Consider the following 45,361-nt stretch of genomic DNA (forward strand, 5'->3'; position numbering starts at 1 on the left):
TTCTGACCCTTCTTGCCCGCCATAGAGCGCCCCATGATGTCCACTATCGATAGTGGACATCTTTAACACTCTCTCCCGAACGCCGTCAGAGCGGGGAAGCCGGACGGATACCCTGGATCTCGGCGACCTGACGGTCGACATGCCTCGCCATGAGCCGTTGGCCCAGCAGTTTCACACAGTGCATCTTCGCCCCGACGCGGCTCCCACGATGGTATCCACTCTATCGTCGCCACAGGGCGCGGCCGAGGTATTTGACGTGCGGGGCTTTGTTGCGGGCCACGGCTCCAAAAGTAATCGTCTTCCAGGGCTTCGCGTTCTTGCGGGGTGGGATGACGGCATGGGTACCGCTATCTGCAATCTCATCGAGGTACTCGCGCGTACCGTAGGCACCATCTGCCGTGACGCCCGGTGATCCCGACCGCTCGGATTTTCAGGGTTTCCTCTTTGATCCCAAGGCGAATCTTGCGCCAGACCCGCCGTTTGGGGCCACAATGCTTGCGGGCGTGCCACTCGCCTTCACCTTCGACCTTGATCCCGGTGCTGTCGATCAGCAAGTGCAGCGGCCCGTTGGACCTGTGATACAGGGTGTTCATGGTCAGGGTCTTCTGGCGGCGATATTCCAAGCATGGCAGCGGCTTCGGTCACCGTCCTGGTCGAAACCACCGCTCGAAATGCCTCAACTTGTTTGAACGTGACCTCCATGAGGTGTTGGTTTCTTTGACCTTGTGTTGGAATGATCGTTCTTCGCGCGTTTCTGAGGGCGTCACCTCACGGTGATGACCTCAACTTCTTCGGACAATATCTCGGTGAAATCATGCGCCAGCATTGCATCGAAGCTCAAAGTGTCGCTGACCCCCAGAACAAAATCATCAGCTCTGCATTGATGCACGGCTTCGCCCCGGATCACGTACAGGAAGTCCAATCCTTTGCGTTGGTATCTTGGCAGCGATTTGGATTGGTCGCGGGGCAATCGCGATATTGCTCATTGAAACATGCCGCCAGGCCCACTTTGCTTGCCAGCAAACGGTCGTCATGCGTGTAACTCTTTGTGACGCGTTGCGAAGGTAATCCTTCGCTTGTCTTAACGTGATGAACAACCGCCGTTACATCGGTAAGGGCGAAGAGGGCCATCAAAGGGACTTCCAAAGCGGCAGACAGTGACTGGAGCGTGGCAAGCGATGGTGAGACTGATCCGCTTTCAACCTGGCCGAATGTACTGGCCGTTTGCCGCATGGGTTGATGGTTAAGTCGCAGGGACAAGACAGTGCTCAAACTTTCCAATACTCAAAAGGATAGTGCTGTCACTCCACCGGGCCGATCCGGTCAATCTGTTGCAGTAATGTATGGCAGCTGATCAGAGCCTGTCCCGTTGCCAGGATCATCTGGGGCAGGATCATCCATTCCAGCGTCCAGGCGGCACCGGATCTTTCCTGCTCGTGCACCAGTGCCTGATGCATTCCCGACAGTTGGATTGCGTTGAAACGGGCCAGAGCGACCAGCAGTTCCGCGCGGACCGGGTTGCGCTTGTGAGGCATCGCCGAAGATCCGCCGCCACATGTCAGCGAAACCTCGTCCACCCCCTGCTGAGCCATGAGCGACACGTCCTGACCGATCTTTCCCAGCGCGCCCGTTATCAATGACAGCCATGAGGCAAATTCCGCAAGATTGTCCCGGCAGGTATGCCAGTTTGCATCGCAACTGATCAGGCCAAGCCTATGGGCCATATGATCCGCGATTGCCTGTCCGGATCCGTGCATCCCGGCGCGGTCGCCAACGGCGCCGCCAAGTTGCAGCACAAGCAATCTGGGCTGCAATTCGGTCAGGCGTTTCTGGTGATCGGCCAATGGCAACCGCCAGTTTTGCAGGCGCGTGGCAACTGTAATCTGCATTGCCGCCTGCATTCGGGTTCGCCCCATCATCACGCATTCGCCATGTGCCTGTTCCAGCGCCACAAGCGCATCTATCAGGTTTGAAAGGCGGGCCGAAAACAACTCCAGAATGTCCTTGATTGACATGACCAGAGCGGTGTCGACAACATCCTGCGACGTCATCCCCTTATGCAGCGCCACGTGGCAATGATCAGGCAATGCCGCTTTGAGCGACCGCACCAGCGCGGGCACAACCACGCCATCCAATGCCGTCCCGTCGCGCAGCGCCTGCATGTCGGGACGGTGTTGTCGGATAAGTTTTGCCGCGGTATCCGCCACCTCTGCTGGTACGGAGCCGACGGCCGCCAAAGCCTCAGAATATGCGGCCTCGACGGACAGCATGTGTCGCAGCTGAGCCTCTGTACCCAGCATCTCTGAGGTCTGTGGGTCCTCAAACAGCCCGCTGAGCCAGGGATGAGTGGAAAGCTGTTCCATCCTATTAGTGGCCTTTGAACTGAAGAGGGCGGATATCAATCGTCATGGCGCCGATTCTCCCTGCGCTCAAAGAGCCAAAATTTCGCGGGCCTGTTGCCATGTTGCGACCGGACGTTCGTGCTTTGCGCATAGCTCGGTTACGCGATTGACCAGCGCAGCATTCGAAGGCGCAAGCGTGTTCCGGTCCAGTCGGACATTGTCTTCCAGACCTGTTCGCGTGTGCCCACCCGCAGCAATGGCCCATTCATTTACCACAATCTGGTTTGGACCGATCCCGGCAGCACACCATTCAGCATCCGGTGCGCGATCCTGCATGGACTTCACGTAAAAGTCGAATACGGCCCTGTCGACCGGCATCGCGTTTTTGACACCCATGACAAACTGAACATACAGCTTGCCATAAAGCTTGCCTTCCTTGTGCAATCTGATCGCTTGCAGGATGTGGGACAGGTCAAACGCCTCGATCTCGGGTGTGACTTCGTATTTTCGCATCTCGGCTGACAGCCAGTCCACCAGATCGGGCGGATTCTCATAAACCCGGGTGGGAAAGTTGTTCGATCCAACCGACAGCGACGCCATGTCAGGTGACAGGGGCAGCATTCCGCCCCTGGCCTGGCCGGCGCCTGACCGCCCACCGGTGGAAAACTGGATGATCATTCCGGGGCAGTGTTTTTGCAAACCCTCTTTCAGGAGAGCGAATTTTTCGGGGTCGCTGCTGGGCGTCTGATCATCGTTGCGAACATGGGCGTGGACGATGCTGGCCCCGGCCTCGAACGCCTCTTGCGTGCTTTCGACCTGTTCCGCAACCGAGATCGGCACCGCGGGGTTGTTCTTCTTGGTGGGCAGGGAACCGGTGATTGCCACGCAGATGATGCAGGGTTTGGTCATGGTGATTTCCTGAATTAAGTGCTGCCTTGGAAAGACAGCACCAAGTAGTCAGATATCAAAAAAGACGGTCTCATCTTCGCCTTGTATCTTGATATCGAAGCGATAGACAACTTGACCGTCCCGATTGGTGCGTTTGGCCAGCAGCGTTGCGCGGCGGCGTTCCCATTCGATGAGATTAAGGACCGGGTCCTTGCTATTGGCCTCTGCCTCGTCCTCGAAATAGATACGCGTATTCAGGCCGACATTGATACCCCGGGCAACAACCCAAAGGTTGATATGAGGGGCCTGCTGGCCCACGTTTCGCCCCGGTGTCGGACCGGGTTTGACTGTGTCGAACGCCCATTCGCCGGTTTCAAAGTTGGTGATGACGCGTCCCCAGCCGCGAAAGCCGTCTTCGACATCGCTGCCGCCCTCAGGATGGGCATAGACGCCCCTGGCATTTGCCTGCCAAGCCTCAAGCAAAACATCCTTGATGGGCGATCCTGCCCCGTCCACGACCAGCCCTTCGACCCGAATACGCTCACCCTCGGCATTTGGTCCGGCTATATCCCAGCCCAATTCCTGCCTGTAGATTTCGAATCCGGCAGCCCCGGGTGCCAGGCCAATATGGACGTAAGGCCCAGCTGTTTGCGAGGGGGTTTCCTTCAGATAATTAAGCTGTTGCACCTTCAGTTCCCCTCCAGACGGTTTTCAAACAGGGTCGAGCGCCGACCGCGCAAGACCACGTCAAATTTATAGGCGATGGTATCCAGAGGGATCGTTGAATTCATATCGAGCCGCGAAATCAGGCGGCTGATCGCATCGGCATCAGGAATAGTTTTCACGATCGGACACCTGTCGATCAGCGGGTCACCTTCGAAATAGCATTGTGTGATCAGGCGTTGCGCAAAACCTGTTCCGAATATCGACATGTGGATATGGGCGGGACGCCAGCTGTTCACCCAATTGCGCCAGGGGTAGGCACCGGGTTTCACGGTGCGAAAGAAATAATAACCGTTTTCATCTGTCAGGGTGCGGCCGCAACCACCGAAATTGGGATCGATCGGTGCCAGATAGGTATCTTTCTTGTGGCGATAGCGCCCACCCGCATTCGCCTGCCAGATCTCCACCAACGTGTTTGGCACCGCACGTCCGTTTTCATCCAGCACCCTGCCGTGCAGAATGATACGCTCGCCAATCGGGCTTTTTCCGGGTTGCGCATAGTTCGAGATCAGGTCGTTATCCAGAGGGTCAACATCATTGTGGCCAAAAACCGGGCCGGTGACCTCACTGATTGAGTTTTGCAGCGAGATCAGCGAATATTGCGGTGAACGGGTCACGCTGGTCTTGTAGTCGGGTGTCAGCGCAGGTGGGTGCCACTCGCGGTCACGCTGGTAGAATTCACCTTGTTTCAACATTGTCGGATCACACTTCCTTTTTGTCTGACTCGGGTTTCTGCGCGTTTCCCATTCAGTCCAGTTCCATTTGATCATAGGTCAGTTTTGCCAGTTTGAGGGCCTGATTGGCGCGCGGCACGCCCGCGTAAATTGCGACGTGCTGAAACGCTTCAAGTACATCCTGCTTGCTGGCGCCGGTGCGGGCTGTGGCGCGGATATGCATCGGGATTTCTTCGAAATTTCCCAACGCAGCAAGCAAAGCCAGCGTCAACATGGATCTTTCTCGGTCACTGATCCCGTCCGAGGCCCAGACGGTGCCCCACGCGCCTTCGGTGATAAGCGTCTGAAATGGACCGTCCAAATCAGACTTGGCGTCTTCGGCGCGATCCACATGGGCGTCGCCCAGAATTCTGCGGCGCACTCGCATACCGGACTCGTATTTGTCACTCATTGCGGTTCTCCATCAGGAAGGCGGACAAGTGTTCAGCATAGGTGGCGGGGGCTTCCACGCATGGCAGGTGCCCGGTGTTGGGTATTTCGGCATAGAGCGCCCCGGGGATCATAGCACAAGTCTGCCGGACCAGTTCGGGTGGGCAGGCGCGGTCATCTGATCCGGCGATGGCCAGAACTGGCAATCGCAGCGCCCGGGTCATGGGTTCGAGATCAGCATTTGCAATCGCGTTGCAGCATCCCAGGTACCCAGAAACAGGGGTACGTACCAGCATGTTGCGCCAAAGCAGCACGTTATCGGTTGCCCTGAAATCCGCTGCAAACCAACGGTCCAGAATTGCGTCAGCCACAGACTCGATGCCGGACGATCGGATTGCGCCCATCCGGTCACGCCACATCTGGGCCGTCCCCATTTTTGCGGCGGTGTTGGAAAGAACAAGGGCGCGGATCAGGTCTGGTCGGCGCGAAGCCAGCGCCTGACCGATCATGCCGCCAATCGACAGGCCGACAAACACCGTGTCGCGAACCCCGATATGGTCAAGAAACGCCTCGGCCTCATCTGTCAGCTCAGCCAAGCTGTAAAGCGCCTGAGGGCATTCCGACAGGCCGTGACCACGCAGATCGAACCGGATCAGGCGCAGCCTCTTGGGCAGCAAGGGCAAAACCTTGTCCCAAAGGCGCAGGTCAGTTCCCAGCGAGTTGGCAAACACCACAGGCGTGCCATCTGGATCGCCATCCTCACGCCAATGCAGGTGAATGTTATCCAGCGCCGCAATCTGCATCAGTAGGGCAGCCCGACGTAGTTTTGTGCAAACACCGATTGGGCCTCTTTGTTTTCGCGCAGGAAATCAATGTCAGCCTTCTGCATTTTCAGGTCAAAGCCGTTCTGTTCCGGAAAACGGTGCAACAGGTTGGTCGTGGACCAGCTGAACCGCTCGGCCTTCCAGATCCGGGCCAGCGCTTTTTCGGAATAGCGGTCGATGCCTTCGCTGTCGTGGTCTTCATAGAATTGCAGCAGTGCGTTGTGCAGATAGTGGATGTCGCTTGCCGCTGAGTTAAGCCCCTTGGCCCCGGTGGGGGGCACGATATGCGCGGCATCCCCACACAGGAACAAACGGCCCCAGCGCATTGGTTCGGTCACGAAAGACCGCAGCGCCGCAATTGATTTTTCGACCGATGGCCCGGTGATCAGTGTCTCAGCATATTGCGCGGGGATCCTGCGTTTCAGTTCCTGCCAGAAGGCTTGATCAGTCCAGTCATCGGCACTGTCAGACAGCGAGCATTGAATGTAGTACCGGCTGAGGTTCTCATTGCGCATGGAACAAAGCGCAAAACCGCGTTCCGATCCGGCATATATCAGTTCGTCATGGACCGGGGGTGTTTCGGACAAAACGCCTAGCCAGCCAAATGGATAGACCTTTTCATATTCCCGGCGCACGGTCAGCGGGATGGTTTGACGCGACACCCCATGAAACCCGTCGCACCCGGCGACAAAATCGCAATCAATCCGGTGTCTGGTCCCATCTGCTTGATACGTCACATAAGGCGTATCGCTGTCAGCCCCGTGAATCTGAACATCATCGGCGTTGAAAGCGATCTTACCTCCCATCGCATCGCGGGCATCATACAGATCACGGGTTACTTCCGTTTGTCCGTAAACAACAACGTGGCTGCCGGTCAGCTCTTTAAAGTTAATGCCGAATTCGTTATCGCCGTATGAGATCACTGTGCCGTCATGGACAAAACACTCCTTGTCCATCCGCTCTCCTACACCGGCCTCGCGCATCAGTTCCACAAAACCGGTTTCCAGAATGCCGGCGCGAATGCGGCCCAGAACATATTCTCTGGTTTTGCGCTCTAACACGATGGTGTCTATGCCTTTGCGGTGCAACAACTGGCTGAGCAAAAGACCTGAAGGTCCACCGCCGATGATCGCGACCTGAACGCGCATGTTGGCTCTCCTGATTTCGCGTATCTAATAATTGAACGCCATTTCTCGATATGTAAAATGAGTTCTGCTTGGACTTAGTTGCCGGAATTGGAAAGTAATGATAGATCGCCGCATCAAAGTTAGGCATATTCAATGTTTTATTGAGATATGTCGCGAGAAAAGCCTGAAAGTTGCGGCAGAGAAGCTGTTTCTCACGCAACCGGCGATATCCAAGACGCTTAAGGAGCTTGAGGATATTCTGGGCACTGTGCTGTTGTCCCGTAACCGGTCCGGTGTTTCTCTGACACGGCAGGGTGAAGTGTTTCTGCATTTCGCCGAAATGTCGCTGGCCGCTTTGCAGCAAGGCTTTTCTGGTGTGGAGCAGATCGAGGCGCGGGGCAGAGCCAGTCTCCGGGTCGGGGTGCTGCCTTCGGTTGCGGCCCGTTTGATGCCAGCCGTTGCCACTGAGTTTTCCGAACTTGCGGGCAATGCCCGACTGAGCGTTTTCGACGGTCCACATGGCCATTTGATGGAGCGTCTTCGTCTGGGCGACCTGGAACTTGTTATCGGGCGGTTGGGTCGCCCTGAAACCATGCAGGGCATTTCCTTTACCCAGCTTTACGAGGAGAAGGTCGTCTTTGTCGTGCGCGCGGATCACCCCCTGCTGAAAGCCCCCGATCTCAGGCGGATTACCGAGTGGCAAGTGCTTTACCCGCCTGAAGGATCGGCAATTCGGCCCTTGGTGGATCGCCTCATGATCGCGCATGGGATTGGTGAAATCGAAGATCGTTTGGGAACTGTCTCGGGTGCTTTCGGGCGGGTGTATACCCGGCAGACCGACGCGATCTGGATCATCTCGGCGGGGGTGGTTGCCAATGAAATCAGCGATGGCCACCTTGTGGCGTTGCCGTTTGATACGTCGATAACGCGCGGACCCGTTGGGCTGATGCGTCGGCCAGACCAGGTCCTGTCACCTCAGGCGCAGGTTTTCGGGTTGGCTTTGGACAATGCAATTGCAAGGTTGGGCTTGTCGCCTGATGGTGCGACCTCTGATAACTAAGGCTGGTCCATTCTGCCGGGGTGGCGCGAGGACAGGAGCACAAGATGGATGACAAGGAACGCAGAATCCGTGAGGCGATTATCGAGAAATGCCTTTTTCTGAATTCCAGTGGTCTTAGCCAGGGCACATCCGGCAATATCTCGGCCCGATACGAGAACCGGATGCTGATCACACCCTCGGCGACGCCATATGACAAGCTGAACCCCGAGATGATCGTCTCAATGCCATTTGATGGGGAGTATGGGACCTGGGATGGCCCGCTCAAACCTTCGACCGAATGGCGGTTCCACTTCGACATTCTCAAGACCCGACCCGATATGGGCGCGGTGGTCCATGCACATCCGACCTATTGCACGGCACTGGCGATTGCACACAAAGAAATCCCGGCAGCGCATTACATGGTCGCGGCCTTCGGCGGTCCCAATGTTCGCTGCGCACCCTATGCGCGCTTTGGCACGCCCGAGCTGTCGGAGCTGGCGATCGAAGCGCTGCAAGATCGAACCGCCTGTCTGCTTGGAAATCATGGGTCCATTGCCATGGGAGAGGACCTGGACAAGGCCATATGGCGCGCAGTCGAGCTGGAAACCATTGCCCGTCAATATTACCTTTCCCTGACCCTCGGTCCGGTGATCCTGACCGATGAACAGATTTCCGAAACGCTATCCGGTTTCGCTTCTTACGGCGCTCAGGACGACTACAAGGACGTCGCAGCAGGCACCGCGCAGGAGCAAAATGCGTCTGAACAGATGTGAGCGCCAGGATGGCCGCGCTGGGGGTCGGTATATTGGGCTCAAGTCCAGAACTTCGCGACGTGATCAGGAGGTTTTCGCCTGTTCGCCGTTGGTGCCACGCATCTGGCCATTCGCGCGGATACGGCTGCCTATTGATTTATTGGCGCGCGTAAAGAAAATGTAAGGTCAAAGCAAAAGAGTTCCGCAAGCGGGTAGGTATGGCAAAAATAAGAAATATGGAGGAATTCGCGGCCCTGAGCGGGATTTCGCGGCCAACGGTTTCCAAATATTTCCACGACCCGGAAAGCGTTCGTTCCTCTACGCGGGCGCGTATCGAAGAAGCTTTGGAAAAGTTCGATTACCGCCCCAACATCTACGCGGTGAACCAGAACCGAAAGCTGACCAAGAATATCGGCATCGTTGTTCCCTATCTAGCCGATCCTTTTTTTGCCGAGATGGCCAGATACCTTGAGCAGAGCTGTATTGCTGCCGGGTATCGTCCATCTCTTTTCAGCTCGCATGGTGAACAGAAGCTGGAGAATGAAATTCTCGATAGTTTGCGCTCTCTGAAACCGGCGGGCGTGCTGTTTGCCCCATTAGGGCGTGCCTCGGACCGCGCTCACATCGAGAAGTTTTGCGCCGAGGTGCCTACTGTTCTGTTTGACAGCAACCTTGAAGGGTTGGGCGCCGCATTTATTGGATCGGACAATTTCAGTTTTGTGTCCCAAACCGTGGAATACATGACCCGGACGGGTGAACCTCCGTCTTTCTTTGAAATGCGCACGCCAGCAAACCCAAACGCCAACAAGCGACGCAAGGCATATATCGAGGTAATGGAACGTCTGGGGTTCGAGCCCCATGTCATTAAAATCGATGGTGAAGGCTGGGCGTTTGAAGAGATCGGGCATCAAGGTGCTTTGAGGGTGTTGGAGAAAGGCGCTCTCAGGACGAATTCGGTTTTGTGCAGCAATGACCGCCTTGCGATCGGTTTTCTGGCTGCCTGTTATGAGCAGGGGATTCGGGTTGGGCGAACGGAAGAATGCTCACTCCGTGTCGCATCAAATGACGACCACCCTTTTGCAAAATTTACGTGCCCATCGCTGACAACAGCTGCGCATGATTATGACAACGTGGCAGGATGCAGTGTGGACACCTTGTTTGAACTCATTGAAAGCGGGGGAAAATTTGATGATCGGACGGAAACTCTGTTTCCGGCACGGCTTGTCTTAAGAGAATCTGCGTGAATTAAAACTTAACGCGCGTAAAGTTATTATTGACGCCGCGACAATTTATAAACTAGGGTCTCTGTACAGCATCCAAGCTCAGGGAGGACAGGGATGTATTTGAAGAACGCACTTCGTGCGGCGACTGCGTTGACTTTCGTCGCTACGGCAGCAGCCCAAGCGGAAACCATCACGATCGCGACCGTCAACAATGGCGACATGATCCGAATGCAGGGCTACACAGACAACTTTACCAATGCGACCGGCATTGATGTTGAATGGGTGACGTTGGAAGAAAACGTTTTGCGTCAGCGCGTCACGACCGACATCACCACCAATGGCGGTCAGTTCGACATCATGACCATCGGCATGTACGAAACCCCGATCTGGGGTGCGAACGGCTGGCTGGTACCGCTGGACGGTTTGTCCGATGAATATGATGTTGGCGATCTGCTGCCTGCGATGGCAGGCGGGTTGAGCCATGATGGCACGCTTTATGCTGCGCCGTTTTATGGCGAAAGCTCGATGATCATGTACCGCACCGACCTGATGGAAAAGGCCGGTCTGGAAATGCCCGAAGCACCCACATGGCAATTCATCCGTGAAGCTGCGGCTGCCATGACCGATCGCGACAACGACATTAACGGCATCTGCCTGCGTGGCAAGGCGGGCTGGGGTGAAGGTGGTGCCTTTATCACCGTAACCGGCAATTCTTTCGGTGCGCGCTGGTTCGATGAAAACTGGAAGCCGCAGTTCGATCAGCCCGAGTGGAAAGAGGCGCTGACGTTCTTCGTCGACATGATGAGTGAATCCGGCCCGGCTGGCTATGCAACAAATGGTTTCAACGAGAACCTGTCTTTGTTCCAGCAAGGCAAGTGCGGCATGTGGATTGACGCCACCGTCGCCGCGTCTTTTGTGACAAATCCGGACGACTCAACCGTAGCTGACAAGGTTGGCTTCGCACTTGCACCAAATTCGGAAGGCGTCGACAAGCGCGCCAATTGGCTTTGGGCTTGGGCGCTGGCAATCCCGGCGGGAACTCAGCAGGAAGATGCGGCCAAGCAGTTCATCGAATGGGCAACCTCGAAAGACTACATCGAGCTGGTGGCTGAAAACGAAGGTTGGGCCAATGTGCCTCCGGGCGCGCGGACCTCGCTTTATGAGAATGACAACTACAAGGAAGTCCCATTTGCAAAAATGACTCTGGAATCGATCCTGATGGCTGACCCGCAGAATTGCTGTGTGCAGCCGACACCCTATACCGGTGTCCAGTTCGTGGCCATTCCGGAATTTGCAGGGATTGCCACACAGGTAAGCCAGGAATTCTCGGCCGTTTATGCCGGGCAGCAAACAGTGGATGAGGCGCTTGCCAAAGCGCAGGCCTTCACAGCAGAAGAGATGGAAGCCGCAGGGTACTGAGGCAACCTTCCCAGCGGGGGGCAGACGTTCTGTCCCCCGCTCCCACTTTCACAATTCGTGTTTTTCTCGCAGGCTGCCTTACGCCTGAACAGAGAGGTCTTGCACAATGGCAACTCAACATTCCAGATCAGTTGCACGCCTGATGATGGCACCCGCAGTGGTACTGCTGCTTGGCTGGATGCTCGTGCCGCTGACGATGACCCTGTATTTTTCCTTCAAGAAGTATCTTCCCCTGCGGGGCGGTGATCTCGGTTGGGTGGGTTTCGACAACTATATCCGATTTGTTTCGTCCAGTTCGTTCTGGCCCGCGGTACAGGCAACGCTTGTCATTGTGATCGGCGTGTTGGCGATTACGATCATTCTGGGCATCCTGCTCGCTATGCTTTTAGATCAACCGATGTGGGGCCAGGGGGTGGTGCGCATCCTCGTTATTGCACCATTCTTTGTTATGCCGACTGTGTCGGCTCTGGTCTGGAAAAACATGTTCATGGACCCGGTCAACGGGTTGCTGGCCCATCTGTGGCGCTTTTTCGGGGCTGAACCGGTCTCGTGGTTGTCCGAAGCTTCAATGACCTCGATTGTCATGATCGTGTCGTGGCAATGGTTGCCATTTGCGACACTGATCCTTTTGACCGCAATCCAGTCGCTGGACAGTGAGCAACTGGAAGCTGCTGAAATGGATGGCGCACCGCCGCTCAAGCGGTTCTACCACATCATTCTGCCGCACCTGAGCCGTGCAATCACAATCGTAATCCTGATCCAGACAATCTTTCTGCTTTCGATCTTTGCCGAGATTTTCGTCACCACCGGCGGGGCATTCGGCACCCGTACACTCACCTACCTGATCTTCCAGCGCGTGTTGGAAAGCCAGAATGTGGGTCTCGGATCAGCCGGAGGTGTCTATGCCATCATTCTCGCCAATATCGTTGCGGTCTTCCTGATGCGCATCGTCGGCAAGAACCTGGACGCGTGAGGAGGTAAAACCATGGCCCGCACCGTCACAATCCAACGCAAGTCGCTGAACACTGCCCTGGCCTGGGCCGTCGGTCTGCTGATCTTTTTCCCGATCCTCTGGACCATCCTGACCAGCTTCAAAACCGAAGCACAGGCCATCGCAAGCCCGCCACTGTTCCTGAACTTCGACTGGACGCTTGAGAACTATGCTGTTGTGCAGGAACGCTCGAACTACATGCGTTTCCTTTGGAACTCGGTCATCATCGCAGGCGGGTCAACCCTGTTGGGTGTGATCATTGCCGTACCGGCAGCATGGGCAATGGCGTTTGTTCCTTCGAAACGTACAAAGGACATTCTGCTTTGGATGCTCTCGACCAAGATGTTGCCAGCGGTCGGTGTCCTTTACCCGATCTACCTGCTGTTCATTCGTCTGGGGCTACTTGATACACGAGGTGGGCTGGTCGTCGTGTTGATGCTGATCAACTTGCCGATCATCGTCTGGATGCTTTACACCTACTTTCGCGAAATTCCGGGTGAAATCCTTGAAGCCGCGCGGATGGACGGGGCAACGCTGAAAGAGGAAATCCTGCACATCCTGACACCCATGGCTGTGCCGGGCATCGCTTCGACTGTTCTGCTGAACTTCATTCTTGCCTGGAACGAGGCATTCTGGACCCTCAACCTGACAGCCGTAGACGCGGCCCCGCTGACCGCATTTATCGCCAGCTATTCCAGCCCCGAGGGCCTGTTCTTTGCCAAGCTCAGCGCGGCTTCGACAATGGCGATTGCACCGATCCTGATCCTTGGCTGGTTTAGCCAGAAACAACTTGTCCGCGGCCTGACTTTTGGCGCTGTGAAATAAGGAAAACTTCTCATGGGACGTATTCAACTCAAGTCCGTGACCAAAAGCTTTGGCGACGTGCAGGTTATCCCGCCACTGGATCTGACCATCGAAGACGGAGAGTTTACGGTGTTTGTCGGACCATCGGGTTGCGGTAAGTCCACTTTGCTGCGCCTGATTGCGGGGTTGGAGGACATCACCTCGGGTTCCATCGACATTGACGGGGCCGACGCAACAAACGTACCACCCGCAAAACGCGGCTTGGCAATGGTTTTCCAGTCTTATGCCTTGTATCCGCACATGTCCGTTCGCAAGAACATCGCCTTTCCGTTGCGCATGGCAAAACTGGACCAGGCCGAAATCGACAAACGTGTGGAAGGGGCCGCGCAGGTTCTGAACCTGACCGACTATCTGGATCGCCGCCCCGGTCAGCTGTCCGGTGGCCAGCGCCAGCGTGTGGCCATCGGGCGTGCCATTGTCCGCGAACCCGCAGCGTTTCTGTTCGATGAGCCGCTTTCCAACCTGGACGCCGCGCTGCGCGTTGGCATGCGTTTGGAGATCAGCGAGTTGCACGAGCGGTTGGCGACAACCATGATCTATGTGACCCATGATCAGGTCGAAGCAATGACGATGGCCGACAAGATCGTCGTGCTTCAGGCAGGTGTGATCGAGCAGGTCGGAAGCCCGCTGGACCTGTATCGTACACCGCGGAACCTTTTTGTCGCCGGGTTCATCGGCTCGCCCAAGATGAACTTTATCGAAGGCGAAGAGGCTGCAAAACACGGCGCGCATACAATCGGTATCCGCCCCGAACATATTGCTGTGTCCGAGAGCGAAGGAACCTGGAGCGGTGTCGTCGGCGTGTCCGAGCATCTTGGATCAGATACGTTTTTCCACATACATGAAACCGGTCTGGCGGAAACAATCACGGTGCGCGCGGACGGAGAGGTTGGATTTCGGCATGGCGACCGTATCTACCTGACGCCACGTGCCGACGTGCTTCATCGCTTTGACGCCCAAGGGCTACGGATCGAATGAAGCGACTGGACGGAAAAACCGCGCTCATCACTGGGGCTGCGCGCGGAATCGGGCTGGCCTTTGCAAAAGCTTACGTCGCCGAAGGCGCGCGTGTGGCCATTGCCGACATTGATATCGCGCGGGCGCAATCCGCAGCCTCGGAAATTGGTGACGCCGCAATGGCGGTCGAAATGAATGTCGCTGAACAGGACAGCATCGACAATGCTGTTGCATGCACTGTGGATCAATTCGGTCAGATTGATATTCTCATCAACAATGCCGCCGTTTTTTCAGCAGCGCCCATCACCGAAATCGATCGCGCCGATTACCAGCGTGTTTTCGACATCAATGTCTCTGGCACCCTGTTTACACTGCAGGCCGTTGCGCGACACATGATCGACGCCAATGTCAAAGGCCGGATCATCAATCTGGCCTCACAGGCCGGTCGGCGTGGCGAACCTCTGGTCGCCGTTTACTGCGCCAGCAAGGCCGCCGTAATCTCTTTGACGCAGTCTGCGGGGCTCAATCTGATCGCCCACGGGATAAATGTGAATGCGATCGCACCCGGTGTTGTGGATGGAGAGCATTGGGACGGTGTGGACGCCTTCTTTGCGAAGTACGAAAACAAAAAACCCGGACAGAAGAAGCGCGAAGTTGCATCAGCGGTACCGTTCGGCCGTATGGGACAGGCCGAGGATTTGACCGGGATGGCTGTGTTTCTGGCGTCTGATGAAGCGGAATACATCGTGGCCCAGACTTACAATGTCGACGGCGGAAACTGGATGAGCTGATGACCCCTTTGGCGGACATAACACCGGTAGAGCTGCGCCTCGACCACCTTGGGGCGCTTCCGGCAGATATCAAGAAACCCGGATACCGGCGTGAAGACCTGACGCCTGGGATTGTTCATATCGGACTTGGGAATTTTCACCGTGCGCATCAGGCTTGGTACATTCACAGGCTGATGCAAAAAGGGTTGGCCCTCGACTGGGCGATCATCGGGGCGGGCGTTCGGGCCTATGACGCGGACATGCGCGAAAAACTGATTGGGCAAGACTGTCTGACAACTTTGATTGAGCTTGACCCGTCCGGTGTTTCTGCCGAAGTCATCGGCCCGTTGATCGACTATCTGCCCATTGAACCCCGAAATGCACCTCTGATCAGGAAAATGTCCGATCCCGCCATTCGGATCGTGTCCCTTACCGTTACTGAAGGCGGCTACTTTCTGGATGCCAAGTCGGGTGCTTTCGACACGGATCACGATGATATTCGACACGACGTGCAAAACCCGCAACAGCCACGCACGGTCTTTGGTGCCATAGTGGCGGCACTTGGCAATCGCCGTGCCGCCGGGCATCTGCCCTTTACGGCATTAAGTTGTGACAACCTTCAGGGCAACGGTACCATCCTGCGCAATTGCGTTGTTGAACTGGCACGCCTTTCGGACCCTGATCTTGCGGATTGGATTGATCAGAACGGGGCGTTCCCGAACTCGATGGTGGATTGCATTGTTCCCGCAACCACTGATCATGTCCGATCCCAGACCCGCGCCCTTGGAATTGAAGACAGTGTTCCGGTTTCACACGAGAACTTTCGCCAATGGGTAATTGAAGATGATTTCTGCGCCGGGCGACCGATGTTGGAAAAAGCCGGCGTAACGATCACCAAAGACGTGCACGCATTTGAAACCCTGAAACTGCGTATTCTGAACGGCGGGCACCAAATTCTGGCGAATGTGGGCGAGGTTCTGAACATACCCACAATTTCGGACTGCATGAACGACCGGGAAATTTCGGCATTCTTTCTGAAAGTCCAGACCGAAGAAATTCTCCCTCATGCCAGTGCGGTTCCCGGGATGACGCCTGAACAGTATCTGGATCTGGTCAAACGCAGGTTTTCGAATACGGCTATTCATGACACGACGCGTCGCGTAGCCTTTGACGGGTCTGCACGCCACCCCGGATTCTTGCTTCCGTCCATTCGCGATGCTCTGGCCTCGGATACCACTGTCACTGGGCTGGCACTGGTTGAAGCTTTCTGGTGCCGGATGTGCGCCGGTCTGCGTGAGGACGGATCAGAGATTGCGCCCAATGATCCCATCTGGAGCGATTTGCAGAGTGCGGCCCTTGCCGCCAGGGAACAACCCAAAAAATGGCTTCAGGCAGCAAACCTGTACGGGAATACGGGACGTGAAACGCAGTTCGCAGAAGCCTTCGCACGCTGGTTGCCTCGGATCTGGCAGCACGGATGCCGGACGACGATCAAAAGCTATCTGAATGCGCTTTCCTGACGGTTGTGATCTCGGTTCAGGTGGTTTCCATCGCTTCGATGGTCATGGTGATGGGAAGGAAGTACCACGGCAATAAAGACTGAGTATTGCACTGCGCCAGCCAGTACCGTGTCATTTCGAGGGATCACGCGGCAGGGCCGGGCAGAACACCGCCAGCAGCGGCAGAAGACACAGAACAGCCAGACCATAACGGATCGCAAGCATGGTCATCGGTTCCACATAGGGCAGCCCCAGCTTGGCAAAGCTGTAGCCACCCGCCCAGAACAGCACGAACAGAACCGGTGCACCCAACCAGAATATCGATACCGCGCGGGCCGAGGTCATCATCTATTCCAGCTTCGAAGATAATCGCCCAAGCATATCAAGGCATTGGGCCATTTGGTCGACCGAGACGTATTCATCGGGTTTATGCGCTTGATCGATTGATCCGGGGCCGCAGACAACGACGCTCATCCCCAACTGCTGGAATATCCCGGCCTCGGTGCCGAAAGGTACAACGTCGGCGCCATTTGCCCCTGTCAGTTCCATCACAAGGTCACGCGCTTCGTTGTCGTCCATTGGCTCCAGCCCGTCGACCTCACCGATTACTTCGGTCTTGATACCGGCATCGGGATGAACAGTCTGCATTGCCGGGATCAGGGTTTGCGCGCAAAACCGGTGCAGTTCGTCTTTGACGTAATCCGCATCCGCCTTTTGCACTGGTCGCATCTCCCAATCGACCCGCGCCTTACCGGGGATCACATTATGGGCCACCCCGCCCATCAGCGAACCGGTATTTATTGTTGTCCATGGCGGGTCGAACGGGCTGTTTTCCGGTGCTCTCCCTTGCAAATCAGCCTTCAGCGCAAGCAGTTTCGACACGTATTGCACTGCGTATTCGACTGCGTTTACACCGCGCTCGGGGGCCGAGCCATGGCCTTCGAACCCGGTAAAATGTGTTGTGTATTCATAGCAGCCCTTATGGCCTTCGATGATGCGCATCGAGGTGGGTTCCCCAATGATGACCACAGCGGGTTTGATCGCTTTCTCCCGCAGGGTCTTGGCCAAAGCCTGCGCGCCAAAACAGCCGATTTCCTCATCATAGGTAAAGGCGAAATGCACCGGGCGCTGAAGGCCCAGCTTTGCGTAATACGGGGCCATGATGACTGCCGCCGCGATAAACCCTTTCATATCGCAGGTGCCGCGACCAAACCACTTGCCGTCCCGCTCCTCCATCACGAACGGGTCCGAGGACCAGTCCTGATCGGCGACAGGCACTACATCGGAATGGCCTGACAGAACGATACCACCGTCGCGCTTGGGGCCCAATGTGGCAAAAAGATTGGCTTTGGTGCCGGTTTCGTCATGCCATATTTCCACCTCTGCACCGCAATCGCTCAACCGGTTCGCGAGGTGTTTGATCATGTCCAGATTGCTGTCTGACGAAACCGTGGGGAAGCTGATCAGTTCGCCCAGCAGGGTCTTGGCGTCTTCGAGGATGCTCAAGGCTTAGTCTTTCACAAAGAGCTTTCGCTCGATATTGCATAGGGCTTCGGCGGGGCCGTTTTCAGTGATAAGAATGGTTTCCGTGGTCTCAAGGCCCCAGATGTCCATCCACAACGCAGGCATGAAATGGAAAACCATGCCCGGTTGCAGAATGGTCTCGTCTTCGGCACGGATCGACGCTGTCCGTTCGCCCCAATCTGGCGGATAGCTCAGACCGATAGGGTATCCCATGCGCCCCTCCCGTTCGAGTCCGTGACGGGCAAGAACCTTTAGAAAAGCGTTTGCAATGTCGCTGGTCCGATTGCCAGCCCGGGCAGCCTCTAGACCCGCCGCTATCCCTTCGATCTGCGCGCGTTCCGCGTCCCGCATTTCTGGCGGTGGAGTGCCAAGAAATACTGTGCGGCAAAGCGGAGCGTGATAGCGCCGATAGCAGCCGGACAGTTCGAAAAATGTTGCTTCACCCTTCTTCATCGGTGCGCCATTCCATGTCAGGTGCGCGGCAGTGGCATCCAGCCCCGAGGGTGTCAAAGGGACAATGGCCGGGTAATCCCCCCAATCATCCTCAACCCCGGTAATCCCGGCATGAAAGATATCTGCGACAAGGTCGTTCTTGCGCACGCCCACTGCGGCGCGATCAATGGCCGTTTGGATAACTTTTTCCGAAATCCGGGCCGCCTTGCGAATAAAGACAATTTCTTCTTCCGACTTGATCAGGCGCTGCCAGTTAACCAGTGCCGTCGCATCCACCAGCGTTGCTTCTGGCAATTCCTTGCCCAAAACCTCGTGTGCCTTTGCGGAATAGTAATAGTTCTCCATCTCAACGCCGATACGGGCCGCGTCCAGCCCAAGCGCGCGAATGTGGCCAGCCAGATCCTGCATGGGATGGCGTATGGTTGATTGAACGTAGTGGTCTGCATAGCCACGAATGTTGTCCCTGGACATCCAGCATGTGCGCAACCCACCCAATGCATCCATCTGGCGTCCCCACCAAATCGGCTCACCTTCCATGCCGAGCAATACGCCCTGATGCACGTAAAAGGACCAACCATCATAGCCAGTCAGCCAAGCCTGGTTCGAAGGGTCGGTGACAAACAGTAGCTCTAGCCCCGCTTTTTCCATAGCGCTTCGGGTCTTGGCGATCCTGCGGTCATATTCCGCTTGGCTGAAAGGGGCGTGTTCAATCGGCATGGCATCCTCGGCGGCTGGATATGGCATGTACTTGAGCGCAATCTTACCAACTTGTACACAGATGAACTTGTGAGTGATACCTGAACCGCGACTCCTGTTAGAAGCCAATTGGTTGTTTGATGATACGATCACGCTGTGGGCACAGGGTATTCGCACTCGGCATCGAAAGACGCCGTAGAATAGAGCGTTGGAAGCACGCAAGGGTCCCAGTTCGGCGGACGGCGCGATTCCGAAAACCGCGCCAAAAACCACGAGCCCCCGAGGGTCGCGAAAAGCTCCTCGGACATCATCTGATCGCGGTTATCACGGGTCTCTCGGTTGCTTGTGCGGTTTTATGCTGCGCCAGAGCGAGGATCGGCATTTCTCCGCTGGATATGATTGCAATACGGCAACGGTGGCGCCTGATCTCGTGGGTGGCATGGTGCGTGGAGTAGGTGTCCTGAGGCACAGTGAAGGCTCGCTGCCAAACCCCAGATGTCCAAGGACTCAACCAATGTTACACACTGCGCCCACCTGTCGAGAGGCGTCCCCTTGTTTCGATGCATGTCGATCCAGCGCGCTCGACACCAACGGCACGCTCAATTCAACGGGTGCCGCGTACCCTGTTGTGAACGAGGCAGAGTGCCAGAACTTGCGCAACTCCATCGGTCAAGGGAAAGCGCGCAACCTTTGGGGAATGGTTGCGTGGGGTTTGTTGGTGATTGTCCAAATCGCTGCGTACGCCGCCATGTTTTACGGTGTGTTGGTTATGCAAATCTCGCTGCTTCCCTACGTATTTCTGGTCGCACTGACCGTGTTATTTTGGCTGGGTTACGATTGCATTCGCGATATGCGCAAGGATACTTCATCAGCTACCAGTCAGAGATAGATATCCATTCTTACCTGAATGACTTTGGGGCAACGACAGTCGATATCTGCGGCCATACTGCCGGACCTTGTGGAATGTAAGTGTCGCCCGTCGCGATTTCCTTGGGGCAGGGCGCTTTCAGGTTCAAGACGCACCCTGGCAATGGGCATCTTTCACGAAAGTCAGTGACAGAGCCGGTTGACAACAGGTTTTGTATTTTGGATACATTTGTCAGGGATATCGCAACGACCTGTATTGTCACTGAACGCTCTGACGACAAAGAGCCCTGCGATTGTCTTGCCAAGTCCATTTCTGGGAGAAAATCATGAAACTCAATCTTCTGGCCGCAACCACGGCAATAGCCCTGTCGGGTGCCGTGGCACAGGCAAATACCCTGGTGTATTGTTCCGAAGGTTCACCCGAGGGGTTTGACCCTGCACTGTTTACCGCAGGAACTACCTTTGATGCCTCGTCGCATCCTATTTATAACCGGTTGCTGGAATTCGAAACCGGTACGACCAATGTGATCCCCGGCTTGGCTGAAAGTGTCGAGGCCAGTGATGATGGCCTGGAATACACGTTCAAGCTGCGCCAGGGTGTCAAATTCCATTCGAATGACGAATTCACCCCGACCCGCGACTTCAATGCCGATGACGTAATCTTCTCGTTCATGCGCCAAAAGGACGAGAACCACCCCTATAACCAAGTGTCTGGCGGCACGTGGGAATACTTCCAGGGCATGGGGATGCCGGATCTGGTCTCTTCTATCGAAAAGATTGATGACTACACGGTGAAATTCACCCTGTCCAAGCCAGAGGCGCCCTTTGTTGCGAATATGGCGATGGACTTTGCATCGATCATGTCAGCCGAATATGGCGACGCTATGCTGGCTGCCGGCACGCCTGAAAAACTGAATACCGCGCCCATCGGGACCGGGCCTTTCTCGTTCGTGGCCTACCAGAAAGACGCGGTGATCCGCTATGCGGCTAATGGCGATTATTGGAAAGAACCGGCGCAGGTCGAAAACCTGATCTTTGCCATTACGCCGGACGCGTCTGTTCGCTATCAGAAGCTGAAAGCTGGCGAGTGCCATGTGATGCCTTACCCGAACCCGGCTGACATTCAGGCGATGAAGGATGATGCAGACATCAACATGATGGAGCAGGAAGGGCTGAACGTCGGGTATCTGGCTTACAACACCACGATGGCGCCGTTCGACAACCCCAAGGTTCGCAAAGCGCTGAACATGGCGATCGACAAGCAGGCGATCATCGACGTGGTTTTCCAGGGTTCAGGCCAGGCTGCCAAGAACCCGATCCCGCCAACCATGTGGAGCTATAACGACGCTATCGTGGACGATCCATACGATCCCGAAGCGGCCAAGGCTATGCTTGATGCCGAAGGTGTCACAGACCTGTCGATGAAAATCTGGGCGATGCCGGTTCAGCGCCCCTACAACCCCAATGCCCGCCGCATGGCCGAGCTGATCCAGGCTGATTTTGCCAAGGTTGGTGTGGGCGTCGAAATCGTCTCGTACGAATGGGGCGAATACCTGTCACGCTCGAAAGAACTGAACCGCGATGGTGCTGTTTTGCTGGGCTGGACCGGTGATAACGGCGATCCGGACAACTTCCTGGCCGTTCTGCTGGGCTGCGACGGGGTCGAGGCATCAAACCGTGCGCAATGGTGCCACCAGCCGTTCGAGGATCTGATCCTGAAAGCCAAGCAAAGCACCGATCAGGCAGAGCGGACCAAGCTGTATGAAGAAGCGCAGGTCGTGTTCAAAGAGCAGGCCCCATGGGCAACCATTGCTCACTCGGTTGTATTCATGCCGATGAGCAACAAGGTGCAAGGCTACAAAGTGCACCCGCTGGGCGGCCACATCTTCTATGGTGTGAGCGTCGAGTAAGCCACCACTCACTCACCGGAGCTGCCTGTTTGGCGGCTCCGGCTTTTTATTGAGGAGGTCGGCCTGAATGCCGGATCTGTTCGAATATCGTCAACTGGCACGGGACATGTCGGTCGACGCTGTAGCTCTTGTACCTGGCCCGAATTTCACACGCGCTTTGGGAAAATCTTTCATGAGCCACGAACGGCCCTTCGTGGTCGTTGTCCCGGCTGAGGGACAGGCCGCGGCGATTGTGCCCAATCTGGAACTGGCCTCATGGGATCTTGTCGGGTTCGAGGGCGCTGTTTTCGATTGGCGCGATCAGACCGGTTATGACGATGCGTTTACCGCATTGGCCGCGCATATGCCGATCCGCTCGCTGGCGGTGGAAGGTCAGGTGATGCGGGTTTTTGTCTCTGCCGCGTTTACCCGTGCTTTGCCGGATTTGAGGATCGTCGACGGTGAACGCGAAATCTCGGGCCTGCGCAGCATCAAGACCGATGAAGACATTGCTGCGTTGCAGGCGGCCATCGATATCTCGGAACGCGCGTTGGAGCGTGTGATTGCAGACGTGCGTGTCGGCCAGACCGAAAAACAGGTCGAACAGGCCTTGATACAGGCGCTTTTTGTAGAAGGGGCCGAGTCTCTGGCGTTTTCGCCCATCGTGGCGGCTGGCGACAATTCGGCACGGCCGCATGGGAAAGCGCGCAACGACTACCAGATCAGGACAGGCGACGCGTTACTGTTCGATTTCGGTGCCCGCAAAGATGGTTTTGCCGCCGACATCACGCGAACCTTCTTTGTTCAGGACGTGTCGGACGAGGGCAGGGAAGTCTACGATACCGTTTTGCGCGCCAACAAAACCGGGTTCGAAGCCTGCCGCCCGGGTGTAACGGCCCATGACATCGACGATGCGGTCACAAGCGTGCTCGAAGCCTCGCCATTTGCGGATCGTATTCGCACCAAAACAGGTCACGGGCTGGGCCGGGATGTGCACGAGGCACCATATATCATGCGTGGGAATCATCAGAAAATCTTGCCGGGTATGGTCTGGACCAATGAACCAGGTCTGTATGCGCTCGAAAGTTTTGGCGTTCGCATTGAAGATGACGTGCTAGTCACTACGGATGGCTGCCGGTCGCTAACCCATTTCCCCAAAGAGCTTACAATCATAGGTCGCTGATGTTTGGTTACTTACTCACCCGCATTGGCCTGTTCGTCCCGACCTTTCTGGGCGTGACGTTGATCTCATTCATGTTCATCCGGGTGCTGCCGGGTGATCCGATCATCGTCATGGCCGGCGAGCGCGGCATGACTGAAGAACGCTATCAGGAAATGGTAGAAAAGCTGGGTTTCGACAAACCGGTGTTGCAGCAATACTGGGAATACCTTGCCGGGGTTTTGCAGGGCGATCTTGGCGAAAGCTTTGTCACCAAAAAACCGGTCTGGGAGGAGTTCTTTTCGCTGTTCCCCGCGACAATGGAACTTTCGCTCTGCGCCATGATTTTCGCCATCGCATTGGGTCTGCCTGCCGGGGTGATTGCGGCGGTGAACCGGGGGAAGTTTTTTGACAGGGCGCTGATGTCTTCGGCATTGGTCGGATATTCGATGCCGATCTTCTGGTGGGCGCTGCTGCTGATCATCGTGTTCTCGGGCAATCTTGGCTGGACGCCGGTCTCGGGCCGGATCGACCTGCTTTATTACTTTCCAAATGTCACTGGCTTTATGCTGATCGACAGTCTTTTGTCCGGGCAGGAAGGCGCATTCGCGTCGGCTGTTCGTCATCTGATCCTACCGACAATTGTGCTGGGAACCGTTCCGCTAGCCGTGATTGCGCGACAGACCCGGTCGGCGATGCTGGAGGTTCTGGGTGAGGATTATATCCGCACTGCGCGTGCCAAAGGGCTGTCGCCCACGCGTATCAACGGATTGCATGCGTTACGCAACGCGCTGATCCCTGTTGTCACGGTTATTGGATTGTCGGTCGGTTCATTGTTGGCGGGGGCAATTCTTACCGAAACCATCTTCAGCTGGCCGGGCATCGGCAAGTGGATGGTCGACAGTATTTTCCGCAGGGATTACCCGGTGGTGCAAGGGGGTTTGCTGATGATCGCGGTGATCGTGATGCTGGTGAACCTGCTGGTCGATGTCCTGTACGGCATCATCAACCCAAAAATCCGGAGACGATGATGACCGAGCTTTCGTCGACCCAGCACGTAACTGAAAATCGTCCCAGCGCACTGCGAGAGTTCTGGTATTACTTCAGCGAAAACCGGGGTGCCGTGATTGGGTTGTGGGTCTTTACAGGTTTTGTGTTCTGTGCGGCCTTTGCCCCTTTGCTGGCCCCCTATGATCCGACCGAACAGTTCCGGCACCATATCCTGCAACCCCCTGCCTGGCAGGAAGGCGGAAGCTGGGCCTTTCCGTTGGGTACCGATCCTTTGGGCAGGGATATGCTGTCGCGGCTGATCATGGGTTCACGCTATTCCTTCTTTGTGGGGATCGTTGTGGTCTGTGTTGCCGTAACGGGCGGCGTAATGGTTGGCCTTCTGTCGGGTTTTGCACCCAAATGGGTTGATACGTTGATCATGCGGGTGATGGACATCGTCCTGGCTTTCCCGTCTCTGCTACTGGCCCTTGTTCTGGTCGCCATTCTGGGCCCGTCACTGACCAACGCGATGATCGCCATCGCCATCGTGTTTCAGCCGCATTACGTGCGCCTGACGCGCGCGTCAGTACTGGCGGAACGGCAGAAAGACTATGTAACCTCGGCCCGTGTGGCCGGTGCGGGCAAGTCGCGGCTGATGTTCATCACGGTATTGCCCAATTGCCTGGCGCCAATCATCGTTCAGGCGGCCCTGTCTTTTTCGACTGCCATTCTGGACGCGGCGGCCCTTGGGTTTCTGGGCATGGGTGCGCAGCCCCCCACGCCGGAATGGGGCACCATGCTGGCTGAAGCGCGCGAGTTCATCCTGCGCGCATGGTGGGTTGTCACCTTCCCCGGTCTCGCAATTCTGGTCACCGTGCTTGCCATCAACCTGATGGGTGACGGGTTGCGGGATGCGCTGGATCCGAAACTGAAACGGAGCTGATCGCATGAGCCTTTTGCAGATCCGTAATCTGACTGTCGAGTTTGCCACATCTTCGGGTAGTTTTCGCGCAGTGGACGGTGTCGATCTGTCGGTCGACAAAGGCGAATTGCTGGCCATCGTCGGCGAAAGCGGTTCGGGCAAGTCCGTGTCGATGCTGGCACTTATGGGCTTGCTGCCCTGGACTGCCACAATCACCGCCGATGAGATGAGTTTTGAGGGCCGTGACCTGTCCGGTATCTCGGCCCGTGAACGGCGCAAGATCATTGGCAAGGACATGGCGATGATCTTTCAGGAGCCGATGTCTTCGCTGAACCCCTGTTTTACTGTCGGGTTCCAGATCAAAGAGGCATTGCGCATCCACCTTGGCCTGAACCGAAAAGAGCGTCACGAGCGTGCGGTCGAATTGTTCGATCAGGTTGGCATTCCCGCGCCTGAAAGCCGCCTGAATACTTTTCCGCATCAGATGTCAGGGGGTATGAACCAACGGGTTGTGATCGCGATGGCCATTGCCTGCAAGCCCAAGCTGCTGATCGCGGATGAACCGACCACGGCACTGGACGTGACCATTCAGGCGCAGATTCTGGATCTGCTGATCCGGTTGCGTGATGAGCATGACATGGGCCTTGTTCTGATCACCCATGACATGGGCGTCGTTGCGGAAACCGCCGAGCGGGTTCAGGTGCAATATGCCGGGCAAAAGGTTGAAGAACAGCCTGTCAGGGATTTGTTCCAAACCCCCCGTCATCCCTATACCACGGCTCTGCTCAGTGCTTTGCCGGAACGGGCGACGTCCAAGATTCTTCCGACGATACCAGGTGTTGTTCCGGGGCAATTCGACAGGCCAAAAGGATGCCTTTTCAGCCCACGGTGCCGCTTTGCCGATGCGACCTGCGCCCAAACCCCGCCGACCCCTCATGCCGAGGCATTTGGCAAGGCGCGCTGTCACTATGTTGAAAAGATTGCCGCCGGAGAGCTGATATGACCACACCTATCGTTCAGGCCAACGACCTGGCCCGGTTTTATACGGTCAAAGGTGGGTTGCTGTCCAAACCCGCAACCGTAAAGGCACTGTCGGGGGTGGATTTCGACCTGCTGCCAGGAAAAACACTGGCCATTGTCGGAGAGTCAGGCTGTGGCAAGTCTACGTTGGCCAGACTGATCACAATGATCGAAGAACCAACCTCGGGCAGCCTGAAGATCAACGGGGTCGATATTACCCCTTCGCAATGGAGCAAGATGCGAGAGACGGTGCAGATCGTTTTTCAAGACCCATATAGCTCGTTGAATCCGCGTCAGCGTATTGGCCAGATCTTGCAGGAACCGCTGATTATCAACCGGCCACAGATGACGGCCGCCGAGCGTGAAATGCAGGCACGCAAGATGATCGAGATGGTGGGCCTGCGCCCGGAACATTATGACCGCTATCCGCATATGTTCTCGGGTGGGCAGCGCCAGCGGATCGCCATTGCGCGGGCGCTTATGCTGGACCCCAAGGTGCTGGTTCTGGATGAACCTGTCTCGGCGCTGGATGTGTCGATTCAATCGCAGATCCTGAACTTGCTGGTCGATCTTCAGGAACGGCTGAACCTAGCCTACCTGTTCATTTCACATGACTTGTCGGTTGTCCGGCATTTCGCCGACGACGTGATTGTCATGTATCTGGGGCGCGCGGTTGAAAAAGGCCCGAAAGAGCAGCTGTTCGCGGCACCCCGACATCCGTACTCCAAGGCGTTGCTCTCCACGACGCCTCGTGCCGACCCGGATGCCCGGAAAGAGCGGATCAAGCTGGAAGGCGAATTGCCGTCACCGATGAATATCCCTAAAGGATGCGCTTTTGCGCAACGATGCTGGCTTGCGACTGATCAGTGCAGGCAAACATTGCCTGAACTGGATGACGAAATCCATCAGGTCGCGTGTCTGCATCCTCTTTTCTGAAGAACAAGATGGCCAACGAAAACGCCCGGGCCAAAGGACCGGGCGTCAGGAAATCCGCACGTCCTTGAAGGCGTCAGAGCCCCCATTTCTCGCGGTTTGCTTCAAAAAAGCCTTCCGCTTTTTTCACTTCGATCCAGTTGTTCACATAGTTGATCCAGATCTGATCGCCTTGTGGCAGGATCATCGCAATCGGCGAAGGTGATCGGGGGCCGGCGTTTTTTACGCGGATAACAGGAAACTTCTCTTCAAGGGTCGAGCCCTCGATGTTCGACGTTATGAATACATCAGCACGACCGGCGATTACTTCCTGATACCCGCGGGCCGGGGCCTCGACCACCTTGATCTCGGCGTTCGGGAACCATTCGCGGACCCGTTTTTCGAATGTGGTGCCCAAAGTCGTCGCGACTTTCACTCCGGCCTGATTGATCGAGTCATACCCGTCGAACTTGTCGGCCTTGTCCTTGGTGGTGTAGGGGAAGAGCTCCACCGAGATATAGCTGTCGGAAAAACCGGCAACTTTCATGCGCGGTGGTGAAATCGATGCAGACCCGGTCAGGTGGTACTTGCCCGCGACCACACCATTCACCAGTGTCTTCCAGTCGGTGGGGACAAATTCGACCTCAACCCCAAGATCGGCGGCCAATGCATTCATAATGTCGATGTCGTACCCTTTGTAACTGTTGGTTGCCGGGTCGCGCAGTGTCATAGGGTTCCAGTCACCTGTGGTCCCAACCTTGAGCACGCCGGAATCCAGCACCTCGTTCAGCGCAGATTGCGCCTGTGCGGAACCTGACAATACAAGCCCCAACACGGCAACCGCCGCGGCTTTCCAAAAAACGCTCATAGGTATCTCCCGTTGGTGGCGTTACGACCTTGTGATTGCAATCCTCATTGATTTCAGTCCAAAGGGAAAGATAACCTCAAGAAAATATTACAATGGGGCAAAAACGGGGGCAGTTCAGCATATGCCAGGCGCCGCAATCGAACTTGTGGGCGTGAATAAGTGGTATGACACGTTTCACGTTCTCAAGGACATTAACCTGACGGTCAGCAGCAGCGAAAAGGTGGTGATTTGCGGGCCTTCAGGGTCAGGCAAATCCACCGTCGTTCGATGTATCAACCGGTTGGAAAAACACCAAAAAGGTATCATTCGGTTAGATGGGGTTGACCTGACGGATGACGCAGAGTCAACGGCAACCATCCGGTCCGATGTCGGGATGGTCTTCCAGCAATTCAATCTGTTTCCGCATTTGACCGTTTTGGAAAACCTGACTTTGGGTCCGATCAAAGCGCGCGGCCTGAGCCGGAAGGACGCAGAGGAAAAAGCGCGCCATTATCTGGATCGTGTACATATCCCCGATCAGGCGGACAAAAAGCCCATGCAGTTGTCCGGAGGTCAGCAGCAACGTGTGGCGATTGCACGATCCTTATGCATGGAACCGCGCGTGCTGTTGTTCGATGAACCCACGTCGGCGCTGGACCCCGAGATGATCTCGGAAGTGTTGGAAGTTATGGTTGAACTGGCGAATGAGGGCATGACCATGGTGGTCGTGACCCACGAGATGGGGTTTGCCCGCAAAGTGGCTGACAAGATGATCTTCATGGATGCTGGTGAAATCGTCGAAGAAGGCAAGCCGGAACATTTCTTCACCAACCCTCAGTCTGACCGCTGTCGCAAATTCCTGTCTCAGATACTGCAGCACTGAGAGGGGCCGATGAAAAAACTTCTACTAATTGTACCTTTGCTGCTGCTGGCAGGCTGTTCGTCTTCCCAGACCTGGGGTTGGTATGTGATCGACCCGACCACAGCATCGGGTTGGGTCAATGTGAAATTTCTGATCTCGGGGATGGGGGCGACGATCCAGATTTCACTGATCGCAGCGGCGATGTCGATCGTCATCGGATTGTTGGTGGCCCTGCCGGGGTTGTCCGAGAAACGCGGCTGGCGGCTGGTTAACCGTGTTTACGTTGAATTTATTCGCGCAATTCCTCTGCTGCCGATGCTGTTCTGGGTCTTTTATGGCTTGCCCATCGTGTTCAAGTCGATGGGCATGAATGTCCCCATCGATCCCTTTTGGGGTGCGATCATCACATTGGCGATTTCTGACAGCGCCTTCACTGCCGAGATTTACCGCGCAGGCATTCAATCCATTGCGCGAGGTCAAAGCGAAGCGGCGCAGACCATCGGGCTGAACTATGTGCAGACCATGCGTTATGTGGTCCTGCCGCAGGCAATCCGGCGCATTCTGCCGCCCTTGGCAAACCAATTCATCTACATCGTCAAGATGAGCGCATTCGCCAGCGTCATCGGGATGCAGGAACTGACCCGGCGCGCGAATGAGCTGGTGGTCACGGAATACCGCCCGCTGGAAATATATACCCTGCTGGTCTTTGAATACCTGATCCTGGTTCTGATCATCAGTGCGGGTGTGCGCTGGCTGGAGCGTCGCATGGGCGCGGACGAGCGCGGATAAGGAGAATGGATTTGGACTGGAAAGCTTTCATGGCCGAGACCGAGGCCAACATCGGAACTTTTTCGAAGGAAGTGCCCGAAACCGTTCGCGGCTTTGGCATAATGGGCAAGGCCGCCAAGACCAATGGCGCACTGAGTGAGAAGACCAAGGAATTCATGGCCCTTGGCATTGCCATTGCGACCCGCTGCGACAGCTGCATAGGGTTTCACGTGCGTTCCCTTGTCCGACTGGGCGCCACCCGAGACGAGATGTGCGAGGCCTTGGCGATGGCGACCTATATGGGCGGCGGGCCGTCTTATGCTTACAGCGCCAAAGCTTTGAAGGCTTATGATGTGTTTTCCGGGTAATTGCTGCGCAAATCACCAAAGCGGATTGTGATCAGCCGTTTGGTTCCGGGTCAGCGTGCGCTAGGCCTCCCGCGTTTTCCTCGGCGGTTTTGCGAATAATTGCACCGATTTTCAGGAGGTTTTCACCTAGCGGGTTAGTCTTTCGCCAGATCAGGCCGATGGTTCGGGTTGGAGGGGTGTCCTGAAAGCGGGCGATGGACACGTCGGCAGACCGGGTTTCCAGCCCCACGGCCATTTCCGGTATCAGCGTTACACCGATGCCCGCCCCGACCATCTGCACCAGTGTGGACAGTGAACTGCCCTCCATAATGTGCTGCGGTTCGATATTGCGGATCGAACAGAAGGAAAGCGCCTGATCCCTGAAACAATGCCCTTCTTCCAGTAACAACAGCCGCATCGTTCTGAGCTGTGACGAACTTGGCATTGGCAACCCAGCGTCCCGCGCCGGGCGAACCAGCAGAAAGTCTTCGTTAAACAACGAAAATTCCCGAAGGCTGGGTTCCGAGACCGGCAAAGCGACAACAGCAAAATCCAGCCTGGAGTCCAATATTTCGCCGATCAGGGTTTGGGTGATGGTCTCTTTGGGCTCGATCGTCAGCTGTGGGAATCGTTGCGACAGTGCCTTGATGATTGATGGCAGCAAGTAAGGCGCGACCGTGGGGATGACCCCGATTCTGATGCGACCCGACAAGGGACCGGCGGAAGATTGCACAAGATTCCCCAAATCCTCGACTCGCGTCAGGATTTCGCGGCCATGTTTTAGGACATCTTCGCCAAGCGCGGTCAGGCGCGTCTCGCGCGCTGCGCGTTCGACCAAGGGGCCACCCATGATGGCCTCCAGCTCTTTGATTTGTATGGAAAGCGCGGGCTGCGATATCGCGCTGGCCGCCGCCGCCTTTCCAAAGTGGCCGTGGGTGGCAAGTGCTTCGAAGTAGCGCAGGTGTTTAAGTGTGAGTGACTTCATAGGAAAAACTAATCGCAACGATAGTAATTACAAATTTCCAATTATCGAAACCGTAAGGTACGAGTCAAGACATCTGAACCCCTCGGTAAATACTCAGGAGATTTACAATGGACGGTAATCCCCACAATCACCAATCCGGCGGCTGCCCAGTCTTGCATGGCGGCAACACGGGTACGGGCAACTCTGTCACCAAATGGTGGCCGGATGCGCTGAATCTGGACATTCTGAGCCAGCACGACACGCGCACCAACCCGATGGACGCGGATTACAACCACCGCGAAGCAGTCAAAGGGCTGGATTTCAACGCTGTCCGCGCAGATGTCGAGGCGTTGCTAACCGACAGTCAGGACTGGTGGCCGGCCGATTGGGGCCACTATGGCGGCCTGATGATCCGTCTGGCGTGGCACTCTGCCGGGTCGTACCGCCTGGGGGATGGTCGCGGCGGCGCTGGTTCGGGCAACATCCGGTTCGCGCCGCTGAACTCATGGCCGGACAATGCAAGCCTGGATAAAGCCCGCCGACTGCTCTGGCCGGTGAAAAAGAAATACGGCAATGCGCTGTCCTGGGCCGATCTGATCGTTCTGTCGGGCACGGTGGCCTATGAATCCATGGGTCTGAAGACCTTTGGCTTTGGCTTTGGTCGCGAAGACATCTGGGGCCCCGAAAAAGATGTTTACTGGGGTTCTGAAAATCAGTGGCTGGCACCGTCCGAGAACCGTTATGGCGATTTGGAAACCCCCGGCACGCTGGAAAACCCTCTGGGTGCGGTGCATATGGGCCTGATTTATGTGAACCCCGAAGGCGTGAACGGTAACCCGGACCCGGCGAAAACAGCGCTGCACATCCGTGAAACCTTTGCCCGCATGGCAATGAACGACGAAGAGACGGCGGCTCTGACCTGTGGTGGTCACACAGTCGGCAAAGCGCATGGCGCGATGGCGGGCGATCATATCGGCGCCGAACCCGAAGCCTGCCCGGTCTCCGGTCAGGGTCTGGGATGGGACAACCCCGATCAGAACGGCAAGGCAACCAACGCATTCACGTCTGGTATCGAGGGTGCGTGGACGAAAAACCCGACCAAATTCGACATGGGTTTTTTCGATTACCTGTTCGGATATGAGTGGGAATTGGGAAAATCGCCCGCGGGTGCCAACCAGTGGCAGCCTGTCGACATGCCGGAAGATGAAAAGCCGGTCGACCCGACCGATCCTTCTATTCGCCGTATGCCGATGATGACCGATGCGGACATGGCAATGAAGATCGATCCGACATACAACGCGATCTGTCAGAAGTTCATGGCCGACCCGGATTACTTTGCTGACACCTTTGCCCGCGCGTGGTTCAAGCTGACCCACCGCGACATGGGGTCACGCGTCAATTACTATGGCCCAGACGTCCCGACAGAAGAGCTGATCTGGCAGGACCCGATCCCTGCCGGTTCGACCGGGTATGACGTCGATGCCGTCAAGGCAAAGATCGCCGACAGTGGTCTGACCGCGGTCGAGATGATCACCACCGCATGGGACAGCGCCCGTACCTTCCGTGGCTCGGACAAACGCGGCGGCGCAAACGGTGCGCGTATCCGTCTGGCACCTCAGAAAGACTGGGCAGGGAACGAGCCCGAGCGTCTGGCGAAAGTGCTGGGCGTTCTGGAGCCGATTGCAGCGGAAACCGGTGCCTCGATCGCCGACGTAATCGTTCTGGCGGGTAACGTCGGTCTGGAACAGTCGATCAAAGCCGCAGGTTTTGACATGACGGTTCCGTTCTCGGCTGGTCGTGGCGACGCAACAGATGAGCAGACCGATGCGGACAGCTTTTCGGTGCTGGAGCCGCTGGCGGACGGGTTCAGAAACTGGCAGCTGAAGGAATACGCGGTATCACCCGAGGCGATGATGCTGGACCGCGCGCAACTGCTGGGTCTGACCGCAGCCGAAATGACGGTTCTGGTTGGTGGCCTGCGTGTGCTGGGTACCAATCACGGCGGATCGGCGCATGGGGTCTTCACGGACCGCGTGGGTCAGTTGACCACCGACTTCTTCGTCAACCTGACGGATATGTCGCTCAGCTGGCACCCGGTTGACGGCGGCACGTATGAGCTGCGTGATCGCGCCTCGGGTGAGGTCAGGTTCACCGCAACCAGCGCGGATCTGGTCTTTGGCTCGAACTCGATCCTGCGTGGCTACGCCGAGGTCTATGCCCAGGACGATAATGCCCAGAAGTTCGTGCGCGATTTCGTGGCGGCCTGGACCAAGATCATGAACAACGACCGGTTCGATCTGGTAGCCTAAGTCAAAAATTATCAGGCGAGGGAAACCTCGCCTGATAATGTATTCGGGCTGACATCTGGTTGTGCCCGATTATCCCGCGATCACATTCTGTTTTTGAACACCCAGGCCTTCGATGCCTAATTCCATCGTGTCGCCGGGTTTCAGATAGACTTGCGGGTTTTGCCCCATGCCCACGCCCGGCGGAGTTCCGGTCGAGATCACATCGCCCGGCTGCAGGGACATGAATTGCGACAGGTGTGAGATCACAGTTGCCACCCCGAAATGCATCGTCCGGGTCGAGCCGTCCTGATAACGGTGGCCGTTGACCTCAAGATACATCGGTAGATTCTGTGGATCTGCAATCTCGTCCCGCGTCACCAGCCATGGACCAATGGGGCCGAATGTGTCTGCCGACTTGCCCTTGACCCACTGCCCCGAGCGGTGAAGCTGAAAATCACGTTCTGACAGGTCATTGACTACACAATAACCTGCGACGTGATCCATAGCTTCGGCCTCGGAGATGTTTTTTGCTTCCTTGCCGATCACCACGCCCAACTCGACCTCCCAGTCGGTCTTGACGGACCCCCGCGGGATTTCCACCGTGTCGTTCGGACCGATAATGGCCGATGTCGCCTTGAAAAAGATCACAGGTTCCTGCGGCAATTCCATACCGCTTTCTGCCGCGTGGTCGGCATAGTTCAGGCCGATGCAAATGAACTTGCCCACATGGCCGACACACGCCCCTAAACGGGTGTTGCCTTCAACAATCGGCAAATCCTGTGGATCCAGCGTGCGCAGTCGCGCCAACCCTTCGTCGCTCAGAACATCACCCGATATATCGTCGATGACGCCTGACAGGTCGCGAATTGTGCCATCGTCGTGCAGTAGCCCGGGCTTTTCGGCACCAAAGGCGCCAAACCGCAGTAGTTTCATATTGTGATCCTTTTCAGCTTAAATCGCCCATCCGCCATCAATGGCAAAGGGCTGACCAGTGGTAAATGCGCTGCTGTCACTCGCAAGGTAGAGCGCCAGATCAGCAATCTCATCCGCGGTCCCGATGCGCCCCATCGGCTGGCGGGCGATGAAATCCGTCATCGCTTTTTCGTAGTCGCCCGTCGCCCTCAAACGCTCGTGCAGGCTGGGGCTGTCAACGGTGCCGGGGCAGATAGCATTGCACCGGATGCCCTGCGTGACGAAATCGGCGGCGATCGACTTGGTCAGGCCAATTACGGCAGCCTTTGATGCGCAATATACAAACCGGTTTGGAACGCCCTTCATCGACGAGGCGACCGAGGACATATTGATTATCGATCCTCCGCCGTTTCCTAACATCGCGGGCAGGGTCAGACGGATCAGGCGATACATGGCCTTCACATTAAGATCGAAACTGAAATCCCAGTCGTCCTCTTCGCACTCAAGAATGGTCCCGTTTGCCACGTAACCCGCGCAATTGAACAGGATATCCAGCGGTGGCAATTCAGCCACGGCACGTTTCACGGCATGCGTGTCTGTCACATCGAGAAGGATCGGAGAGATCCTGTCGATCTCCGAAAGCTCGGCCAAAGTGGTTTCGTTGATGTCGCTGGCAAAGACATGCGCGCCTTCGGCTGCGAACAGTTCGGCCGTGGCGCGTCCGATACCCTGCCCAGCGGCGCTGATGAATGCGGTTTTGCCTTTTAGTCGGTCAGAAGGCTGATGGGATGTCATTCTGGTCCTCATGATTTCCCGAAACCGGGTAGTGTGTTGGGGATAACTGCCTTGTTGGTCGCGCCTCAGGGAAAAGATTGGGCAGGATCAGCGGGCGCAAAGCAGTGCGTGTTTGGGGTTCGGTGCGGCACGGTCAAATCCTGATGTGATAAGCCGTTGCCGCATTCCCTCCAAGGATGGCCGAACGGTCTTTGGAGGAAAGTGCGTTTAGCAGTTCATCGGTTGCATCGATCCATCGTTCATAGCTGCTGGCCAATGTGCAGACCGGCCAGTCGCTGCCCCAGATCAACCGCGATGGTCCGAACGTGTTCAGTAGGTGATCCACATAGGGGTACAGGTCCCGAACCGTCCAGTCAGGCGCAGCTTCGGTGACAAAACCGGACAGTTTGCAGAACGCGTTGGTACCCTGCGCGATGGCGGCCATGTCTTCGGCCCACCCGTCAAATGCACCGTCCCGGATCAGAGGTTTCGAGCCATGGTCAATCACAACCCGCATGGTCGGGTGCTGTGTCAGAAGTTGACGCAGCGGCCCCAGGTGCCGGGGCAGGGTGAGGGCATCGAAAGTCAGATCGTTAGACTGGATGGCCTCAAAGGCAGGCGTCAATGCCGTGCCGAGCATCCAGTTCGGATCAGCGATATCCTGAATCATTGGCCGTAGACCAACCAAAGCGGGATGAGCGGTAAGCTTGGCGATTTGTGCGCTCACATCCGGAGTGTCAAAATCGACCCAGCCAACCACACCTTTGATAAAGGGTGTCTTGTCCGCCAGGGACAGCAGGTACTCCGTTTCGGCGACGGTCGGCGCTGCCTGAACCAGAATTGTCCCGTCGATGCCCTGTGCTTGCAACAATGGCGCAAGATCATCTGGCCCGAAGTCCCGGTAAATCTGACTCAAGTCCGGTGTCAGCCACCCATAGTCACCACGCGCCAGTGCCCAAAAATGCTGATGGGCGTCGATCTTCATGCAATCACGCCTTTCTTCAGGATGATGTTGCCGTACAGCCTGCGCTCGCCGGTCTGAATGATGGCAAAAGCTGATGCCGCGCGTTGGTAGAAGGCGAACCGATCCAGACCCTGAATTTGTGCGGGGTTGTCTGCCTGCGCGTCGATGATCTTCTGGAAATCCGCGACGGCCTCGGGCACGGCTTCGGGATCACCGACAACCTGCATGGTCAGCGCGGGGTCTGGCACGAATGTATCCAGCGGCATGACAGACAACACAGCGCCAAGCAGATCACTTGCCGTTGAACCATCCGCACGGATGCAGTCAGGCCCAAGGCTTGAGCCCGGGAAATTGGCGTCCGCAATAACGATGTCATCGCCATGGCCCATGGCGCGCAGGGCGTACAGCAACTCAGGAGACAACAGCGGGTCGAGGTTACGCAGCATTGACAGGTTCCTTGGGCAAGGGGGCATTTGGCCGGATCAGGCCTTCGGTACGCAGGTCTGACCAAAGCTGGGCGGGGATAGTCCGCTCCAGCAGGGCGACATTGGCTTGAACCTCAGCCGCGTTAACAGCGCCCGGAACAACCGTTTTCACGGCGGGATGTCCCAGAACAAATTGCAGCGCGGCTGCGATCAACGGTGTGTCATGGGCCGCACAGACGGCTTCGATCCTGCGCACCCGTTCAAGAATATCCTCAGGCGCATCGGAATAGTTATACTTGGCCCCTGGCACCGCTCCGGTAGCGAGGATGCCCGAGTTATACGGCCCGCCGAGAATGATACCCACGTCACGCTTTTCGCAAAGCGGCAGAAAATTGTTCAAGGCTTCCTGCTCCAAAAGCGTATACCGACCTGCCAGCAGGAACCCGTCGAAATCGCCAAGGCCCAGCAGTTTTTCGCAAACCTGCCATTCGTTTACGCCCGCGCCAATCGCGACGATTTCATCAGCATCGCGCAGTTCAACCAGCGCTTTGTAGCCGCCGCCATCGAACAACTCGCGCACTTTGGCGTCTGACATTTCCTGACTGCCCTGACTGAAAGCGCAGACGTCATGCACCAGAAGAATGTCTGCATTGGCAACACCGATCCGGTCTCGGCTTGCCTCATATGACCGCATGACGCCGTCATAGGTATAATCGAACACAATGCGTTTCTGCGGAACGTCCACAAACGCTTCGGGCGTCACCTCATGTTGTTCGCAATCCAGCAGCAGACGACCGATTTTGGTTGATAGCTGGATGTTCTCACGCCCAAACCGCCTGATCGCTTCGCCAAAGCGATACTCGGACCGCCCCAACCCGTATTGCGGCGCGGTGTCAAAAAACCGGATGCCCGAGTCAAATGCGGATTGCAAAGCAGCCTGCGCATCAGCTTCCGAGACTTTGCGATAAAGATTGCCCAAGGGCGCGCCGCCAAACCCCATACGGGTCAGCGGTACAGGCCGGGACGTCCTGTTGTTCAGAAGGGCGGTTTGCGAAACGGTCATCCTGCCTCTCGGGTGTTTTGGGGGTTTAAATTGAACAGCTGCGGTCTTTCCTGTTGCAGCCGTTCGATCCGAGGCATCAGTTGCCCAAGGTGATGGCGCATGGCGTCTTGTGCCGCACGTTCGTCATGGGCGCTGATGGCGTCGAATATCGCCCGGTGTTCGGCCAGTGTTTCCGCGATGCGGCCGGGTGTCGGCAACAGCAACATCCGCGCGCGGCTGACCTGTAACGACACGGTCTGTGCCACGTCCGGGAGGCGAAGCATCCCGGTGAATGCCATCAATAGGGCGTGGAATTCCTCATCTGCGTGATAGAACCCGGCAATGTCTTCATCTTCGATCAACAGCTCTTGCAGGCGCACATTGCGGCTCAGCTTTTTGCGCTGATCTTCGGTCAGGTCACGCGCTACCTTGGCCACTGTTGCCAGCTCCAGGGCCTCTCGCAGAAAGGCCCCTTCGCGAATTTCATCCATCGAGAAATAGGACACGCGTGTACCCGATTGCGGCACCACATCCACCAACCCTTCGGCGGCAAGCCTGGTTATGGCGTCCGCGACAGGTGCGCGGGACACACCCAACTGCGCGCAGATCGGCGCCTTCCGAAGGTTAGCGCCGGGGGGGAAATCCAATGCCAGGATCGCCTGTTTGATGGATTGGTAAACGCGCTGCGCGAGCGACCCCTCAAATGTTGAAATGTCGGGCAGGCGGGTGGCGTCAATGTCGTATGGGTGGTTCATAAATCTGAACTATCATACTAACATGTTAGTTGACAAGTGCGGATTATCCCCGTAGCTCTGTGGCGAACAAGCGGGGAATCCATGCACCCAGTTTCCAAGAACAAAACCCCGGGCGGCCCGGCCCGTGACACAATCCGGCTGAACCCGGATGACAACGTGATCATCGCGTTGCGCGACCTGAAGGCCGACGCGCAACCGGATGAGATATCGATACGGCTTCCCACGGACATCGCACGCGGGCACAAGATCGCCACCGCCCCGATTGCGGCGGGTGAGAATGTGATCCGCTATGGACAGATCATAGGTCAGGCCAAAGCGGATATTGCCGCGGGCGAGCATGTTCATGTCCATAATCTGGGTATGGGGGCGCATCAGCAGGACTACGCATATGCAAGCGCGAACGCGCCGCTGCCCGAGATTTCAGGCGACCGTATCTTCCAGGGCTTCCACCGCGCCGATGGCAAGGTCGGCACGCGCAACTACATCGGCATTTTGACAACGGTGAATTGCTCTGGCTCCGTGGCGCGATTCATAGCCGAAGCCGCCGAGAAACGGGGCTTGTTGGACGCGTACCCGAATGTGGACGGCATCGTTCCGATCGTTCATGGCACCGGGTGTGGCATGTCCGGAAAAGACGAAGGCTATTCCACACTGTTTCGAACGCTGGCGGGATATGCCCAGCACCCGAATTTCGCCGGTATCCTGCTGATCGGTTTGGGCTGCGAAGTGATGCAGGTGGCCGATCTGGTTGGGGGTCGTCCGATCCGTCCTGATGGCGTGCTGCGTTATATGACCATACAGAGTGAGGGCGGCACACGCCGTACCATTGAACGTGGATTGGACGAGCTGCGCGGGATTGCCGACCTCGCGAACAAGGCCGAACGAAAACCTGCGCCGATCAGTGCGATAACGGTTGGAATGCAATGCGGCGGGTCGGATGGGTATTCCGGGATCACCGCCAATCCCGCTTTGGGTTATGCCTCGGATTTGCTGGTGCGGCATGGCGGGACGACGATCCTGTCCGAAACCTCGGAAATCTACGGCGCGGAACATCTTTTAACCCGGCGGGCCGAGACCATTGAAATCGGGGAAAAGCTGATCGAACGCATACGCTGGTGGGAGGGGTATACTCAGCGCAACGGCGGTGAGATGAACAATAACCCAAGCCCCGGCAACAAGCGCGGCGGGTTGACGACCATTCTCGAGAAATCGCTTGGCGCTGTCGCCAAGGGCGGCACCGCGCCCTTGCGTGGTGTTTACAAGTTTGGCGAGAAAATTGACAGGACCGGGTTTGTTTTCATGGATAGCCCCGGTTTTGACCCATGCTCGGTCACGGGGCAGGTGGCATCAGGTGCGAACCTGATCGTGTTCACCACCGGGCGGGGCTCGGTTTCGGGATATCAACCAACACCCTGCATCAAGCTGGCAACCAATTCCGAAATGTATGCCCGGATGTCGGAAGACATGGATCTGAACTGCGGGGACATCGTCACAGACGGCGTGAGCATCGAGGTAAAAGGCGAAGAGCTGTTCGAAATGCTGATCCGTGTCGCATCGGGTGAACAAACGAAAAGTGAAGAACTTGGTTTTGGCGGGGTCGAATTCGTGCCCTGGCAAATCGGCGCGGTGATGTAGGCCGCACCACCCCTTGGGGAGAGGGGTGTTTGGGAGGATAAATGACAAAACTGGTCGACATGTCGGGGATCGAGAAACACTTTCCCGGAGTCCATGCGCTGAAATCAGTGCAGTTCGATCTGGCACCCGGCGAAGTTCACGCGCTGATGGGCGAGAACGGTGCAGGCAAAAGCACGCTGATGAAAATCCTCTCGGGGATCTATCAGCGCGACGGCGGTACACTGCAGATCGAAGGGCGTGATGCGAACCCAACCACGCCACGCGAGGCGCAGGCCTTGGGTATCGGCATCATTCATCAGGAACTGAGCCTGATGAATGATCTGACGGTGGCGCAGAATATCTTTATCGGCCGCGAACCTCGTAAACGGTTTGGGCGACTGAACGATGTCGCGTTGAATGCACAGACGGCCGAGATTTTTGCGTCCATGAACCTAAGCCTCGACCCCAGGGCGCAGGTCGGCAGTCTGACCATTGCGAAACAACAGATGGTCGAGATCGCCAAGGCTCTGTCTTTCCGGTCCAGGGTTCTGATCATGGATGAACCGACCGCGGCCCTGAACGATGCTGAAATTGCCGAGCTGTTCGTGATCATCCGCCGCCTGAAGGCCGAAGGCGTGGGCATTGTCTATATCAGCCACAAAATGGATGAGCTGAAGCAGATTGCTGACCGGGTTACGGTGATGCGCGACGGAGAATACGTTGGCACTGTTGACGCGGCAGCAACGCCGATCAGCCAGATTATCGCGATGATGGTAGGTCGCGAAGTCAAGGAAGAGCCGCTGGTTCCCCCCGATCTGAGCGATGCGGAAGTTTCGCTGGAAGTGACCGGGCTGTGTCGGGGTCACGAAATCCGCGATGTCAGCTTCTCGGTGCTGAAGGGTGAGATATTGGGCTTTGCCGGGTTGATGGGTGCCGGACGTACCGAAGTTGCGCGGGCAATCTTCGGGGCAGATCCGAAGGATAGCGGAGAAATCCGGGTACATGGGCAGGTGGTCTCGATCCGCACGCCATCCGATGCCGTCAAGGCGGGCATTGGCTATCTTTCCGAGGATCGCAAGCATTTCGGCCTGGCCACCGGGATGAGCGTTCGCGACAATGTTGCCTTGGCTTCTATGGATATGTTCACCGGACGTGTCGGTGTTCTGAACGATGGTGAAATCAGTACGACAGCCAAAGGTTACATCACGCAGCTGGGTATTCGCACGCCTTCGGATACGCAGGAGGTGCGTCTGCTGTCCGGTGGCAATCAGCAGAAAGTTGTCATTGCCAAATGGCTGCTGCGGGATTGCGATATCCTGATTTTCGATGAGCCCACGCGGGGTATCGACGTGGGCGCAAAATCTGAAATCTACAAGCTGCTGGAAGAACTGGCCGGTCAAGGCAAGACGATCATCGTGATTTCATCGGAACTGCCCGAGATCATGCGCCTAAGCCATCGCATTGCCGTGATGTGCGAAGGCCGACTGACCGGCATTCTGTCGGGCGGCAAATACACCACTCAGGAAGACATCATGCATCTGGCGACCCAGCGGGTGGCGGCGATGCAGGTTACAGGAACAGCGTAATGACCTCAGCAACGGATATCGAAAAGAAAACCCCGCTGGCGGGTCTCTCCGAAAGCGGCGCCTATCAAAAGCTGCTGGCCTTCGCCAGCTTGATTGCCTTGCTGATCGGGTTTTCAATCGCGTCGCCGAATTTCATGCAAACCTCGAACATGATTGCCATTTTGCAGGCGACGTCGGTCAATGGGGTGCTGGCGGTTGCTGCAACGCTGGTCATCATTACCGGCGGGATCGACCTGTCCGTGGGAACTCTGATGACGTTCTGTGCCGTCATCGCCGGTGTCGTGCTGACCTATCTCGGTATGCCGCTGTTGCTGGGGGTTGCGGCAGCGATTGTGGCGGGTGCGTTCTGCGGGCTGTGTTCGGGTACCTTTGTCGCCAAGATGAAAATCCCGCCTTTCATTGCCACGCTGGGTATGATGCTGATCCTAAAAGGGTTGTCGCTGGTGATCTCGGGCACGCGGCCCATCTACTTCAATGACACGCCGGGCTTTGACCAGATTTCGCGCGGGTCGCTGATCGGAGAGGTTTTCCCTGCTTTGCCGATCCCCAATGGCGTGCTGATCCTTTTCCTTGTTGCCATTGCAGCTTCGTACATTCTGGGGCGCACGGTTCTGGGCAGATACACCTTTGCGCTGGGATCAAACGAAGAGGCGGTGCGCCTTTCAGGAGTGAACACTGATCTTTGGAAGATGCGCATTTACGCTCTGGCAGGCGGGATCTGTGGCATTGGCGGTATCCTGATCGCGTCGCGCCTGAATTCGGCACAGCCCGCGCTGGGTCTTGGCTATGAGCTGGAAGCCATCGCTGCCGTCGTGATCGGGGGCACGTCCCTGTCCGGTGGGCGCGGTACGATCCTTGGAACCCTGATCGGTGCCCTGATCATGGCGGTTCTGACTAATGGTTTGCGGGTGCTGTCCGTCGCGCAGGAATGGCAGACCGTTGTCACCGGCGCGATCATCATTCTGGCCGTTTACGCCGATATGGCGCGGCGCAAGAAGACAGGTTGAACAGTCACAAAAATCAGAAACGAAGACCAACTGGAGGAGAAGACATGCTAACACGTCGTTTCATTTTGGGGGCCCTGAGTGCGGCCAGCCTTTCGATACCTGCAACTATGTCATCAGCGGAAGACATATATATTCCGCTGGTGTCCAAAGGGTTTCAGCACCAGTTCTGGCAGGCGGTAAAGTCCGGTGCGGAACAGGCCGCCGAGGAATATGGTGTCACGATCACCTTTGAAGGCCCGGACAACGAAACCATGGTGGATCGTCAGATCGACATGCTGGCGGCAGCCCTGGCCAATAACCCCAAGGCCATCGGTTTTGCCGCTCTGGACAGCCAGGCCGCTATTCCTCTGTTGAAGCAAGCTGATGAAAAGGGCATTCCGATCATTGCCTTTGACAGTGGAGTTGACAGCGACATTCCGGTTTCTACGGCAACAACAGACAATCAGGCCGCGGCTGCGCTGGCTGCGGACAAGATGGCCGAGATGATCGGCGGTAAAGGCAAAGTGGCCGTTGTAGCACATGACCAGACCAGCCGCACAGGCATCGACCGGCGCGACGGCTTCGTCAATCGCATTGCCGAAAAATACCCGGACATCGAAGTTGTCACGGTTCAATACGGTCAGGGTGACCACCTGAAGTCGACCGAGGTGACCAAAGCGATCCTGACGGCGAATCCCGATCTGAATGGCATCTTCGGCACCAACGAGGGCTCGGCCATCGGAGTGGTGAATGGGGTGCAGGAACTAGGGACCGAGGGGCTGGTCATCATCGGGTATGACAGCGGCAAGGCCCAGAAAGATGCGATCAAAAGCGGGCTGATGGCGGGTGCAATCACTCAGAATCCCGTGGGCATCGGGTATGAAACCGTCAAGGCTGCCGTGGCCGCGATGAAGGGCGAAGAAGTTCCTGCCCTGATTGATACCGGGTTCTACTACTACGACGCATCCAACATCGACGATCCAAAGATCGCGGCTGTTCTGTACGACTGATTTTCATTGTCAAACATGTTCCTGGCTCTTGGTTCTCCAAGAGCCAGAAGCTTGTCAGAATCCCTGCATTAGCATGTCGATGCCGGCGGTGATCTGCGCAAAGTGGTCATCAAGGTCGTCGACAGGCGATTTTAGAATGCCCACCGGAACCGCAGCCATGAATTGGGTCGCCATTACAAACGGTTTGCCCTGGATATCAAAGACGGGATTGAGCCGGGTGGCTGGGATCGGTGCCGTCGCTTCGGGAAGCAGGGGCACGACGACGCGTGTGTTCAACCCGCTCAGCAGATCGCTCTGGATGTCCAGAAGATACCCGTCACCTGACGGGTTGGGGAACACGTCGTATTTTGGCATCAGAACTGTCGGTAGGTGTCCAGCGGTAAGCCATTACGCTCGACATACGCGTTGGAACTCTCAAGTGCGGCCTTGTTTTCGGCTTTCCAGCGTTCAGCTTTTGCGCTGGCGACTGCGGCCCGAATGCCGTCTTCGGCTGCGCGGGACAGGTTGATCTTCAGATCCCGCGCCTCGGACAGCATATCGCCATCCAGTGATAGATTTGCCGGTTTGCGAGATGGAGCATTCATTTGACTACCCTCTGAACTGCGCCATTTTACCATCACACTATATGCGCGTCAAACATGCGCATAATGCGTGAAACGCAGAAGCTCTCTGTTCAACGGCACGTGGCAATCAGGAGGTTTTGGCCTCAAAAGAGCTTTGCGCTCAGTTTTCCAACCCTCCCAATTATTCTGCGACATTTTGTTTTTGTTTGTGTTTATTGAACTGTTGGTCGAAGAGGTTTTTGAAGGGGCCGTTTTTTTGCATGAGTTGGTCGAGGTTTCCCTGTTCGGCGATAGCGCCGTCCTGGATGACGATGATCTTGTCTGCCTCCAGCACGGTTGACAGGCGGTGGGCGATGACGATGACGGTGACATCCTGTGTCAGGGCGTCCAGCGCCTCTTTGACCAGCGATTCCGATTCCGCGTCCAGCGCGCTTGTGGCCTCGTCCAGCAGCAGGATCTCGGCCTTTCGCAGAATGGCCCGTGCTATCGCGATGCGCTGTTTCTGACCGCCCGACAGAAAGGTTCCGTTTTCGCCCACCGGGGTCTCATAGCCCTGCGGCAGGTCGGTGATAAACTGATGCGCATGTGCGGCCCGGGCTGCTGCGATCACCTCTTCATCGCTCGCATCGGGTGCCGAGCAGCGCAGGTTGTCCATCACCGAGGCCGAGAACAGGAACGTATCCTGACCGACATACGAGATTTTCCGCCGCAGCGAGGCAAAGCTGACCTCCCTCAGGTCCTGGCCATCGATCTCGACGCTGCCCTGATCGGGGTCGTAAAACCGCATGATCAGGCCAAACAACGTGGATTTGCCACCACCGGACTGGCCGACAAGGGCCGTGGTTTTCCCGGCCTCGAAAGTGGCGCTCATGTTGTCGATCACCGGCACCGTGCCCTGATAGCCAAAGGTCACATTGCGCAGCGTGATCTGTCCGGGGCCGTCACTCAGGTCACGGGCCCGGGGGCTTTCCACCATCGTGTCCTCCTGATCCAGCAGGCTGAACAACATGCCGACACCGACCATGCAGGTTTCAATCTGGACCCGCATCCTGGACAGGCGCTTGGCAGGTTCATAGGCCATCAGCAAAGCGGTGATGAAGGACATCAGCTGACCCGCGGTCGGCTGTTCGGTGCCCGCGATGCCCATCGTGCTGACAATGAGAACCCCGGCAACCGCCAGACCGGCCAGAAACTCCATCAGCGGGCTGGCAATGGCCTGCAGCCGGGCGATGTCGTTCGAGCGCTGTTCGACCTTCCGGATCGCGGTCTCCATTCGGTCGATCATGCGATCTTCAAGCGCAAACACCTTGATCACCTTGATCCCCGCCGAGGTCTCCTGCAGCACCCGGATGATCTCTGCCAGCGATTTGAACTCGGCCTGCATGATCGAGCGCACGCTTTTCAGCAGATACCGCACGCCCAGCAGGGCAACCGGGCCCACCACAAAGAACATCACCGACAGAACCGGCTGCTGATACACCATGACCACAATCAGGCCGACCAGGGTCAGGGCATCGCGGACAAACCCGGTGACCAGAACATCGATCAGGCTTCGGGCCGATTGCGCGCCATTGGTCGTGCGCATCAGCAGATCCGATGATTCATTGGTCGAGAAGAACGACACCCCGTGCCGGACCAGCTTGCGGTACAGCTTCTCCTGCTGCTGGGCCACAATCCGGTTGCCCGCGCGTGCCAGAAAAA

At 56.6% G+C, this 45,361-nt stretch carries 45 protein-coding genes and 1 pseudogene; 23 read left to right on the forward strand and 23 right to left on the reverse strand.

The window, feature by feature from the left end; all coding sequences use genetic code 11:
* Positions 1 to 112: 112 nt before the first annotated feature.
* The 9 genes and pseudogenes from AC2FND_RS08385 to pobA form a co-directional block, all read right to left on the reverse strand.
* Positions 113 to 614: pseudogene (locus tag AC2FND_RS08385) on the reverse strand (transposase); the annotation flags it as partial.
* Between the two features lie 149 nt (positions 615 to 763).
* Positions 764 to 970, reverse strand: a complete 207-nt coding sequence (locus AC2FND_RS08390) for a hypothetical protein (protein WP_496769092.1) — start codon at positions 968 to 970, stop codon at positions 764 to 766.
* A 331-nt stretch (positions 971 to 1,301) separates the two neighbouring features.
* Complete coding sequence (locus tag AC2FND_RS08395) at positions 1,302 to 2,363, reverse strand: 3-carboxy-cis,cis-muconate cycloisomerase (protein ID WP_496769094.1); 1,062 nt, start codon at positions 2,361 to 2,363, stop codon at positions 1,302 to 1,304.
* 66 nt (positions 2,364 to 2,429) lie between these two features.
* The gene (locus tag AC2FND_RS08400) at positions 2,430 to 3,251 is read right to left on the reverse strand and encodes a 3-oxoadipate:acetyl-CoA acetyltransferase (protein ID WP_480920853.1); all 822 of its coding nucleotides are present in this window, start codon (positions 3,249 to 3,251) and stop codon (positions 2,430 to 2,432) included.
* Positions 3,252 to 3,299: 48 nt separating this feature from the next.
* Complete coding sequence (gene pcaG, locus AC2FND_RS08405) at positions 3,300 to 3,917, reverse strand: protocatechuate 3,4-dioxygenase subunit alpha (protein ID WP_209599053.1); 618 nt, start codon at positions 3,915 to 3,917, stop codon at positions 3,300 to 3,302.
* A gap of 2 nt (positions 3,918 to 3,919) precedes the next feature.
* Entirely contained in the window at positions 3,920 to 4,648 is a 729-nt protein-coding gene (gene pcaH, locus AC2FND_RS08410; protein ID WP_496769096.1) for a protocatechuate 3,4-dioxygenase subunit beta, read from the reverse strand.
* 52 nt (positions 4,649 to 4,700) lie between these two features.
* Positions 4,701 to 5,078, reverse strand: coding sequence for a 4-carboxymuconolactone decarboxylase (gene pcaC, locus AC2FND_RS08415; RefSeq protein ID WP_496769098.1), 378 nt, complete (start codon positions 5,076 to 5,078; stop codon positions 4,701 to 4,703).
* Positions 5,071 to 5,859, reverse strand: a complete 789-nt coding sequence (gene pcaD / locus AC2FND_RS08420; protein ID WP_496769100.1) for a 3-oxoadipate enol-lactonase — start codon at positions 5,857 to 5,859, stop codon at positions 5,071 to 5,073. Before pcaD ends, pcaC begins: the two co-directional genes overlap by 8 nt.
* The gene (gene pobA, locus AC2FND_RS08425; protein ID WP_496769102.1) at positions 5,859 to 7,028 is read right to left on the reverse strand and encodes a 4-hydroxybenzoate 3-monooxygenase; all 1,170 of its coding nucleotides are present in this window, start codon (positions 7,026 to 7,028) and stop codon (positions 5,859 to 5,861) included. The genes pcaD and pobA overlap by 1 nt, the downstream gene beginning before the upstream one ends.
* Before the next feature lie 97 nt (positions 7,029 to 7,125).
* Here pobA and pcaQ point away from each other — a divergent pair, with 97 nt between their 5' ends.
* The 9 genes from pcaQ to AC2FND_RS08470 all read left to right on the forward strand — a co-directional run bounded on the left by pcaQ (position 7,126) and on the right by AC2FND_RS08470 (position 16,542).
* Positions 7,126 to 8,067, forward strand: coding sequence for a pca operon transcription factor PcaQ (gene pcaQ / locus AC2FND_RS08430; RefSeq protein WP_496769104.1), 942 nt, complete (start codon positions 7,126 to 7,128; stop codon positions 8,065 to 8,067).
* Between the two features lie 44 nt (positions 8,068 to 8,111).
* Positions 8,112 to 8,819 carry a class II aldolase/adducin family protein gene (locus tag AC2FND_RS08435; RefSeq protein ID WP_496769106.1) on the forward strand — a complete coding sequence of 236 codons (708 nt, stop codon included), beginning with the start codon at positions 8,112 to 8,114 and terminating at the stop codon, positions 8,817 to 8,819.
* Between the two features lie 197 nt (positions 8,820 to 9,016).
* Positions 9,017 to 10,042: a LacI family DNA-binding transcriptional regulator gene (locus AC2FND_RS08440; protein WP_480484635.1), complete on the forward strand. Its 1,026-nt coding sequence runs from the start codon at positions 9,017 to 9,019 to the stop codon at positions 10,040 to 10,042.
* A 93-nt stretch (positions 10,043 to 10,135) separates the two neighbouring features.
* Entirely contained in the window at positions 10,136 to 11,440 is a 1,305-nt protein-coding gene (locus AC2FND_RS08445; RefSeq protein WP_480508254.1) for an ABC transporter substrate-binding protein, read from the forward strand.
* A gap of 106 nt (positions 11,441 to 11,546) precedes the next feature.
* Positions 11,547 to 12,413 (forward strand): carbohydrate ABC transporter permease, encoded by an 867-nt coding sequence (locus AC2FND_RS08450; RefSeq protein ID WP_496769109.1) that lies wholly within the window; start codon positions 11,547 to 11,549, stop codon positions 12,411 to 12,413.
* Between the two features lie 12 nt (positions 12,414 to 12,425).
* A complete protein-coding gene (locus AC2FND_RS08455; protein WP_209506825.1) occupies positions 12,426 to 13,256 on the forward strand; it encodes a carbohydrate ABC transporter permease in 831 nt (276 codons plus the stop codon).
* A gap of 12 nt (positions 13,257 to 13,268) precedes the next feature.
* Positions 13,269 to 14,273 carry an ABC transporter ATP-binding protein gene (locus tag AC2FND_RS08460; protein WP_480588715.1) on the forward strand — a complete coding sequence of 335 codons (1,005 nt, stop codon included), beginning with the start codon at positions 13,269 to 13,271 and terminating at the stop codon, positions 14,271 to 14,273.
* Entirely contained in the window at positions 14,270 to 15,043 is a 774-nt protein-coding gene (locus tag AC2FND_RS08465) for an L-iditol 2-dehydrogenase (RefSeq protein WP_496769111.1), read from the forward strand. The genes AC2FND_RS08460 and AC2FND_RS08465 overlap by 4 nt, the downstream gene beginning before the upstream one ends.
* Complete coding sequence (locus tag AC2FND_RS08470; RefSeq protein ID WP_496769113.1) at positions 15,043 to 16,542, forward strand: mannitol dehydrogenase family protein; 1,500 nt, start codon at positions 15,043 to 15,045, stop codon at positions 16,540 to 16,542. The genes AC2FND_RS08465 and AC2FND_RS08470 overlap by 1 nt, the downstream gene beginning before the upstream one ends.
* A gap of 111 nt (positions 16,543 to 16,653) precedes the next feature.
* Here AC2FND_RS08470 and AC2FND_RS08475 read toward each other — a convergent pair whose 3' ends face one another.
* From AC2FND_RS08475 to AC2FND_RS08485, 3 genes are read right to left on the reverse strand one after another with little or no spacing between them, the layout of a single operon-like run.
* Complete coding sequence (locus tag AC2FND_RS08475) at positions 16,654 to 16,869, reverse strand: hypothetical protein (protein WP_496769115.1); 216 nt, start codon at positions 16,867 to 16,869, stop codon at positions 16,654 to 16,656.
* The gene (gene argE / locus AC2FND_RS08480; RefSeq protein WP_496769117.1) at positions 16,870 to 18,027 is read right to left on the reverse strand and encodes an acetylornithine deacetylase; all 1,158 of its coding nucleotides are present in this window, start codon (positions 18,025 to 18,027) and stop codon (positions 16,870 to 16,872) included.
* A 3-nt stretch (positions 18,028 to 18,030) separates the two neighbouring features.
* A complete protein-coding gene (locus AC2FND_RS08485) occupies positions 18,031 to 19,242 on the reverse strand; it encodes a M24 family metallopeptidase (protein WP_496769119.1) in 1,212 nt (403 codons plus the stop codon).
* Positions 19,243 to 20,387: 1,145 nt separating this feature from the next.
* Here AC2FND_RS08485 and AC2FND_RS08490 point away from each other — a divergent pair.
* From AC2FND_RS08490 to AC2FND_RS08515, 6 genes are all read left to right on the forward strand, one after another.
* Positions 20,388 to 21,971: an ABC transporter substrate-binding protein gene (locus AC2FND_RS08490; RefSeq protein ID WP_209599040.1), complete on the forward strand. Its 1,584-nt coding sequence runs from the start codon at positions 20,388 to 20,390 to the stop codon at positions 21,969 to 21,971.
* Between the two features lie 67 nt (positions 21,972 to 22,038).
* Positions 22,039 to 23,133 carry a M24 family metallopeptidase gene (locus tag AC2FND_RS08495; protein WP_496769121.1) on the forward strand — a complete coding sequence of 365 codons (1,095 nt, stop codon included), beginning with the start codon at positions 22,039 to 22,041 and terminating at the stop codon, positions 23,131 to 23,133.
* The gene (locus AC2FND_RS08500; RefSeq protein WP_209506834.1) at positions 23,133 to 24,140 is read left to right on the forward strand and encodes an ABC transporter permease subunit; all 1,008 of its coding nucleotides are present in this window, start codon (positions 23,133 to 23,135) and stop codon (positions 24,138 to 24,140) included. The genes AC2FND_RS08495 and AC2FND_RS08500 overlap by 1 nt, the downstream gene beginning before the upstream one ends.
* A complete protein-coding gene (locus AC2FND_RS08505; protein WP_496769123.1) occupies positions 24,140 to 25,042 on the forward strand; it encodes an ABC transporter permease subunit in 903 nt (300 codons plus the stop codon). Before AC2FND_RS08500 ends, AC2FND_RS08505 begins: the two co-directional genes overlap by 1 nt.
* Positions 25,043 to 25,046: 4 nt before the next feature.
* Positions 25,047 to 26,024, forward strand: a complete 978-nt coding sequence (locus AC2FND_RS08510) for an ABC transporter ATP-binding protein (RefSeq protein WP_496769125.1) — start codon at positions 25,047 to 25,049, stop codon at positions 26,022 to 26,024.
* Entirely contained in the window at positions 26,021 to 26,977 is a 957-nt protein-coding gene (locus tag AC2FND_RS08515; RefSeq protein WP_496769127.1) for a dipeptide ABC transporter ATP-binding protein, read from the forward strand. Before AC2FND_RS08510 ends, AC2FND_RS08515 begins: the two co-directional genes overlap by 4 nt.
* 73 nt (positions 26,978 to 27,050) lie before the next feature.
* Here the strand turns inward: AC2FND_RS08515 and AC2FND_RS08520 are convergent, their stop codons facing one another.
* Entirely contained in the window at positions 27,051 to 27,821 is a 771-nt protein-coding gene (locus tag AC2FND_RS08520; protein WP_480488837.1) for a transporter substrate-binding domain-containing protein, read from the reverse strand.
* Between the two features lie 121 nt (positions 27,822 to 27,942).
* Between AC2FND_RS08520 and AC2FND_RS08525 the strand changes: the two genes are divergently transcribed.
* The 3 genes from AC2FND_RS08525 to AC2FND_RS08535 are packed head-to-tail and all read left to right on the forward strand — an operon-like array spanning position 27,943 to position 29,798.
* Positions 27,943 to 28,683 (forward strand): amino acid ABC transporter ATP-binding protein, encoded by a 741-nt coding sequence (locus tag AC2FND_RS08525; protein ID WP_496769129.1) that lies wholly within the window; start codon positions 27,943 to 27,945, stop codon positions 28,681 to 28,683.
* 9 nt (positions 28,684 to 28,692) lie between these two features.
* On the forward strand, positions 28,693 to 29,451 hold the full coding sequence (locus AC2FND_RS08530) for an amino acid ABC transporter permease (protein ID WP_496769131.1): 759 nt from the start codon (positions 28,693 to 28,695) through the stop codon (positions 29,449 to 29,451).
* 5 nt (positions 29,452 to 29,456) lie between these two features.
* A complete protein-coding gene (locus AC2FND_RS08535) occupies positions 29,457 to 29,798 on the forward strand; it encodes a carboxymuconolactone decarboxylase family protein (RefSeq protein ID WP_496769133.1) in 342 nt (113 codons plus the stop codon).
* A gap of 31 nt (positions 29,799 to 29,829) precedes the next feature.
* Here AC2FND_RS08535 and AC2FND_RS08540 read toward each other — a convergent pair whose 3' ends face one another.
* Positions 29,830 to 30,762: a hydrogen peroxide-inducible genes activator gene (locus AC2FND_RS08540; RefSeq protein WP_496769137.1), complete on the reverse strand. Its 933-nt coding sequence runs from the start codon at positions 30,760 to 30,762 to the stop codon at positions 29,830 to 29,832.
* Between the two features lie 107 nt (positions 30,763 to 30,869).
* Between AC2FND_RS08540 and katG the strand changes: the two genes are divergently transcribed.
* The gene (gene katG, locus AC2FND_RS08545; RefSeq protein ID WP_496769139.1) at positions 30,870 to 33,050 is read left to right on the forward strand and encodes a catalase/peroxidase HPI; all 2,181 of its coding nucleotides are present in this window, start codon (positions 30,870 to 30,872) and stop codon (positions 33,048 to 33,050) included.
* A 69-nt stretch (positions 33,051 to 33,119) separates the two neighbouring features.
* On the opposite strand, the gene AC2FND_RS08550 is transcribed toward katG, so the two are convergent.
* From AC2FND_RS08550 to AC2FND_RS08575, 6 genes are all read right to left on the reverse strand, one after another.
* Positions 33,120 to 33,962 (reverse strand): fumarylacetoacetate hydrolase family protein, encoded by an 843-nt coding sequence (locus AC2FND_RS08550; protein ID WP_496769141.1) that lies wholly within the window; start codon positions 33,960 to 33,962, stop codon positions 33,120 to 33,122.
* A gap of 18 nt (positions 33,963 to 33,980) precedes the next feature.
* Entirely contained in the window at positions 33,981 to 34,736 is a 756-nt protein-coding gene (locus tag AC2FND_RS08555; RefSeq protein WP_496769143.1) for an SDR family oxidoreductase, read from the reverse strand.
* Between the two features lie 133 nt (positions 34,737 to 34,869).
* Positions 34,870 to 35,700, reverse strand: coding sequence for an amidohydrolase family protein (locus AC2FND_RS08560; RefSeq protein ID WP_496769144.1), 831 nt, complete (start codon positions 35,698 to 35,700; stop codon positions 34,870 to 34,872).
* The gene (locus tag AC2FND_RS08565) at positions 35,697 to 36,125 is read right to left on the reverse strand and encodes an RbsD/FucU family protein (protein ID WP_480477587.1); all 429 of its coding nucleotides are present in this window, start codon (positions 36,123 to 36,125) and stop codon (positions 35,697 to 35,699) included. The genes AC2FND_RS08560 and AC2FND_RS08565 overlap by 4 nt, the downstream gene beginning before the upstream one ends.
* A complete protein-coding gene (locus tag AC2FND_RS08570; protein WP_496769146.1) occupies positions 36,115 to 37,167 on the reverse strand; it encodes an aldo/keto reductase in 1,053 nt (350 codons plus the stop codon). The genes AC2FND_RS08565 and AC2FND_RS08570 overlap by 11 nt, the downstream gene beginning before the upstream one ends.
* Entirely contained in the window at positions 37,164 to 37,901 is a 738-nt protein-coding gene (locus AC2FND_RS08575; protein WP_209506849.1) for a GntR family transcriptional regulator, read from the reverse strand. The genes AC2FND_RS08570 and AC2FND_RS08575 overlap by 4 nt, the downstream gene beginning before the upstream one ends.
* A gap of 81 nt (positions 37,902 to 37,982) precedes the next feature.
* On the opposite strand from AC2FND_RS08575, the gene AC2FND_RS08580 reads away from it, so the two are divergent.
* Genes AC2FND_RS08580 through AC2FND_RS08595 form a run of 4 tightly spaced genes read left to right on the forward strand, consistent with a single transcriptional unit; the run spans position 37,983 to position 43,097 of the window.
* Positions 37,983 to 39,536, forward strand: coding sequence for a UxaA family hydrolase (locus AC2FND_RS08580; protein ID WP_496769148.1), 1,554 nt, complete (start codon positions 37,983 to 37,985; stop codon positions 39,534 to 39,536).
* 41 nt (positions 39,537 to 39,577) lie between these two features.
* Positions 39,578 to 41,101, forward strand: a complete 1,524-nt coding sequence (locus AC2FND_RS08585) for a sugar ABC transporter ATP-binding protein (protein WP_496769150.1) — start codon at positions 39,578 to 39,580, stop codon at positions 41,099 to 41,101.
* Complete coding sequence (locus AC2FND_RS08590) at positions 41,101 to 42,108, forward strand: ABC transporter permease (protein WP_496769151.1); 1,008 nt, start codon at positions 41,101 to 41,103, stop codon at positions 42,106 to 42,108. The genes AC2FND_RS08585 and AC2FND_RS08590 overlap by 1 nt, the downstream gene beginning before the upstream one ends.
* Positions 42,109 to 42,152: 44 nt before the next feature.
* Positions 42,153 to 43,097: an ABC transporter substrate-binding protein gene (locus AC2FND_RS08595; RefSeq protein WP_209506853.1), complete on the forward strand. Its 945-nt coding sequence runs from the start codon at positions 42,153 to 42,155 to the stop codon at positions 43,095 to 43,097.
* A 54-nt stretch (positions 43,098 to 43,151) separates the two neighbouring features.
* Here AC2FND_RS08595 and AC2FND_RS08600 read toward each other — a convergent pair whose 3' ends face one another.
* From AC2FND_RS08600 to AC2FND_RS08610, 3 genes are all read right to left on the reverse strand, one after another.
* Positions 43,152 to 43,451, reverse strand: coding sequence for a CcdB family protein (locus tag AC2FND_RS08600; protein ID WP_209506854.1), 300 nt, complete (start codon positions 43,449 to 43,451; stop codon positions 43,152 to 43,154).
* Positions 43,451 to 43,681: a type II toxin-antitoxin system CcdA family antitoxin gene (locus AC2FND_RS08605; protein WP_496769153.1), complete on the reverse strand. Its 231-nt coding sequence runs from the start codon at positions 43,679 to 43,681 to the stop codon at positions 43,451 to 43,453. The genes AC2FND_RS08600 and AC2FND_RS08605 overlap by 1 nt, the downstream gene beginning before the upstream one ends.
* Positions 43,682 to 43,841: 160 nt before the next feature.
* Positions 43,842 to 45,361 (reverse strand): ABC transporter ATP-binding protein (locus AC2FND_RS08610; RefSeq protein WP_496769155.1); only part of this gene is annotated, 1,520 nt, incomplete at its 5' end.

This window comes from Ruegeria sp. BHSB056, from assembly GCF_059613305.1.

Bases quoted from the DNA above. Each gene is read 5' to 3' on its own strand.
- AC2FND_RS08395 (WP_496769094.1), bottom strand. From the start codon at position 2,363: ATGGAACAGCTTTCCACTCATCCCTGGCTCAGCGGGCTGTTTGAGGAC.
- AC2FND_RS08400 (WP_480920853.1), bottom strand. From the start codon at position 3,251: ATGACCAAACCCTGCATCATCTGCGTGGCAATCACCGGTTCCCTGCCC.
- pcaH (WP_496769096.1), bottom strand. From the start codon at position 4,648: ATGTTGAAACAAGGTGAATTCTACCAGCGTGACCGCGAGTGGCACCCA.
- pcaC (WP_496769098.1), bottom strand. From the start codon at position 5,078: ATGAGTGACAAATACGAGTCCGGTATGCGAGTGCGCCGCAGAATTCTG.
- pcaD (WP_496769100.1), bottom strand. From the start codon at position 5,859: ATGCAGATTGCGGCGCTGGATAACATTCACCTGCATTGGCGTGAGGAT.
- pobA (WP_496769102.1), bottom strand. From the start codon at position 7,028: ATGCGCGTTCAGGTCGCGATCATCGGCGGTGGACCTTCAGGTCTTTTG.
- pcaQ (WP_496769104.1), top strand. From the start codon at position 7,126: ATGATAGATCGCCGCATCAAAGTTAGGCATATTCAATGTTTTATTGAG.
- AC2FND_RS08435 (WP_496769106.1), top strand. From the start codon at position 8,112: ATGGATGACAAGGAACGCAGAATCCGTGAGGCGATTATCGAGAAATGC.
- AC2FND_RS08440 (WP_480484635.1), top strand. From the start codon at position 9,017: ATGGCAAAAATAAGAAATATGGAGGAATTCGCGGCCCTGAGCGGGATT.
- AC2FND_RS08445 (WP_480508254.1), top strand. From the start codon at position 10,136: ATGTATTTGAAGAACGCACTTCGTGCGGCGACTGCGTTGACTTTCGTC.
- AC2FND_RS08450 (WP_496769109.1), top strand. From the start codon at position 11,547: ATGGCAACTCAACATTCCAGATCAGTTGCACGCCTGATGATGGCACCC.
- AC2FND_RS08455 (WP_209506825.1), top strand. From the start codon at position 12,426: ATGGCCCGCACCGTCACAATCCAACGCAAGTCGCTGAACACTGCCCTG.
- AC2FND_RS08460 (WP_480588715.1), top strand. From the start codon at position 13,269: ATGGGACGTATTCAACTCAAGTCCGTGACCAAAAGCTTTGGCGACGTG.
- AC2FND_RS08465 (WP_496769111.1), top strand. From the start codon at position 14,270: ATGAAGCGACTGGACGGAAAAACCGCGCTCATCACTGGGGCTGCGCGC.
- AC2FND_RS08470 (WP_496769113.1), top strand. From the start codon at position 15,043: ATGACCCCTTTGGCGGACATAACACCGGTAGAGCTGCGCCTCGACCAC.
- AC2FND_RS08475 (WP_496769115.1), bottom strand. From the start codon at position 16,869: ATGATGACCTCGGCCCGCGCGGTATCGATATTCTGGTTGGGTGCACCG.
- AC2FND_RS08485 (WP_496769119.1), bottom strand. From the start codon at position 19,242: ATGCCATATCCAGCCGCCGAGGATGCCATGCCGATTGAACACGCCCCT.
- AC2FND_RS08490 (WP_209599040.1), top strand. From the start codon at position 20,388: ATGAAACTCAATCTTCTGGCCGCAACCACGGCAATAGCCCTGTCGGGT.
- AC2FND_RS08495 (WP_496769121.1), top strand. From the start codon at position 22,039: ATGCCGGATCTGTTCGAATATCGTCAACTGGCACGGGACATGTCGGTC.
- AC2FND_RS08500 (WP_209506834.1), top strand. From the start codon at position 23,133: ATGTTTGGTTACTTACTCACCCGCATTGGCCTGTTCGTCCCGACCTTT.
- AC2FND_RS08505 (WP_496769123.1), top strand. From the start codon at position 24,140: ATGACCGAGCTTTCGTCGACCCAGCACGTAACTGAAAATCGTCCCAGC.
- AC2FND_RS08510 (WP_496769125.1), top strand. From the start codon at position 25,047: ATGAGCCTTTTGCAGATCCGTAATCTGACTGTCGAGTTTGCCACATCT.
- AC2FND_RS08515 (WP_496769127.1), top strand. From the start codon at position 26,021: ATGACCACACCTATCGTTCAGGCCAACGACCTGGCCCGGTTTTATACG.
- AC2FND_RS08520 (WP_480488837.1), bottom strand. From the start codon at position 27,821: ATGAGCGTTTTTTGGAAAGCCGCGGCGGTTGCCGTGTTGGGGCTTGTA.
- AC2FND_RS08525 (WP_496769129.1), top strand. From the start codon at position 27,943: ATGCCAGGCGCCGCAATCGAACTTGTGGGCGTGAATAAGTGGTATGAC.
- AC2FND_RS08530 (WP_496769131.1), top strand. From the start codon at position 28,693: ATGAAAAAACTTCTACTAATTGTACCTTTGCTGCTGCTGGCAGGCTGT.
- AC2FND_RS08535 (WP_496769133.1), top strand. From the start codon at position 29,457: ATGGATTTGGACTGGAAAGCTTTCATGGCCGAGACCGAGGCCAACATC.
- AC2FND_RS08540 (WP_496769137.1), bottom strand. From the start codon at position 30,762: ATGAAGTCACTCACACTTAAACACCTGCGCTACTTCGAAGCACTTGCC.
- katG (WP_496769139.1), top strand. From the start codon at position 30,870: ATGGACGGTAATCCCCACAATCACCAATCCGGCGGCTGCCCAGTCTTG.
- AC2FND_RS08550 (WP_496769141.1), bottom strand. From the start codon at position 33,962: ATGAAACTACTGCGGTTTGGCGCCTTTGGTGCCGAAAAGCCCGGGCTA.
- AC2FND_RS08555 (WP_496769143.1), bottom strand. From the start codon at position 34,736: ATGACATCCCATCAGCCTTCTGACCGACTAAAAGGCAAAACCGCATTC.
- AC2FND_RS08560 (WP_496769144.1), bottom strand. From the start codon at position 35,700: ATGAAGATCGACGCCCATCAGCATTTTTGGGCACTGGCGCGTGGTGAC.
- AC2FND_RS08565 (WP_480477587.1), bottom strand. From the start codon at position 36,125: ATGCTGCGTAACCTCGACCCGCTGTTGTCTCCTGAGTTGCTGTACGCC.
- AC2FND_RS08570 (WP_496769146.1), bottom strand. From the start codon at position 37,167: ATGACCGTTTCGCAAACCGCCCTTCTGAACAACAGGACGTCCCGGCCT.
- AC2FND_RS08575 (WP_209506849.1), bottom strand. From the start codon at position 37,901: ATGAACCACCCATACGACATTGACGCCACCCGCCTGCCCGACATTTCA.
- AC2FND_RS08580 (WP_496769148.1), top strand. From the start codon at position 37,983: ATGCACCCAGTTTCCAAGAACAAAACCCCGGGCGGCCCGGCCCGTGAC.
- AC2FND_RS08585 (WP_496769150.1), top strand. From the start codon at position 39,578: ATGACAAAACTGGTCGACATGTCGGGGATCGAGAAACACTTTCCCGGA.
- AC2FND_RS08590 (WP_496769151.1), top strand. From the start codon at position 41,101: ATGACCTCAGCAACGGATATCGAAAAGAAAACCCCGCTGGCGGGTCTC.
- AC2FND_RS08595 (WP_209506853.1), top strand. From the start codon at position 42,153: ATGCTAACACGTCGTTTCATTTTGGGGGCCCTGAGTGCGGCCAGCCTT.
- AC2FND_RS08600 (WP_209506854.1), bottom strand. From the start codon at position 43,451: ATGCCAAAATACGACGTGTTCCCCAACCCGTCAGGTGACGGGTATCTT.
- AC2FND_RS08605 (WP_496769153.1), bottom strand. From the start codon at position 43,681: ATGAATGCTCCATCTCGCAAACCGGCAAATCTATCACTGGATGGCGAT.